General features: G+C 34.9%; 38 protein-coding genes (1 of these 38 running past the window's edge). 19 read left to right on the top strand and 19 right to left on the bottom strand.

Annotation, left to right across the window (positions count from 1 at the left end; all coding sequences use genetic code 11):
• The 4 genes from VB776_RS15600 to VB776_RS15585 form a co-directional block, all read right to left on the bottom strand.
• A protein-coding gene (locus VB776_RS15600; protein ID WP_323697684.1) for a DUF2264 domain-containing protein crosses the window boundary here: on the bottom strand, positions 1 to 709 show its 5' portion. The gene continues 506 nt to the left of window position 1, outside the view; 709 of the gene's 1,215 nt are visible here — the first part of the coding sequence; the start codon lies at positions 707 to 709; its stop codon lies off the left edge, out of view.
• Positions 710 to 895: 186 nt separating this feature from the next.
• Entirely contained in the window at positions 896 to 1,750 is an 855-nt protein-coding gene (locus VB776_RS15595; protein WP_323697683.1) for a glycoside hydrolase family 16 protein, read from the bottom strand.
• Positions 1,751 to 1,885: 135 nt separating this feature from the next.
• On the bottom strand, positions 1,886 to 2,881 hold the full coding sequence (locus tag VB776_RS15590; RefSeq protein ID WP_323697682.1) for a glycoside hydrolase family 43 protein: 996 nt from the start codon (positions 2,879 to 2,881) through the stop codon (positions 1,886 to 1,888).
• Positions 2,882 to 3,221: 340 nt separating this feature from the next.
• Positions 3,222 to 7,403 (bottom strand): two-component regulator propeller domain-containing protein, encoded by a 4,182-nt coding sequence (locus VB776_RS15585; RefSeq protein WP_323697681.1) that lies wholly within the window; start codon positions 7,401 to 7,403, stop codon positions 3,222 to 3,224.
• Between the two features lie 563 nt (positions 7,404 to 7,966).
• Here VB776_RS15585 and VB776_RS15580 point away from each other — a divergent pair.
• Genes VB776_RS15580 through VB776_RS15565 form a run of 4 tightly spaced genes read left to right on the top strand, consistent with a single transcriptional unit; the run spans position 7,967 to position 17,643 of the window.
• Positions 7,967 to 10,990, top strand: coding sequence for a SusC/RagA family TonB-linked outer membrane protein (locus tag VB776_RS15580; RefSeq protein WP_323697679.1), 3,024 nt, complete (start codon positions 7,967 to 7,969; stop codon positions 10,988 to 10,990).
• A 55-nt stretch (positions 10,991 to 11,045) separates the two neighbouring features.
• Entirely contained in the window at positions 11,046 to 12,734 is a 1,689-nt protein-coding gene (locus tag VB776_RS15575) for a RagB/SusD family nutrient uptake outer membrane protein (protein WP_323697678.1), read from the top strand.
• A 35-nt stretch (positions 12,735 to 12,769) separates the two neighbouring features.
• A complete protein-coding gene (locus tag VB776_RS15570; RefSeq protein WP_323697677.1) occupies positions 12,770 to 15,895 on the top strand; it encodes a SusC/RagA family TonB-linked outer membrane protein in 3,126 nt (1,041 codons plus the stop codon).
• 29 nt (positions 15,896 to 15,924) lie between these two features.
• Positions 15,925 to 17,643, top strand: a complete 1,719-nt coding sequence (locus tag VB776_RS15565) for a RagB/SusD family nutrient uptake outer membrane protein (protein ID WP_323697676.1) — start codon at positions 15,925 to 15,927, stop codon at positions 17,641 to 17,643.
• Positions 17,644 to 17,806: 163 nt separating this feature from the next.
• Here VB776_RS15565 and VB776_RS15560 read toward each other — a convergent pair whose 3' ends face one another.
• From VB776_RS15560 to VB776_RS15550, 3 genes are all read right to left on the bottom strand, one after another.
• On the bottom strand, positions 17,807 to 18,709 hold the full coding sequence (locus VB776_RS15560; RefSeq protein WP_323697675.1) for a helix-turn-helix domain-containing protein: 903 nt from the start codon (positions 18,707 to 18,709) through the stop codon (positions 17,807 to 17,809).
• Between the two features lie 94 nt (positions 18,710 to 18,803).
• Positions 18,804 to 19,655, bottom strand: coding sequence for an SDR family oxidoreductase (locus VB776_RS15555; RefSeq protein WP_323697673.1), 852 nt, complete (start codon positions 19,653 to 19,655; stop codon positions 18,804 to 18,806).
• Between the two features lie 350 nt (positions 19,656 to 20,005).
• Entirely contained in the window at positions 20,006 to 22,717 is a 2,712-nt protein-coding gene (locus VB776_RS15550; protein WP_323697672.1) for an exo-rhamnogalacturonan lyase family protein, read from the bottom strand.
• Positions 22,718 to 22,877: 160 nt separating this feature from the next.
• Between VB776_RS15550 and VB776_RS15545 the strand changes: the two genes are divergently transcribed.
• A complete protein-coding gene (locus tag VB776_RS15545; protein ID WP_323697671.1) occupies positions 22,878 to 23,561 on the top strand; it encodes a DUF6250 domain-containing protein in 684 nt (227 codons plus the stop codon).
• Positions 23,562 to 23,614: 53 nt separating this feature from the next.
• A complete protein-coding gene (locus tag VB776_RS15540; RefSeq protein WP_323697670.1) occupies positions 23,615 to 25,504 on the top strand; it encodes a DUF4139 domain-containing protein in 1,890 nt (629 codons plus the stop codon).
• A gap of 102 nt (positions 25,505 to 25,606) precedes the next feature.
• On the opposite strand, the gene VB776_RS15535 is transcribed toward VB776_RS15540, so the two are convergent.
• Complete coding sequence (locus VB776_RS15535) at positions 25,607 to 26,008, bottom strand: hypothetical protein (RefSeq protein ID WP_323697669.1); 402 nt, start codon at positions 26,006 to 26,008, stop codon at positions 25,607 to 25,609.
• Positions 26,009 to 26,349: 341 nt separating this feature from the next.
• Here VB776_RS15535 and VB776_RS15530 point away from each other — a divergent pair, with 341 nt between their 5' ends.
• Positions 26,350 to 28,746, top strand: a complete 2,397-nt coding sequence (locus tag VB776_RS15530; RefSeq protein WP_323697667.1) for a TonB-dependent receptor — start codon at positions 26,350 to 26,352, stop codon at positions 28,744 to 28,746.
• Between the two features lie 57 nt (positions 28,747 to 28,803).
• On the top strand, positions 28,804 to 29,985 hold the full coding sequence (locus tag VB776_RS15525) for a PepSY-associated TM helix domain-containing protein (protein ID WP_323697666.1): 1,182 nt from the start codon (positions 28,804 to 28,806) through the stop codon (positions 29,983 to 29,985).
• A 216-nt stretch (positions 29,986 to 30,201) separates the two neighbouring features.
• Here VB776_RS15525 and VB776_RS15520 read toward each other — a convergent pair whose 3' ends face one another.
• Positions 30,202 to 30,783 (bottom strand): Crp/Fnr family transcriptional regulator, encoded by a 582-nt coding sequence (locus VB776_RS15520; RefSeq protein WP_323697665.1) that lies wholly within the window; start codon positions 30,781 to 30,783, stop codon positions 30,202 to 30,204.
• 96 nt (positions 30,784 to 30,879) lie between these two features.
• Here VB776_RS15520 and VB776_RS15515 point away from each other — a divergent pair, with 96 nt between their 5' ends.
• Positions 30,880 to 31,458, top strand: a complete 579-nt coding sequence (locus tag VB776_RS15515) for an HD domain-containing protein (RefSeq protein ID WP_323697664.1) — start codon at positions 30,880 to 30,882, stop codon at positions 31,456 to 31,458.
• 198 nt (positions 31,459 to 31,656) lie between these two features.
• Here VB776_RS15515 and VB776_RS15510 read toward each other — a convergent pair whose 3' ends face one another.
• From VB776_RS15510 to VB776_RS15500, 3 genes are all read right to left on the bottom strand, one after another.
• Positions 31,657 to 33,384, bottom strand: coding sequence for a RagB/SusD family nutrient uptake outer membrane protein (locus VB776_RS15510; protein WP_323697663.1), 1,728 nt, complete (start codon positions 33,382 to 33,384; stop codon positions 31,657 to 31,659).
• A 56-nt stretch (positions 33,385 to 33,440) separates the two neighbouring features.
• Complete coding sequence (locus VB776_RS15505; protein ID WP_323697662.1) at positions 33,441 to 37,046, bottom strand: TonB-dependent receptor; 3,606 nt, start codon at positions 37,044 to 37,046, stop codon at positions 33,441 to 33,443.
• A 182-nt stretch (positions 37,047 to 37,228) separates the two neighbouring features.
• Complete coding sequence (locus VB776_RS15500) at positions 37,229 to 38,341, bottom strand: FecR family protein (RefSeq protein WP_323697661.1); 1,113 nt, start codon at positions 38,339 to 38,341, stop codon at positions 37,229 to 37,231.
• A 1,380-nt stretch (positions 38,342 to 39,721) separates the two neighbouring features.
• Here VB776_RS15500 and VB776_RS15495 point away from each other — a divergent pair.
• The 5 genes from VB776_RS15495 (at position 39,722) to VB776_RS15475 (ending at position 45,711) form a co-directional block, all read left to right on the top strand.
• Positions 39,722 to 41,134 (top strand): replication initiation protein, encoded by a 1,413-nt coding sequence (locus tag VB776_RS15495; RefSeq protein ID WP_323697660.1) that lies wholly within the window; start codon positions 39,722 to 39,724, stop codon positions 41,132 to 41,134.
• 234 nt (positions 41,135 to 41,368) lie between these two features.
• Positions 41,369 to 42,322, top strand: coding sequence for a ParA family protein (locus VB776_RS15490; protein WP_323697659.1), 954 nt, complete (start codon positions 41,369 to 41,371; stop codon positions 42,320 to 42,322).
• An 8-nt stretch (positions 42,323 to 42,330) separates the two neighbouring features.
• A complete protein-coding gene (locus tag VB776_RS15485; protein WP_323697658.1) occupies positions 42,331 to 43,272 on the top strand; it encodes a hypothetical protein in 942 nt (313 codons plus the stop codon).
• A 242-nt stretch (positions 43,273 to 43,514) separates the two neighbouring features.
• Positions 43,515 to 43,964, top strand: a complete 450-nt coding sequence (locus VB776_RS15480; RefSeq protein ID WP_323697657.1) for a hypothetical protein — start codon at positions 43,515 to 43,517, stop codon at positions 43,962 to 43,964.
• Positions 43,965 to 44,127: 163 nt separating this feature from the next.
• Entirely contained in the window at positions 44,128 to 45,711 is a 1,584-nt protein-coding gene (locus tag VB776_RS15475; protein WP_323697656.1) for a hypothetical protein, read from the top strand.
• A 123-nt stretch (positions 45,712 to 45,834) separates the two neighbouring features.
• On the opposite strand, the gene VB776_RS15470 is transcribed toward VB776_RS15475, so the two are convergent.
• Positions 45,835 to 47,016, bottom strand: coding sequence for an ATP-binding protein (locus VB776_RS15470; protein ID WP_323697655.1), 1,182 nt, complete (start codon positions 47,014 to 47,016; stop codon positions 45,835 to 45,837).
• Positions 47,017 to 47,287: 271 nt separating this feature from the next.
• Here VB776_RS15470 and VB776_RS15465 point away from each other — a divergent pair, with 271 nt between their 5' ends.
• Together VB776_RS15465 and VB776_RS15460 are read left to right on the top strand one after the other, a co-directional pair.
• On the top strand, positions 47,288 to 48,058 hold the full coding sequence (locus VB776_RS15465) for an SDR family oxidoreductase (protein WP_323697654.1): 771 nt from the start codon (positions 47,288 to 47,290) through the stop codon (positions 48,056 to 48,058).
• Between the two features lie 270 nt (positions 48,059 to 48,328).
• Complete coding sequence (locus VB776_RS15460) at positions 48,329 to 51,010, top strand: glycoside hydrolase family 78 protein (RefSeq protein WP_323697653.1); 2,682 nt, start codon at positions 48,329 to 48,331, stop codon at positions 51,008 to 51,010.
• Positions 51,011 to 51,556: 546 nt separating this feature from the next.
• Here the strand turns inward: VB776_RS15460 and VB776_RS15455 are convergent.
• The 5 genes from VB776_RS15455 to VB776_RS15435 form a co-directional block, all read right to left on the bottom strand.
• Complete coding sequence (locus VB776_RS15455) at positions 51,557 to 52,321, bottom strand: SDR family oxidoreductase (protein WP_323697652.1); 765 nt, start codon at positions 52,319 to 52,321, stop codon at positions 51,557 to 51,559.
• A 58-nt stretch (positions 52,322 to 52,379) separates the two neighbouring features.
• Complete coding sequence (locus tag VB776_RS15450) at positions 52,380 to 53,120, bottom strand: SDR family oxidoreductase (protein WP_323697651.1); 741 nt, start codon at positions 53,118 to 53,120, stop codon at positions 52,380 to 52,382.
• A gap of 83 nt (positions 53,121 to 53,203) precedes the next feature.
• On the bottom strand, positions 53,204 to 53,794 hold the full coding sequence (locus VB776_RS15445) for a TetR/AcrR family transcriptional regulator (RefSeq protein WP_323697650.1): 591 nt from the start codon (positions 53,792 to 53,794) through the stop codon (positions 53,204 to 53,206).
• Between the two features lie 26 nt (positions 53,795 to 53,820).
• On the bottom strand, positions 53,821 to 54,192 hold the full coding sequence (locus VB776_RS15440; protein ID WP_323697649.1) for a nuclear transport factor 2 family protein: 372 nt from the start codon (positions 54,190 to 54,192) through the stop codon (positions 53,821 to 53,823).
• A gap of 411 nt (positions 54,193 to 54,603) precedes the next feature.
• The gene (locus tag VB776_RS15435) at positions 54,604 to 55,020 is read right to left on the bottom strand and encodes a winged helix-turn-helix transcriptional regulator (RefSeq protein WP_323697648.1); all 417 of its coding nucleotides are present in this window, start codon (positions 55,018 to 55,020) and stop codon (positions 54,604 to 54,606) included.
• Between the two features lie 106 nt (positions 55,021 to 55,126).
• Here VB776_RS15435 and VB776_RS15430 point away from each other — a divergent pair, with 106 nt between their 5' ends.
• From VB776_RS15430 to VB776_RS15420, 3 genes are read left to right on the top strand one after another with little or no spacing between them, the layout of a single operon-like run.
• A complete protein-coding gene (locus tag VB776_RS15430) occupies positions 55,127 to 55,921 on the top strand; it encodes an SDR family NAD(P)-dependent oxidoreductase (RefSeq protein ID WP_323697647.1) in 795 nt (264 codons plus the stop codon).
• Positions 55,918 to 56,289 carry a DoxX family protein gene (locus VB776_RS15425; RefSeq protein ID WP_323697646.1) on the top strand — a complete coding sequence of 124 codons (372 nt, stop codon included), beginning with the start codon at positions 55,918 to 55,920 and terminating at the stop codon, positions 56,287 to 56,289. The genes VB776_RS15430 and VB776_RS15425 overlap by 4 nt, the downstream gene beginning before the upstream one ends.
• Positions 56,286 to 57,290: an NADP-dependent oxidoreductase gene (locus VB776_RS15420; protein ID WP_323697645.1), complete on the top strand. Its 1,005-nt coding sequence runs from the start codon at positions 56,286 to 56,288 to the stop codon at positions 57,288 to 57,290. The genes VB776_RS15425 and VB776_RS15420 overlap by 4 nt, the downstream gene beginning before the upstream one ends.
• Positions 57,291 to 57,529: 239 nt before the next feature.
• Here the strand turns inward: VB776_RS15420 and VB776_RS15415 are convergent.
• Positions 57,530 to 57,671 (bottom strand): IS3 family transposase (locus VB776_RS15415; RefSeq protein WP_323697743.1); only part of this gene is annotated, 142 nt, incomplete at its 5' end.

Genomic DNA, 57,671 nt, shown 5'->3' with positions numbered 1-57,671 from the left:
ATGGATGAATAACGTAACTATTATAATAGTCCCAATGGTACGGAGGGCCATCAGAATACACGCCATCACCAACATACCACTGTTCGAACTGGCGGAAACAGTATTCAATCCGCATATTATCCCAAGGGTAGCCATATTTACAGAAAAAGGTTTCTATCATTCCTGAAAACAATATCCAGTTCGAAAACCCCGCTTTGGTATTTCTGGTTGCTAAAAAGGCTTTTACTACTTGGTCTTTAGTTTGCGTATCAAGATGTTCCCACAACCACGGGCATCGCACAAAGGCTAACGCTAAAAAAGAAGCATCAACCAAAGGCTGTCCGCCTCTTTCAAAAGCCATATAGTCTTTAGCGTTAGGATTCACGGCATTGGCTACCGCTTTCAAAGCATAATTTCTGTACAGATTTCTTAATGTTACTTCTTTGGCTGAACCACCTTCAAGATTTAACCAAGGAGAAATGCCACACATTAACCGACCAAAAGCTTCTAAATAAGCCACTTCTTTCCGATTATTGGCATTATCAATAAATTTTGACATCGTTTGGGGCATCACAATTCTGAGGCTGTCGTTCGCCAAACTACGCAAAATAGGTTTTGCTAGTTGGTCAAGATGCTGTAGCCAAATGGCTCGGTCATTAATAGGTTTTTGCTGTGCTAGCGTACCTAAAGGCAAAGCAAAAACACAAACCAGTAATATTTTTTTGAACATGCTTAATCTGATAAAAGTTAAAAGACTTGATTTTAACTCAAAAGCGAAGATAAATACAATTTCTACTCCTTTTGCACTGTGTTTACATGTTAGGAGTAGCTTTCGTTAGGATGTGACTGAAGTCACACCCTAACGATAAAAAGACTTCAGCAATCTTTTTATCCCTAAATACTTTTATTTATTTTCTTAGTTTTTCTCTTTCTGATAAACCCTAACATAATCTACTTCCATGCGGCTAGGGAAAGTACTTTTATAGGGATTGCCTCCGTTGTCTCCACCAACAGCAACGTTCAATAACATATAATGTGGCTGCTGAAAAGGATTAAAACCCGAGCCATCTTTGTTGACTAAAACATTCATCGGTACTTTGTTCAAAAGCTGGTCGTCGAGGTACAAGGCGATAAAATCTTTTTCCCAATCCATTCGCCACACATGAAATTGTGCAGCCCAATTTGCTCCTCCAAGTGAATCAACCGAAAAAGTATTACTATGCCACTCGGCTTGCTTGTTGGCGGACAAACAAGCGATGTTGGCAAGCACTTTACCTCGGTAAAATTCCATCATGTCTATTTCGCCATTGGCTGGCCAGTTTTTATCGACTCCTAAAGTCCACCAAGCTGGCCAAATACCCTGACTAATATCAATTTTTGCTCTTAATTCAAATCTTCCATACTGCCATGTTTTTTTGCCCGCAGTAATCATACAGCTTGATGAAAAATCTATCATTGGCTGTTTTTTTCTCCAATCATTACTTCCTTCCACATAGTTTGGATTAGGCTTTTGTTCTCTTCTTGCTTCAATAATTAAATTGCCATTTTTACAAAAGGCATTATCTGGTTGATACCATTGTAATTCATGGTTACGAACAAAACCATTTTCATAAGACCAATTAGCTGGATTTGGAGTACCATCTTTATCAAACTCATCCGACCAAGCAAGTTTGTAGCCTTCTTTAAGCCATTTTTTTTGAACGGCTATATCTTGAGCTTGTGCAACAAAGTATGATAAAAAAGTAATGACTAAGGCAAAAAAGTATTTCATAGTTGAGGCATTAAAGGTAAAACTTACAGTTTAAGTATTTTCAAAAGTTTTAAGGTATCTTATTTTGTCAATTTATATGAAAGAAAAACTATTAACAGTTTTCAGATAACGGATAACTTGTACGGTAGTACTTCATTACTGATTAAAACTATCCAACTTCCAAGAATCTTGCCAAGTAATCAATGGCTTGCCATCTTTGAATTGTATTGGTAACCAAAGGTATCGACTATCTTTTAAATCCTTCGGATTCCATTTATCAGCCATAAAAACAAAAGCATCTTTTTTCCCTGCAATTGGTAAAATATAAGTTGATTGTCCGTTGAAAGTTTTCTCAGCCAAAGGACCATTCATTGGGTCTTCAACCAATTTCCAAGGACCAAACAAAGATGTTGCCGTGTGTAAACTTGCTTTGTTAGGCGCCCAACCAGTACAACCACTTGTAATTAAATAATACAAACCATCTTTTTTGAATACGGCTGGTGCTTCTCGGTGACTGCTGAAAAGTAAAGTATCTTCTGTGGTAGCCGATAAATAATCGTCCGTCAATTTCGTAATGCGTAAATCATAATTTTCACGAGCGGAGTAAATGTGATAGGCTGTAGCGTCGTCGTCCACATAAAGTGTCATATCTCTTGACATGTGTCCATTCGGACGGAAACTTTTTAAATATACAAATGGTCCCGTAGCTTTGTCGCTAATGGCTACGCCTGCTCTGGCGGCACTATAACCTTTATTAGGTAATTCTAAATGAAACCACATTACATACTTCTTGGTCTTGGCATTGTAAATTACTTTCGGACGTTCCACCAAACCACCAACAGCAATTTCACTGTTTGGGTCGTTCGATTTTGCCAAAGCAATTCCTTCGTTTTTCCAACGATATAAATCTTTTGAAGAATAAACTGCTACACCTTCCGAAGCACTTTTTCCTCTTTTTTCACCGTACCAATAATAGGTTTTGTTGATGTATAAAATCCCACCGCCGTGGGCGTTAATTACTTCACCATTATTATCATTCCAGATACTTCCCGGTTGAAAGGCTTGTTCTTTTTTACTAATACTTCCTTTTTGTGTTTGGCAACCAGCTAAAATAGCAATTGCCAATAGTAGTACACTTGCAGAAACTCTCATTGTTTAATACGTTTGAATTGGATAAAATTACATGGTACAAAACTATGAAGAGATTGGAGTTTTAGAAGGGGGGATTTTCGTCAAAAAGGAGGGTAAAAATTCTGAATTGATTAATTGAATTATTCTGTTCTGTACTTTTTTGAGAGTGATTATTGAACAACGTTTTTTATATTTTAAAATATGATGTTTATATCAAATAATATGTAGTGGCAACTCTTGCAGTTGCCACACTTGAAATGGCAACCGCAAGGGTTGCCGCTACAATTAGAAAAATTGTCAAGTAATCAGATAAATGATTATCGTAAATCAGTATTTATCATTCATAATTTATAATTCATATTTATCCAACATTACCACGCTGTTGTTTGGCGTATTCTGAAGGTGGCATATTATAAATTCCTTGAAACATTTTGCGGAAGTATTTAATGTCTTCTATCCCGACCATCATCGCTACTTCTGAAACCCGCAAATTACCCGTACTCAATAATTGTGCAGCACGTTTCAAACGAATATCACGAATAAATTCTACAACTGATTGACCTGTAATAGCTTTAATCTGACGATAAAAAGCAGATTGGCTCATGCCCATTTCTCGTACCAATACTTGCACATTAAAGTCTGAATCACTCAAATTATCCTCAATAATTGCCATTGCTTTTTCTAGCAATTGTTTGGTTTCGTCTGGAATATCTACTTGCGTTGGTTCTAGCAATAATTGTCGTTGATAATACTCTCTGAGTAACAATCTACTTTGAAGCATCGTCAAGATTTTAGCACTCAAAATCAGCGGGTTAAATGGTTTAGACATATATTCATCTGCACCAGTTTCTAAACCTTCTAACTCATGAACAGCCGCTACTCTTGCCGTTAAAAGCATCACAGGAATATGCGTAGTTTTAGGGTGTTGTTTGATTTTTCGACATAATTCCAAACCATCGCTGATTGGCATCATCACATCACTAATCACTAAATCAGGCAAAAGTTGTAAGGTTTTCTCCCAGCCGTCGAGTCCATCTATTGCCGTAAAAACCTCATAATTTGCTTCACAAAGTTGTTGTAAGTACAAACGTAATTCTTCATTGTCTTCTACAATTAAAATTCGAGTAGTATGCGGTACTTTTACAGGTATTTTTTCTAAATCAACATTTTCAACCGCTGGTTCAGGCGTATTAATTGTTACTTTTTTCAGTTCAACTCCTTCTGTATGAATTTCGTGAACTGCAAGATGAGCCTTTCCAAAAGGAAGTTTTAATAAGAAACTTGTTCCCTCTCCTACCGCACTTTTCACACGGACTTCGCCAGCATGTGCTTCTACGAATTGCTTTACTAAAGATAAACCGATGCCCGTTCCCATAATTTTCATGGTTTCGGTATGTGATGCCTGAAAATATGGATCGAAGATTTTTTCAATTTCATCTGCCTTCATGCCCATTCCCCAATCTTGCACACTTATTTCTAAGTAATTATCTTTCAGCTTTTTATCTTCAAAAATAGCATCTACTTCTGGTGAACCAATCATCGAAACGGCAATCCTAATTTTGCCTCCTTCGGGTGTATATTTAAAGGAATTTGAGAGTAAATTGGTCAGAATAATTTCTAATTTACTCCAATCAAAATACATATTGATTGGTTCTGTTGGAATACTCATCGCATAATCAAAATGACATTCATCCGCTTTCAGTTTAAAAATCAAGAAGATTTCCTGAATAAAATGCAAGATATTTCCTTGTGTAGCTCGCAAGGAAACATGTCCAGATTCTACTTTCCTAAAATCTAATAATTGATTGACGAGTTCTAATAATTTACGAGTTTGCTGGTGCATTAATACGATTTTATCCTTCATTTTGGTTTCAATCGACATTAATTCTTCCATCGGACCAAGAATCAAAGTAAGTGGAGTTCGTAATTCATGAGACACATTTGTGAAAAAACGGAGTTTTAAATCGGTGATTTCTTTCTCTTTTTCTACTTTGAATTTTTCCAAAGCCAAGGTATTTTCCAAAGCTTGACGAGCCAAACTTGCCCGACGGTACATAATAAATGCACTCACAAGCAACAACGTATATAAAGTATAAGCCCACCAAGTTTTGTACCAAGGCGGCAATACGGTGATGCTCAAAATAACTGGTGTTTTTGACCATTTCCCTTCACCATTATAGGCTTTTACGACCAGAGTATATTCCCCTGCCGAAAGGTTAGCAAAGCTGGCTGTTCTTTGTTTTGAACTTGTATAAACCCAATTTTTATTATAGCCTTGAAGTTTATAGGCATAAATATTTTTTTGTGGGTTATTATAATTTAATCCGACGAAAGCTATTGAAAAGTCATTCTCTCGGTCTTTAATGGTTATACTTTTAGTTTGGTCTAGCGGTTTTTCAAGTATAACTCTTCCATTAATTTCTTCCCCAATTTGTACGGGTTTATTATAAATTTGGAAACCTGTCAAACGCACGGCTGCTGCTTTCGAATCTGGACGAATCGCCAATGGATTAAAATAAGTAAGTCCACGAATACCGCCAAAATACAGTATTCCATCGGCATCTCTGGTTGCAGCACCAACTTTAAAAGAATTACTTTGCAAACCATCTGCCACATCGTAATGCAACCATTGCCCCGACGAAGGTTTATATCTCAACAAACCATCGCCAGCAATCCATATATTCCCTTCCGCATCGTCTTGTAAACTTTCAATATTCGGATATGGCAAATTGATTCTTTGAACAATATCTTCACCTTTTGCATTCGTCGATATTTTGTTCAAGCCACCACCAATTGTTCCTACCCAAATATTGTTGTACTTATCTTTTAAAATCGGCCAAGCGTAATTTCCACTCAAAGTATTTTTATTGTTGGCATCATAACTAAATTTTGTCAATAGCTTCACCCCTTTTTCCTGAACTTGAATCTTTAAAATACCTTTATCACGAGTACTCGCCCATAAAATATCTTTTGATGAGTCATACATTAAAAATGTGTATTGATTACTTTTTAAAGGATTTTCTGTTCCCCAATAGCGTTCGATTAATTTACCTTCTTTGTCTAAACGAAGTAAGCCTAGTTCAAAAGTAGCCATCCAAATAGTACCGAAGCGGTCTTCAACGATACTTTCAATACTGGTATTATAAAAGGTTAAATCTGGAGCGATTTGTACAAAATGTTGTCTGTTTCCATCTTTAATTTTAGTTATACCCAAATATCTTGTTCCTACCCAAAGTGTTCCATCATTACTTTGATGAAAAGCAGAGACGTCAACGCCAGTAGCATCGCCCGACAAATCTCTACTCATAAAATTTTGGTAGGTTCGTGTCGTTAAATCATATTTTGAAAAACCATTACGAGTACCAATCCACAACCAATTCTCCTTAATATCCTTGCGAATACAATTGATATAATTATTGGGCAAAGTAGGATGTTGAGAAAACTGACGCTGTAAATTATAAAATGGTTTACGGCGTAAATTCACACGATTGAGACCGCCCGCTGATGCTGCCAACCAAAGTGTATGATTATTATCTTCAAATACTTGGTGAATTCTACCTGAATTGATACTATTAGGGTCATCGTCTAAAGGTAAGAAAGTACTTGATTTTTCAATATCTATTGGTAATTCTCCTTTTTTCAAAGCACTTTTCGGTGACCAAAAGTGTAGCCCATAATTAGTCCCAACCCATAATTGGTTAAACGAATCAAGGAAAATACATTCAATTTCAGAAATGTTACCTAATGTTACTTCATAGCTTTTTGAGGTCAATCTTTTGGCTTTACTCACCCAATAAAGTTCTTCGCTTGTAGCCAACCAAAGGTCGCCTTTAATATCAATATGCAAAGCTCTGATATAGTCTGCCTTTAATGTCGAACGATGAATCGTTGAACTTTTTGGTAAAACATACCATAAACCTTGTGAACGAGTAGCAATCCAAACGTAGCCATCTTTATCGCAAACAATATTAGCAACTCTGTACGCCGTTTTTTGATTAATGATGATTTGTTGAACACTCACGAGTTCATTATCATCATTTACTTTCAAAACAAACAAACCATTTTTACTTGTCCCTACCCAAATACGTCCCAAAGCATCGGATGACATCGTCACAACATCTGATACCCTCAGTGTTTTTAGCAATGCTTTATTAATGTTGGGATTTGCCTTTTCTGTGATATTTACTACTCGTTCGTGGTTAACATCCAACAAACTTACGCCTGCACTTTCAGCTCCAATCCATAAACGTCCTTTGCTATCTACATGTAAAGTATGAATACGATTACTCGGTAAACCATTGTCAGGATTCACGGGCATATCGTACTTCTTGAGTTCATAACCATCATAACGGCTGATACCATTATTGGTACCCGTCCAGATAAAACCTGCGTGGTCTTGTACCACAAACATGGCATCGCTGTGAGGCAAACCATCATTTACGGTGAGATGTTCAAAACGAAATTTTGCGGTATTTACTTGTGCCAAACTAAGCTTGGAAACTAGCGTAATGGTTAAGAATATGTAAAAAAATATGTACTTCATAAATATGTAATTCAATCCTTTGGATTTGGTATGTCGGCTTTCAGTCATCGGGTGTCGGTCGTCGGATTTTATATTTTTATATTAAAACAATACTGGATATAAAACACAACCAAGAACTTAAATCTGAAAACAGACATCCGATGCCCGAAACCCGACGACTGACATCCGAAAGCCAACATCCGAAAGCCAACATCCGAAATCCTGCAAAGTTTATCATACAAAAGGGGAATAGCAAAAAGTTCTCCTCAAATAAGTCATAAAAGTTAAAAGAGCCTCTATTTATAATCTTGGTCGAAAAATGATTAAAGAATTAATCAAAATAATACTTGTGATAATTATAGCCTGATTTATTGCCTGAAATGATTGTAAAGGCATATCAAGATTTAGAATGTGTGATTTTCACCCCCTTTTTATACGAAAAAAACACCCTATTGGCTAAATTATATTATTTAGTTTTGCATTATTCAAATTTAATATTTGATAAAATGTAGTTTAAACTTCATTCCTTTTTTCATTATGAGTATTCATAAAAAACGATTGCAAAAATTCAAAAAAACAAAACTATGATAAAATTTCTACGTAAACGCAGTCTCTACTGGTTTCCATTGTGTAGGATTGCCTTGACGACAATGTTAGTGTTTAATGCAATGGTGATGGTGGCACAGTCCGACCAAACTAAAGCAACTGAGCTAGAAGTATTTTCGCCCGTTATCATCGACGAAAACGAAGAACCTTTGGTAAATATCAGCATTAACAACAAAACCAAAGGACTTAAAGCAATCACTGATGCAGCAGGTTCGCTGACGATTGGAGCGAAAAAGGGAGATAAATTAGAAATCTCTGCTTCGGGTACAAAAATTATGGATTATGTAGTGGGTGATAAAGTTTCGCCAATCATAGTTCTAAACAGTAAAAACCCAGCGGTACTTCGTTCAAAACCACTTCGCCGTTTGTTCAATACTAGCGTGCAAAGTGATTTGACAGCTTCGTCTTCTCAAGCGGTTTTCAATAGTGATTTACAGAAATCAGCCGTTACTTCGGTCATAAGTGCTTTGGCTGGCAGATTGGCTGGTATTAACACCAATCAGTTTACGGGTCAGCCTGGTAATGATGGTACAAGTATTTCATTAAGAAATCAAAGTCCATTGGTTATAATTGATGGTATTCCTCGTCAATTAACGGTTTTTGATATTGAAGAAATCGAGTCGGTTACTGTTTTGAAAGATGCCCTCTCTACCGCCATGATGGGTGTGCGTGGTTCTGACGGAGCCTTAGTGATTACTACACGTAAGGGCAATCCAAATACTGCGAGAATGTCATTCACCGCACAAACAGCCATTCAACAACCACTTCGTTTTCCGAAAGCTTTAAATTCTTTCAATTATGCAACTTTGTATAATGAAGCATTGAAAAACGATGGTTTAGCCCCAGTGTATTCAGAACAAACCTTACAAGGCTATCAATCGGGTTCAGATCCATATTTATATCCAGATGTCAACTGGAGAGACCAAGTATTAAATTCTTCTTCAAGACAAGACCGCTACACTTTTAGTGCTAGTGGTGGAAATAGCTTCTCGAAATACTTTGTTTCATTCGACCACATCAATCAATCAGGTTTATTAAAACAAAGTGATATTAATGCCTACAGTACCAACAACAATTTTAAATCATATACACTTCGTTCGAATGTTGATTTACAATTAAATTCAAAATTATCTGGCGGTATTTATTTGTTAGGAAGAATCTTGAATGGCAATGATGCTGGGTATGGAACTGGTTCTATTCTCAACGCCATCATGAATACACCAAATAATGCGTATCCTGTTTATAATCCAGATAATTCTTATGGTGGTACACAGCAATTCCAGAATAACATCTGGGCACAAACTGTCGGCTCTGGTTATCAGCAAAATTTCAAAAGAGATATGTTGGCAGACTTTTACTTGAAAAGAACTTTGGATGAAGTAACAACAGGTTTATGGGTAAAAGCTACAGGCTCATATTATGCTACGCTTTCTGAAAATATTTTTCGTGCTAAAAACTTTGCTGTTTTTCAAAGAAACCTTTCTCCAGCTGGTGTAGCAAGCTACCAACAATTCGGTGCTAACAGCGACCAAGCTAATGGTAACGGAATAGATTATCAAGGACGTTCAGACTATTTGGAATTGACTTTAGGGTATGACCGTACTTTCAACGAACATGGTTTCACTGGTTTACTTTTAGCAAACCGTCAGAATTCAGTAGCAGGTTCGGATTTGCCTTTGACGTTTACTGGAACTTCAGGAAGATTCAGCTATAACTATTCAAAGAAGTATATTCTTGAAATGGCTTTTGGTTTGAATGGTTCTAACCGTTATCCAGATGGTGGTACTACCAAATATGGTTTCTTCCCATCGGTTGGTTTAGCTTGGAACATCAGTCAAGAAGATTTCTTGAAATCACAAGAATGGCTTTCGTACCTGAAATTATATGGTTCTTATGGCAAAACGGGGAATGATAATCCAGGTTACTTCACATACATTCAAAGATACTTCGATAGCAACAGTGCATATTTTGGTACAGGTGCTGGGTCAAATACTTCTATTACTGAGCTACCATTAGCCAATGCAAACATCACGTGGGAAAAAGCAAATAAGTTGAATGTTGGCTTGCAAGGTTCATTGTTCAATCAACAATTAGGCTTTACTTTCGAGTATTACCACATGAAGTACTACGATTTGCTGACGCAACGTGGACGTAATACCACTTTGTTAGGAAATGTTTTTCCTAATGAAAACATCGGACAAGTACAATATTCAGGTTTGGATGCTCAGCTTTTATACCAAAAGAATATTAAAAATGTAAGTATTTATGCCACAGTTAATGCTGGCGTACAAGCTTCAAAATTACTATATTTTGATGAAGTGAATCAGCCTTATGCTTGGATGCAACGTACTGGTCAACGAGTAGGACAAATATTCGGTTATCAAGCTGATGGGTTGTTTCAAACTACGGCAGAAGCCACTAACGCACCAAGTATCATTGGTTACACACCACAAGCGGGTGATATTAAATACAAAGACCTTAATGGTGACGGCTTAATTAACCAATTAGACCAATCGGCAATCGGTAATACTAAACCTGTGATTCCGTTCGGAGCAAGTTTAGGTTTTAACTGGAAAGCTTTCGATTTCTCTGCTTTGGTACAAGGAGTTGCTAACAGAAATATTTACTTGCAAAATGCTTCTACTTTCGCTTTCCAAAATGGTGGATTCGGACAAGCATTTGAACAACATTTAGACCGTTGGACGCCAACCAATACAGATGCTACTTATCCACGTCTTTGGGTTGGTTCAAATGTGTATAATCAGGCTACTTCATCTTACTGGGTACGTTCTGGAGATTATGTTCGCTTGAAAAATATCGAAGTAGGTTATACTTTACCAACAAAATGGGTAGGTAAAATCAAAGTGAATTCGGTAAGATTCTTTGCGAATGCAGTCAATGTATTTACGTTCAATAAAGATAAATCGATTGACCCAGAAAGCTATCAAAGTAATTATCCTGTTCAACGACTTATCAATTTTGGCGTGAATTTAAAATTGTAAGCCATGAGATTTTTGTGAGAATATTCACATCACACAATTCCAAACTTCTGAAAAAATGAATAAAAAATTATATACAAGCCTTCTTTTACTGGTGCTGTCGATGTCGTGGACGGGCTGTGAAAGAGTAGAAACCGAACCTCGTGATTGGATTAAAGAGGATTTGGTTTGGGACGAAAAAGATAAAAATGCTACGTTGGCTGTTTTTTTCTTGAATGATATTTACAATTATCTCCCAACGGGTTTCAACCGCATTGGTGGCGATTTCCTAGACGCTGGTGCTGGCGATGCACTTCCTTCAAGAACTAATCGTGCTGTTGAATATTATACCAACGGAATCATCAGTGTATTGAATAATCCAGACCCATATTGGGGAAATAGCTATGCGGGAATCAGAAGAGTAAATATCTTCTTGGCCAATATTGACAAAGTACCAGCAACGCCAGCAAGTATTGTTACTTGGAAAGCCGAAGCAAGGTTTATAAGAGCTTACCTCTATTTCGAATTGCTAAAAAGATATGGTGGCGTTCCTTTAATTGCCGATAAAGTATTCACGATTGAAGATGATTTGGCTTTGCCAAGAAATACCTTCGAAGAATGTGTAAACTATATCGTAAGTGAATGCGACGCCATCAAAGGCAATTTATTACCTGAACCGATTTCAGATAACCAATGGGGAAAAATCCCAAGAGGTGCTGCCATTGCTTTAAAGTCTCGTTTACTTTTGTATGCCGCTAGTCCATTGTTCAATGGTGGTGGCGTAAGTACAAATGCTAATTTAAAAACATTAAATGGCTACGCTACATACGATGCTGCTCGTTGGCAAAAAGCACTTGATGCGAACAACGAATTGATTAATTTGAACTATTACACATTGCAGGCTTCGTACAATAATATTTTTACGGTAAAGAAAAACACGGAAATTATTCTTGCAAAACAAGGTTCAAATAATACTTCTATAGAAAGTTTGAACGCACCAATCGGATATGGTTCGCCTGCGGCTAGTCAAGGTTTGACGAGTCCAACACAAAATTTGGTAGATGCTTTTCCGATGAATAATGGTTTAGAAATCAGCAATCCACTTTCTGGATATGCACCACAAAATCCTTATAAAGACCGTGATCCACGTTTGGCTTCAACGGTTTTCTTCAACGGACAAACTTGGTTGAGACGTGCTGTGGAAACTTTTGAAGGTGGAAAAGATAAACCAGGGGGCAATATAGTACAAACCAGAACGGGCTATTATCTCAGAAAGTTTATGGCTGATTTTTCTAACAATACTACTTATACCAACCAAAGCCACAACTTTCCGCTTTTCCGTTATGCTGAAATTATTTTAAATGCTGCCGAAGCCTTGAATGAACTCGACAAAACTGAAGATGCTGTAAAAAGAGTAATAGAAGTACGTAAAAGAGCTGGTATAAAAGCTGGAACGGATAGTCGCTACGGAATCAAGGCAAATATTTCTAAAGACGAATTAAGAACTTTGATTCAAAACGAACGTAGAATTGAATTAGCTTTTGAAGAACATAGATTCTGGGATTTACGTCGCTGGAAAATTGCAGAAACCGCTTTGAGTGGTGCTATCATGGGTATGAGAATTACGGCTACTCAAACTGCTGGTGTTTTCAATTATTCGCCTGTACAAATCAGTAATATGGTTTTCACAAAAAGACTTTATTACATGCCACTTCCTTATGACGAAACTTTGAAAAACCCCAATTTAATCCAAAACGAAGGTTGGTAAAATTGACTCAAGCACAATAAAATTCATTAGAATTTATGAAAAAACTAATATATATCCTGTTATTGCTCACCGCCTTCACTAGCGGTTCACTTTACGCACAGGGGCAGCTCGTTAGTGGTGTTGTCGCTGATGCCAAAGAGACCCTGCCCGGCGTATCCGTTTTCGAGAAAGGGAAAACGACCAATGGTACTTTAACCGATGAAAACGGGAAGTTCCGCATTACCTTAAAAGGACAAAGTGGCGTATTAATCTTTCGTTCTTTGGGTTATAAACAACAAGAAGTACTGGTTGCCAACAAATCGAACATTAATGTTACTTTAGAAGCTGATGAAAAAAGTTTAGAGGAAGTTGTTGTTGTTGGTTTTGGTCAACAGAAAAAACTTACTTTAACGGGTTCAGTAAGTTCAGTTTCTGGTCGTGAAATTCGTGAAAACCCTGCTGCCAGTTTACAAAATGCTTTGGCTGGTAAATTACCGGGCTTTTTCTCTCAACAACCTTCTGGTCGCCCAGGAGCTGATGGTGCTAACTTTTATATCCGTGGTGTAAGTTCATACAATGGTAACAACCGTCCTTTGATTATTGTAGATGACGTTGAGTTTTCTTATGACCAATTTGCAAGAATTGACCCGAACGAAATTGAAAGTTTATCCATTTTGAAAGATGCCTCAACAACAGCTATTTATGGAGTTAGGGGTGCAAACGGTGTAGTAGTAATTACAACTCGTCGTGGAAAAGCAGGACCGCCACAAATTTCGGTAAGAGTAGAAACTGCCCTTTCGCAACCTACAAAAATCCCAAATTATTTAGATGCGTATGAAAGTGCTAGACTTTACAACCAAGCACAGATTAATGATAATGCCGCCAACCCAAGTCCATCTTTCAAACCTCGTTTTACAGATGAAGATTTAGCTTTATACAAAAGTGGTGCTGACCCTTACGGTCACCCAAATGTGAACTGGAAAGAAGCTTTATTTAAAACTTTCAGTAAGCAATACAGAGGAAACCTTGATTTATCGGGTGGTACAGAAAGAGTAAAATACTTTGTTTCAGTAGGTTATTTGAATCAAGATGGGATGTTGAAAGATTATGGTCAAGGACAAGGCGTAAACAGTAATTATTTCCACCAACGTTATAATTATCGTTCAAATCTTGACATGAGTGTTACTAAAACATTAGACTTACGTTTGGATTTATACGGAAACTTTGCTCAAGTAAATACCCCACAAGTTGGTAGCCCTTTTGGTTACAACGATTTGTTTTATGATTATAGCAGTTTCGCTACTTTAGCACCATTTGCTTATCCGATTTATAATCCAGATGGTTCATTAGGATATAGTTCTTGGAGCCGTAACGAAAACCCAAGTTATAACGTAAACAACGTAATTGGTCGTTTGTCGTATTATGGCTACAGCCAAAGTAATGAAAGTAATATCAACTTCATTGGTTCGGCTAAACAAAAATTGAATTTTATTACGGAAGGTTTGAACATTCAAGGTCGTGTTTCTTTCACGAGCAATTACGCTTACACAAGAAGTATGACACGTGACCAGTTCCCATCTTTCCTTTATAATGCAAGTACAGATACTTACGAACCACGTGACCCTAACGTGTATAGAGTAAGAAGATTCTTCATCGGGTATGACCCAAGAAGTACTTCAAGAGTATTCAATATGCAGTTTATCTTGAATTATGATAGAACTTTTGGCAAAGCTCACCACGTGTATGGTTTGGCTTTGATGAACCGCAACTCAACTACAGCATCTAACAGTAATAACGTTTACAACTTTATTCCAAACAACTTCCAAGGATATTCTGGTCGTTTAGGATACGATTATAAAAACCGTTATTTATTACAATTGAATGCTGCCTATAATGGTTCTGACCGTTTTGTAAGCGATAAGCGTTTTGGTTTATTTCCAGCGGCTTCTGCTGGTTGGAATATCTCTGAAGAGCCTTTCTTCCAACAAAGCAGTATCTTCAAAACCATTGATATGCTTAAAATTCGTGGTTCGTATGGTATTGTGGGTAATGATGCTTTGGGAAGTGGTTTCTCATATTATTATCAACAAAACTATGGTACTGGTAACGGTGTGGCACAAGCAAACTTCGGTTATTCAAGTAATGGTTACAATGGTGTATTTGAAGGAACTCTTGCCAACAACGACGTAACTTGGGAAAAAGAGAAAAAACTAGACGTTGCCTTAGAATTCGGTTTATTGAATAGCTCAATTACTGGTAGCGTAGATTTCTTTGATAACAATCGTTATGACATCCTTACTACTCGTGGAACAGTTTCTGCCATTTTCGGACAAGGTTTACCTCCTGTAAATATTGGTAAAGTAAACAACCGTGGTTTTGAATTAGAATTGGGTTACCAAAGTCCTACTCACAATGGTTTCTCTTATTCAATCAAAGGAAATTATTCTGTTGCTAAAAACAAGATTATTTTCCAAGACGAACCTAGTTCATTGTATCCATACCAAGCTTACACAGGGAATAGTATCGGACAAATCAGAGCATATACTTTCGTAGGTTATTATAAAAATGCGGATGATATTGCTAGTAGCCCAAAAACTGCTGTACCAGTACAACCAGGTGATTTGAAGTATGCCGATTTGAATAATGATGGTAAAATTGATGGCTATGATATGTCGGTAACGGGAAATCCGAATACCCCAAATACTGTTTATGGTATCAATTTAGGAGTTCGTTACAAAAGTATTAGTATCAGTGCCAATTTTCAGGGAGCGCTCAACTTTAATGTAAGAGGTACTGCTGAATCTATCCGTGCGTTTTCATCAAACTTAACCGCTATACACCAGCAAGCTTGGACACCAGAATTAGGAGATAATGCCAAATATCCACGTCTTACTTTATTGGGTGGGATTAGTGATCCAGGAGGTTATCCTTCTACATTCTGGTTTATTCCAGGCGACTACCTTCGTTTGCGTAATGCTCAGATAAATTTTGAAGTACCAAGTAAATTCTCTCTAAAACTAGGTATTCCGCAAATCCGCATTTATATGAATGGTTCTAACTTACTGACGTTTACTAAATTAAGTAAACTCTATCAGTTCGACCCAGAGATTACTTCTGGAACAGACAGAGTAAGTTATCCGCCACAGAGGTTACTTAACCTCGGTATAAGTGCCACATTCTAAGTGTTTAACCTTATTTGAAGAAAATAGTCATGAAAAAAATATTGTTAATTGGATGTATCATTGGTAGCCTTGCCGCTTGCAAAACTTCCGATGATTTCCTCGACCCAAAAACAAATGCTTTAACCGAAGAAACGGTTTTTAGCGATAGTACTCGTACAATGGCTTTCTTATTTCGTATTTATAGCGACGTAGGTTTTAGCTTTAACAAAGGCCGTTGGGATTCTCACGGAAATACCGAAGAAGCAACCGACGATGCTGAATATCGTTACTCTGGTACTGGTCAAAAAGCGGTAGTACTTTATAGCGGAACAGTAAGTCCGACCAATTTTCCATTCTTTGAGTTTTGGTCAACACCTTATACCAATATCCGTAGAGTAAATTTATTATTGCAGAAATTGCCACAAGCACCTTTATCTGCTAAATTGAAAACTCAAATGGCAGCAGAAGCTCGTTTCTTAAGAGCTTGGTATTATCACTGGCTATTAATCAGTTTTGGAGGAGTACCGCTTGTTGGTGATAAAGTTTATGAAATTACAGACTTTATCAATGAGCCTCGTAATTCTTATGCTGAATGTGTAAGTTATTTGACGAGTGAATTGGATGCTGCGGCGGCACAATTACCAAGTAAAAATGAGTATTCTGAACAAGATTACGGACGTATCACAAAAGGTGCTTGTTTGGCATTAAAAGCAAGAGTTTTATTGAATGCGGCAAGTCCATTGTTCAATGGTGGTGCTGAAACACAAAATGCTGATTTAGCTAAAATTGTAAGTAATCCAACTTATGATGTAGCACATTGGCAAAAAGCGGCTGACGCAGCATTGGCAGTTATCAATTCAAACGAGTACAGTTTGTATAAAGATAATATCACAGCACCGGGTAATGGTTTTGCACAAGTATTTTTGGAAAGAGTAAATCCAGAATATATTTTCTTCCAAAACCGTGGTGCAAACCGTGATATGGAAGGTTTTTATAATATGCCAACCAGAGGTGGTGGAAATAACGCCATGCCAACTCAAAACTTGGTAGATGCTTTCCCAATGAAAAACGGAAAAGCCATTACAGATGCGACTTCTGGATATGACCCAAAAAATCCTTATAAAGATCGTGACCCTAGATTTGGTTACTCTATCGTCTATAACGAATCTTTATATTACTTGGCGTCTGCTAATGCTTTAAGACCCGTTTATACACATGAAGGTGCTGCTACAGACGGATTTACTATAGCTGGACAAACGACAGGATATTATACTCGTAAAATGTGTGATGTAAATATTTCAGCCAATAGTAGTTTTAATACTAACAGAGGCTGGCCTTTATTACGTTATGCAGAAATTTTATTGAACTATGCAGAAGCCATCAACGAAACGGGAAAACCAGAATTGGCTTATCCAAAATTGATTGAACTTCGTGAAAGAGCAGGTATTGAACCGGGTTCGAATAATCTTTATGGTTTGAAAGCAGGTATGACAAAAGAGGAAATGAGAGAAGTTATCAGAAATGAACGCCGTATCGAATTATCTTTTGAAGACCACCGTTGGAATGACATTCGTCGTTGGAAAATTGCGATGGCTGTTAACAATGGTTTCAACAAGCGTATGAGAATTATTAAAAACGGAACAACTTATACGTATGAAGTAACAGAATCTATCAGACGCCATAATTTCCGCCCAGAAATGTACTTATTACCTATTCCAGATTCAGAAGTACGCAAAGCACCAGCTATGCTACAAAACCCAGGATGGTAATTGTCAGTTAGTGAGTTTATATCTCTTATTAGCAGACAAATTCCTATTAGCAGGCGAATTAATTCGCCTGCTAATAGGAAAAGTACAATAATTTCATCATTTTCCAGAGAAATCCTAAGTCATTTTTGAAATTGTCCAGAAATCAGTTTATATCTATTCACAATTAATTCAAGCGATATGCCGAAGGGTTCATTTGTAATTGCCTTTTAAAGAAGTTATTGAAATGGGCAGGTTCTTCAAAACCTAAACAATAACTTATCTCCGAAATATTCCAATCTGTATGTTTTAGCAAAGCCATTGCTTCGTTTGTCAGTCTTTCTGTAATTAAATCAGTCGTAGTTTTTCCTGTTGTAGTCTTAATTGCCCTATTCAAATGGTTTACATGTACATATAATTTCTCCGCAAAATCTTTTGCCGAACGCAATGAAAACCTTTGCGAAGGCGACTCTATCGGAAATTGTCGTTCCAATAATTCCGTAAAAACTGAAGTAATTCTCGAATTGGCATCTGGATGCTGATAAAGCCTTTCGGTTGGTTCTATCTTCATCGCAGTATGAATCATTTCCGTTAAATAATTACGGATAAGGTCATATTTATAGCGATAATCCGAATTAATTTCTTCCAATATTTTCAGGAAAATATCGCTGACGAATTTTTCCTGTACTTCGTTTAAAAAATAAGCGGGCTTCCCTCCTATTTTAAACATGGGCAAATCATAAATATTAGTCCTAAGATTTTCTGTAAAGAACGCTTCTCTGAAAATACAGAAAAAAACCGTTTGTTCTCCCGACACAGGTTCCCAAGTATATGGGACTTGCGGATTAAAGAAAATGAGCGTCGGCCCATCTATTTCTATACTTTTATCGGCATAATGATAGATATTTCTACCTCGAATCAAACATACTTTATAAAAATCACGACGACTATAATTGATTGGCTGAGAATCTGCATCATGACAATCTTCAAGTCTAAATACATTAAAATGCCCTAAATCTTGTTTAAGATTTTCAGGAAGATAACTGAATTTTTGTTGGTAGAAATCTTCTAAAGTCTCGGTAGTTGACATCTCTTGATGGATTATTTAAAAGCCCAAAACCCGCCTAAAAAGCAGGTTGAGCATAATTTACCAAATTATCATTTGATTTACATATAAATTGAGATTAATTATCAAAGCCAGTACTTGTTGCCAAAGTTCTAACAGCTTCCAAATCTTGTTTTACGGCTTCCATTTTTAATTCTGCCAAATGATAAGCATCAGCACCAAGGAATAAATGCAAGGGAGCTTCTGGATTTTCAGCCACCTCAATCATTACTTTTGCTGCTTTTACAGGGTCACCATTTTGATTACCATTATAGTCATTTTCATGAGTATTTTGCACATCACGAACGTTTTGATAATCTGCAATTTGATTTTTTGGTACACTTAGTGAACTATCATTCAAGAAATTAGTTCTGAAATATCCCGGAGAAACTACGGTTACTTTAATGCCAAAAGGTTTTACTTCTGTAGCCAATGATTCTGAAAAACCATGAACGGCAAATTTTGTTGCACAGTAAATACCAAAGCCAGGAAATGCTCCTGTAAAACCGCCAATTGAAGCAATGTTAAAAATGTGTCCAGATTTTTGTTGACGCAAATAAGGTAATGCTTCTCTGATGACATTCAACGAACCGAAAACATTCACATCGAAATTTTGGCGAGCTTCTGCATCACTTAATTCTTCTAAAGCTCCCACTAAACCATATCCCGCATTATTAACGATTACCTCTATTTTGCCAAAATGTTTTATAGTTTCTTGAATAGCTTTTGCTACGCTTTCTTCTTGTGTAAGCTGTACAGCAATTGGCAAAAAGTTGTCCGAAGTAGCCCCAACAGCGTTTTTAAGCTCTTCTACATTTCTTGAAGTAGCTGCTACTTTATAACCTTGTGCTAATAATTGTTTCACTAAATCAAGCCCCAAACCTTTGGATGCTCCTGTTACAAACCATACTTTTTGTGATGAAATTTCCATTTGCTAAATTGTTTTGTTTGACAATATTTATTGTTTTTTGACAAGACAAAATTAGACTGGAAATTAAGTTTCATTATTGCGGAGAACAAAGCAATACTTACAAAATTCAAACAATTTGTTATTTGCTGTAGGCGATAGGCTGTAAGCATTAGGCAAGCACAATAGATATTTTGCCTAATGCTAGTAAAAGCAATGTAACTATTAAATAATAAGTAAAAGGACGTTATTAGTTAACGGTATATCTGTTATCTGTATTTAATTTAAAATCAGATAGTTAATACTATATTCAAACATAAATTTATTGTCAATTTAATTTGTCCTTTTACTTATAATGATTTATTTCCTGAACTTTATTCTAACTCATTTCCTGCAAAAGCCAAACATTGCATCGCAGCTAAGCCCCATTGTGCTACGCCATTGGTAGAAATCGCAACGCCTTCTTCTACAGGATTAAGCACTGTTGGACCAACTAATTTTTTGATTTGCATAGATGGTTTTTTGATGCCACCTTCGCCCGCATAAAATTCTTTCCAAGCACGTTTTCCTAATTCAGCGTTTTTGCTACGTTTAGCAGCGAAAGCGGTTAGACGAGCATGACCTTGTTCTAAATTCAATTTTTTCAAGCTTTCACCTAATACTGCTTTTTGTTCTTCAGCTGTGCCATTATATAATTGACAATATTGTAACCAAGCTTTTTCAAAAATAGGCATGTCAACGACATCAATCAATTCGGCACAAATTTCAGCCAAGCCAAACACAGCACTCAAATGTGAAACCGACAGTTTTTTAGCATCTTCTTGACGAAATTTACCTGTTGCTAATTCCATAATGGCGCCACCCGTCAAAAAGCCGTGTGCTTGTTCAGCAATAGTTCGCATACTGTTGAGCAACTTGGCTTTTACTTGTGGATTTTCAGTACGTTCCCATTCTGTAAGCCAAGCGGCTGATAATGCACCCCAATCTGTACCGAATGAAACACTTGCTAATTCGCCTTTTGGGTCGGATTCTGGTGCTTTTTGTCCGATTTTTCTTCCTGGAATAATTGTTCTGAGTGTTCTATCGGCATTTACTTGTTCACTCATCAAATCCCCTACTCTTTCATCCGCCGTCAAATAATAATAAAAACGACGATTCGCTGCCGTGCTGATTCTCAACTGTTTGGCACTACAACCCCAGTGTTGTACATTATGGCGAGAACCTAGCGGACTAAAACGCCCGATGTGATGCACATCTACTTCGCCCGTGTGGCGAGTCATGGCTTCTGCCATTCTGAAAACATCATTTCTACCTGTTCTCAAGAAATAATACCAAAGCCATAAATCAGTTGAAAGTTCTGAATTATCCCAAGCAAAACCGCCCACATCATAACGCCAAACGTGTCGGTCGTTATCATAACTGTGCATGACATCGCCAAAATTCCAGAAACCATACCAACGACGCTGGTCGATTTGCTTTTTATAATAATCAAAGTAAAAATCTAATTGATTTTCAATCGCTTGTTTTTTGGCTGAAGCTGTTTTTTCAGGTACAGAAAAAGCACTTCCAAAAATACCTACTTGTGCCAAATATTCTGGCGTTGCTACCAATAAAGCTGGCTCTTGAATCTGCTTGGCAATCTCTACCAAATTTTCGCCAGAAGGTGTTTCTGATAAAACCCAAATTTGTACTTCACTGGTACGAGCCACACCGAATGGTCTGCCGAATTCTGGTTCATAATCTTCATAAGTAATGTCTAAAGCACTGTATTGTTTTTCGTGCGTATCCTCGCCCATTCCATCATGATAAAAACGTAAATCCATCGCTGGGGATTTTGGCGCCCAAAGCCATAAAGTTACTTCTCCTTGTTCTGTATGAGCATTTTTAATATCTATTTGAGCAGGGAAACTTTGCCAAAAATTACGGATTCCAAAAGCGATTCCTCCTTTTGGCGTACCGAAATACCCCGTTCCGCTAGCACGACCACCGAATGCAGATTGTACCCATGAATGTCCTGCCTTTGTTCTTTTCTGAATATCAAAAGCATCTGGCGAACCTTGAAATAAAGTATAATCGCCAAAAGCTGGAATGTACTGGATATTTTTCAACACATTATCAGGCAATTGCGTAACCGACTTCCCTCCTATTTGAGCGTCTAAAGCGATTCTTCCTGCATCTCTTCTTAAACCTGATAAACCTTGTACAGCTTCTGTAAAAACACCTGAATTTTCCCCAACAAAACGAATATGTCTGTCGTACAAAGCCTCCTTTAAAGGTACAGAAAAGCGAATGCCCAAACCTTTGATATAATCTTTGTTTTCGTCGCCATCATAAATAATGGTATGAATGATTCTGATAGATTCTGCTTCTGCATAGAAGTACAGACGAAGTACAAAAGGTAATAAACTTTTTGAAGCTGAATTTTGATGTGAGCCTTCAATCTTCACAACGGCTCTGATAGCACCACTTTGTTCAATACTTACTTTATCTATTTTCCCTTCAAAAGTATCAATTTTAAATGTTTCTCCAGCTTCTACATTATCTTGAACTGATAAAACCAATTTACCATTTTGTGCAATTACTTGACCATCTCTTTGCAAAGAAGTAATTAAAGTTTGCCCTTGTTTATTGATTTCACATTGAATTTTTCCTGTATCAATTTTGATGCTATTCGCTCCTTCTTGAATCTTTAAAGAAACAACAGGTTTAACAGGTTTTCCTACTTTCAATTGAATATTATCGGCTAGTTTTTCGTTTTTGCTGATGGCATGAGCCGTCCATTTTAAACTTCCATCTGGCCAATAAGCCAATGGCCAAGTTTGAGTAGGAATATCATTTCCATTACTTTTTAAGGTAAATTCTGTTCCTTTTTTGTGTAAACCTTTAGCCCAAGGCGTTCCCCAAGTGGTTCCTTTGAAAAATGGAGAAATTTGCTTGTCGAGCCAAGTAAGTGGTACAGCATTTGGCTCTGCAACGAATACATTTTTTTCTTTTTGGAAATTAACAGAAGAAGTAAGCGGTAAACCTGCGGCAATCATTGAATTTTTTACAAATGATCGACGAGTAAACGAAAAAGGTGATTTCATATATTGTTATTTTGAGAGTTAGTTGCTGAGTATTTTGACGGTCATTTTAACCTTAAAACCTATTGGAAAAATGCAAGTTTATTGACCTTGGCTCAAGGCTAAAAAGCAAATAAATCTGTATTTTTACCCAATATTTATCTAAAACTATTGTTTAAACGTCATGAATAAAAGAAATCTTTTACTTTTTGTCTCTATACTAAATATACTAATCGCTTGTAAGCTTCAAATTCACCATCATAAAATCCTTTTTACAGAAGATTTTCAGGGAGTACTCAATCCTCAAAAATGGGTTTCAGAAATAGAGCCTTTACCCAACTCCAAAGTATATACAGTTAATAATAAGCTCGTTCTGGATACCAAAGGTGGCGTAAGCGTTTGGTTTAATCAAAAACTGAAAGGTAATTATATGATTACTTTTAAACGAAAGTTTGTTTTGAACGGAGGCGTAAACGACCGACTTTCAGATTTGAATGTATTTTGGTTGGTAGAAGACCCTAAAAACACCAATCTATTTACTCGTACTGGAAAATTTGAAGACTATGATAATCTTAACATGTATTATGTGGGCATGGGCGGAAATACCAATACTACTACTCGTTTTAGAAAATACCAAGATGGAAATCGAAAACTTTTAGCCGAAAAAAATGAAGCAAAATATTTATTAAAAGCCAATCACGAATATCAAATCAAAATTATCGTTAAAGATAATATGACAAGCTTTTGGGCTGATGATGAAAAACTTTTTGAAGCAAAAGACGAGCATTTTCCTATACAATCTTACTTTGGTTTTCGCTCTACGTTTTCTCATCAGGAGATTTGGGATTTTAAGGTGGTCGGTCTTTAAGAAAGCGTATTACTCTCATTATTAAATATTTAAACTCAAAAACTACATAACAAATGAAAAGAACAATCGCACTTTACCTATTTAGCCTTCTTATTTTCGGAGGACAAATAACCTTCGCTCAAGGCAAAAAGCAAAATGTTAGCTCAAAAATTGAGCAAGTAACTGTTTTCACCAGTGGTGCACAAGTTAGTCGAAAAGCCAAAGTAAATCTACAAGCTGGCAAAACAGAATTAGTTTTTTCGGGCATTTCTCCCAACATTGATGTACAAAGTATTCAAGTAAAAGGCTTCGGTAATTTTACCATTTTGTCGGTTATTCATCAAACAAATTACCTCAACGAGCAAAAAAGACGAGAAGAAACTTCTGTTTTAGAAAACCAGCAAGCAAGTCTAAAAGCAAAATTACGAGTTGAAAAAAGTATGTTGGCTGTTTTTAAAAACGAAGAAAGCATCCTGACTAAAAATCAATCCATCGGCGGGAGTAATACAGGTGTGAAAACCACGGATTTAAAAGAAGCTGTTGATTTTCAAAGAAATAGACTTTCAGAAGTATTGTTAAAGCAAATTGAATACGAAAAAACTATCCAAAAAATTGATAGTAGTATTCGTAACATCGACTATCAGCTTAGAGCTTTGAACAATAACAAAGAGTACGCAACCAGTGATATTTTAGTGACAGTTTCAGCTAAAGAAATGGGGAGTTCTTCTTTCGATGTAAGCTATTTTGTAAAAAATGCGGGATGGTTTGCTACTTATGATTTAAGAGTAAAAGACATTAGTAATCCGATAGATTTATCGCTCAAAGCTAATGTTTACCAAAGTTCTGGTGAAGATTGGAAAGATGTAAAACTCACCATTTCAAACGGTGACCCAACCGAAAGTGGCATCGCTCCCAATTTAGAGCCTTGGTATTTGCGTTTCGGTGAAAACGAAGACCTTACAAGAACTTTACAAGGCAGAGTTCAAGGAGTATCAATTACTGGTAACGAAGTGTCAGGAAAAGTAACAGAAAAAGGCACAAATTTACCTTTACCCGGTGTAATAATTAATGTAAAGGGAACTACAATAGGTGCTTCGACAGATTCTGAAGGAAATTATAAATTGAAACTTCCTGAAAATGCTCAATACCTAGTTTTCAATTCTATCGGTTATAAAAGACAAGAAGCATATATCAATGGTAAAATGATTAATATTGCTTTGGAAGAAGATCAACAGCAACTCGACGAAGTGGTAGTGGTTGGCTATGGCGTTCAGCATAAGAAGGATATGACGGGTGCTGTCAGCACTATAAGTGCTGCTCGTTCTGCTCCATTAGTGACCACAGAAAAATATCAGCCTACTACTTTAATATTTGAAATTGAAGTTCCTTATACGATTTTGAATGATGGTAAAATGTATTCGGTTGATATTAAAAACCAAACTGTACCAGCATTGTACGAGTATTTTGCTGTGCCAAAATTAGAAAAAGATGCTTTCTTAACGGCTAAATTAATTGACTGGCAAGAGCTTAATTTATTGGAAGGTGAAGTAAATCTTTACTTAGAAGGTGCATATTTAGGTAAATCAATCCTAGATGTTCGTCACGCTGGCGATACGCTTAATATTTCGTTGGGAAAAGACAAAGGCATCATCATTGAACGAAAAAGACTGAAAGAGTTTAGCTCTAAGCAGTTTTTGAGTAATTATAAAAATGAAAATAGAGGTTTTGAAATCTCTGTAAGAAATAACAAACAGCAAAGTATCAATATTGTTATTCAAGACCAATTCCCGATTTCTACCACAAAAGAAATTACGGTAGAAGAACAAGAGTACAAAGATGCCACGCTGGATAAAGAAAGTAAAATACTTACTTGGAAATACCAACTTCCAGCCAAGCAAGAGAAAAAACATACTTTGAAATATAGCGTTAAGTACCCTAAAAATCAGGAAGTTAATTTAGAGTAAAGCTAAAATACATTCAAATAAAAAACGGATTACTCTTATCGAATAATCCGTTTTTTATTTTACAAACTTTAAAAATTGATAGGTTTAGTTGTTAAACAATGATTAGTTCAACGAAATAAAACGATCTGAAGATGACGGTGCTGGTTTGGTAGTTCCTACCTGAACATTCTTCACGATTTTAGCGTTTCCATCGCTGATTTCAAAGCTGTACTTACCGTCCTCCAATTCTTTAAGGTCATAATTTCCACGATAAGCTGTTTCTTTCTTTCCGATAATCGCTGTGTGAATTACCTCACCATCTTCATTCTTTAATTGAATGGTAATTTTTTTACCCGCCAATTTATCAATCATTACATTCATTTTCAATGTATTAATTGTTTGGTAAACGCCCACTGCAAAAGTTTTTTTAGCGTTTGTGGCGTCGTTAGCATCTGTATTTGCATTAGCAAAGAATGATACTGTTGTGAATAAAGCAATTGCGAACGTTTTTACTAAAGTTTTCATTTTCTTGTTGTTTAGAAATTAAAATTTATTTGAAAGGTTGAGGTTAAATGCTTAATGTTAACATTTTTTCAATCATGCCAATAGTATTAACAGAACTATGCCAAAAAACATAAACATCTGTATTTCAACACTTTAATATTTTAAGTAATTATTAAAGTGTACGGTTTTGTTACAGTGACTGTTCGGTTTGAGGACGATTTAGGTTTTTCTACTTATAAAATCAATTCTGTATTTGGACACTCTAAATTCAGAAAATATTATTTAAAATAAGTCTAAATAAATTGTTTTATAAAACCACAGATTATACTTTTGTACTATTATTTATACTTAGTCCAAATAAAATGAATCGTTTTTACTATCTCATTACTTTATTTACTTGCCTTTATTCATTGTCAACTTGGGGGCAGAATACTAAAATTACAGGAAGGCTTTTGAGTCCAAATGCGAATGAACCCGTTTCTTTTGCGACAATACAATTAAATTCATCGAAAGGAATTAGCAAAGCTGTTTATTCAGGAGAAAGTGGAGAATTCGTTATTAATAATTTAATGGCTGATACCTACGAATTGAAAGTAAGCAGTGTGGGTTTTGAAAGCTATTCTCAAAGCAACATCATTGTTGACGGAAAAAGTAGTGTGATAAACTTAAACGAAATTATTATTCAGCCAAAGGTTAATAACTTATCTGAGGTTGTGGTAAAGTCAAACATTGGTGTTACAAAAGTAGAACCTCAAAAAATAGTGTACAATACCGCTGATTTACCTGCTGCTAAAGGTTCTTCTGTTGGTGATATGCTTCGTTTAATGCCATCTGTGGCGATGGGAGGTCCTCCGGGTGTACCCAGAGATATTCGTTTTCGTGGTTTAGAAAAATCTTATACTTTGGTATTAATTGACGGAAAAAACACTGGTATTTCAGGCAACAACCGAGAAGTTATTCTTAATCAAATTCCTGTTTCGGCGGTAGAAAGAATTGAAATTATTGCCAATCCTGGCGCACAATACGATGGCGATGGTATGAATGGCGTTGTAAACATCATTCTCAAGAAAAATGTAAATTTTGGAACACATGGTCAAGTAATGGCGGGTATCAATAACCAAGGTGGGTATAATGCTTCCGCTCAAATTGGTCATAAATTTGATAAGGGTGAAGTATATGGCTTTTTTGACCAAAATCAAGTAATGCTCAAGGATAAAAATGCCATGACTGAAACCAATGAGGTTTCGTTATTTAAAAACAATGAAATTTCTGGTTATCAGTCTATTCTTTCTAAAGAAAACAGAGATATAAAAAGCCATAATATTAAAATTGGTACCAAATGGGACATTTGGAAAGGAGCACAAATCGGAGCGGAATTTATTAACGGTTATCAAAGAGAGATTAAAATAAAAACACAGGATACGCAAGTATTAAAAGCTGATAAGAGTTTTACTTCTAGAACATTACGTACCGAAAACCAGACTGAGGATTATAAATTTAATGAATATAACCTAAGCTTTGCACAAAGTTTTGCTAACAAAGGACGCTTAACTTTTTCTTTTTCGCATGTTGATGGTTTTTATCCAAAACCAAAATATCAAACAGATCAAAAGCTAAATGCGGTAGGTGCGCCATCTGATAATAAGCCTGCGATTACCAATACTTTTGAGGATAGTTATGATGTTAATAACTTTTTACAAACTGATTTCAACTGGCGTTTTAATGATATTGTTAGTCTAAATTCTGGGTTGAAATTTAGCGGTCGTAACCGTGAAAGCTTGCAAAAAGTTGATAAATATGATTATGCTAAAAGTGCTTTTACCAGGACAGAAAGTCCTGTGAATAATTTTGATAGTCAAGAAAATATCTATGCAGGATATGTACAAGGAACGCTTACTAAAGGTAAATTTCGCACTAATTTGGGCTTTAGAGCAGAATACACTACGTTTTACAATGAGTCCAAAACAGGTGCCTTCAATACAGAAGGAACCTATTTAATTCCTTTACCAAGTGCGTCTTTCGTTTATAATATTGATAAAACGCAATTTATAAAAGCAAGTATTGATAGAAAAATCAGAAGAGCTTCCTTTAAAGATTTAAGCCCATTTATTGATTCAAGTGACGTAGCAAAAATTAAAGCTGGGAATCCTGCATTAAGACCTGAAAAAGCATGGGGTTTTGAGGTGGGCTACTTAAAAACTGCTGAAAAATGGAACGCTGGTGTAAATGTTTTTAGAAGAAACATCAGTGGATTGATTCAGAAAATTGTTACTGATGTAAGTCCGGGTGTAGTACTTGAGCGACCAGACAATATCAATTCTGCCTACATACAAGGGATAGAATTTATTGGAGCGGTAAAACCTTTGCCTTTTTGGAACATCAATGCAAGTTATTCGCATTTTGATAGTAAGTTAACCGATGAATCATTAGGTGGTGGTGATGCCATCAAAGACCAATTTGCTTGGTCGGCAAAAGTTATCTCTGATGTAACTATTGGGAAAAACACTTTCTTTCAAATAGCTTGGAATGGAATCGGTCCAAAAATATCAAGTCAGAAAGAAGAGAATATGATTCAATTTTTTGATGCCAGTATCAATCATTCTTTTATGAAAAAGAAAATGACTGTCAGCATGAGAGTCTCTGATATTTTTGATACCAATAATAAAGTCACCAAAGAAATTACCACGGCTCAAGTAAGTAATAAAATACAAGATATTCCAGGAAGACAATTATTTGTGAATTTTACATATAATTTTTAGTTAAATGTTTTTTATTTTTAATTAGTCTAATTAGATTAGTGGTAAAATTAAAAATTAATGCAAAAATCAAACATTTCTATTCTAAAAAAACTAATTGGCAAAATACACCTTTGGGGTGGTTTAGTCAGTGGTATTGTAGTTTTTATTGTGTCAATAACGGGTTGTTTATTTGTTTTTGAACAAGAAATAAGAGAATTCACGCAAAAGGAATATAGGTTTGTTGTGCCTGAAAATAGCCCCAAAGCATCGTTATCTTTAATTACACTCAATTTAGCAAAAGCATTTCCTGATAAAAAAATAGAACAAGTTCGTTTCTTTTCAGACCCTTCAAGAGCTGTAATTGCTAAATTGGTCGCTTCTAAAAGTACTCAAAAAGCTAAAAAAGAAGAGGAAGAATCTTATAAAGAGGCTTACTTTTTACATCCAAATTCTGGAGAACTGATTAGTAAAAAAGACTTTGAACATGATTTCATGCACACAATACAAGAAATTCATACTTCATTACTTTTAGGTGAAACGGGCAAATGGATAATCAAAGCAAATGTGGTTATTTTCTTGATAATGTTACTTTCTGGCTTGTATATGTGGTGGCCAAGTAAAAAGAATCAACGTAAAATGGCCTTTCGTTTAAATTTGAAAGGTAAAACACAAATCGTAAATTATAGTATTCATAATGTTTTAGGTTTTTACTTTTTGTTGCCACTTATCCTTATTTCACTTACAGGAATATGGTGGGCTATTAAACCTGTACAGAAACTAACCTACGCTACTCTTGATGAAAAAATGAAGGAGAAAGTTAAAGTTTCGTCAAATTTTCAAGCAGGAAAAATATTTAGTCCACAATCAGCTTTTGAAGCTGTATCGACAACTTATGCTGGCTGGAAAGAAGCTCATATTAATTTCCCTCAGAAAAGTAAAGATTGTATCAGAGTAAATTTAAAATACCCTTACGAAGTATATAAGAAAAATAATTTGTTTGAATTCGACCAATACTCAGGCAAAATACTTAGGTCAGAGTTGTATACTAATTACAAGACAGTAGATAAGATTAAACATGCCAACAGAGACCTTCATACGGGGCAGAATTATGGAATCATAGGAAAATTAATTGCCTTTTTTTCAAGTTTATTTGCTGCTTCATTGCCAATAACAGGGTTCTTAATTTGGTACTTCAAAAAGTTTAAGAAAACCACTAAGAACAAAATTGTGAGAAAAACAAAAAACGTGGAGTTTGCTTAATTGTATAATCTAATAGTTAAGAAATTCTAACCTTTATCTAAAAATTGAGATTTTAAAGGGTCAAGATAGTATTCTTTGGTCAGGGTTCTCTAACAAAAAAGCTGTCTAAATTATCTTTTAGATAGCTTTTTTGTTTTAAAATTCGGGATGACTCATGTTTCTACTCCAAAATGATTTTCCTTTGATTATTACTTACTTCCCCTCTCCGATTCACTCCTAAAAATCCATTAAACCCTTTGTTTTCAACTCTTTAAGCGTTCTGTTTAGACTTCTTGTTGTAATGCCCAAATAGTTAGCGATTTCTTGTTTAGAAATCAAACTGGCTAATTCTGCAAAATCATCTTTTAGTCTTAATAATTTAGATTCAACTGGATGAGATTGATTATAAGAATGGCGAATTGCCTTGTGATAGATTTTATTTGCCAATGTTTTTAATATCAAACGATTAAAATCTTCGTTAGTTTTGAGTAAAGTATTGAAGAAATCCTTAGAAATTTTATACACAATAACTTCAGAAATAGCATCAATACTACAGAAACTTTGTTCATCTCTGATTGCCTCAATTTCGCCAAATATCCATCCTTCGCCAAAGAATTCCTGAATAAAATCTGTGCCTGTATCTTCCGTTAAGTAACATTTAGCAATACCATTTTTAATAATATAGACTGAAAATACATGTTTATTCTCTAGTAAAATTTGACTTTTAGGCTGAAAAGTCTGTTCAACAATATTACCTTCCGTATCTGAATGATGAAGTGCAACTAAAAAATCCAATAATTCTTTATTTATTCTAAGCATTTTATTCTTGAGACAATTGTCCTTTTAAATAACTAAAAGTGATATTTCCTTTGCAAACTTAAAACTAAAAACAGTAAAAATTAGAAAACAATTACTATGCAAGTCAACGATTTATTAAAGCAAATTGAATTTATCAAGGAAATTGATAAACTAAAGTATATTCAACGCAAAACGAAATTATTCAATAGCGACAGACATGAAAATGATGCCGAACATAGTTGGCATTTGGCAATGATGGTGTTGGTTTTAGCCGAACACTCTAATGAACCCATTGATGTGTTGAAAGTATTAAAAATGGTATTGATTCATGACATCGTGGAAATTGATGCGGGCGATACTTTTCTGTATGATACCACAAAAAATCATGTAAATACAGAGGAAGAATTCATTGCTGCAAAACGCATTTTTGGGATTTTACCACCAAAACAAACACAAGAATTTATTGATATTTGGTTAGAATTTGAAGAAGGAAAAAGTAATGAGGCAAAATTCACTAAGACAATGGATAGACTTCAACCTATCTTACAAAATCGTTCTAACCAAGGCGGCACTTGGACAGAATTTAACGTTAGCTACGAAACTGTTTTTGAAAAAGTAAAAGGCATGCAAAAAGGTTCGGAAAGTATTTGGCAATACACAATTGCAGAATTGAATGAAGCTTTTGAGAAAAATTAACAAATTAAATATAAACAATATACAAAATACACATAAAAAACATAATACACTATAAAATAGACATTTATACAAAGTATTAATTTTCATTTTTTGTACTTTACCAATATTACAAAATATCACAAATTAAGTATTATAAAAAACAAGGGCTAACATAATATAGCCCTTGTTCTAAAAAATTATCTAAGAAAATGCCTATAACTACCAACCAGTATTTTGTACAAGGCTAGGATTTAACTGTAATTGTTGTGATGGAATTGGCAATAAATAATGTTTTTCTTGCCATTGACGACTAGTTTCTAAGCGAAAATTGCCATTCACAATGTTGTTTTTAATACCTGTCCAATACGTTTCATAAGCTGTACCCGTCCAAGTAATGCCTTCAATTGGCTTTGGCATTTCTATTTCAGCCGTTTTCCAACGAATCAAATCATCTCTTCTGAAACCTTCCAAATACAATTCAATAGTACGCTCTCTTCTGATTTCTGTTCTTAAATCAAGTCCATTGGTTTGTGCAAAAGCATTACTTAATTTAGGCATTAATTTGTTGACACGATTACGCACCAAATTAAGCGATTTGTCTAAATCAACATCTGAAATCGCTCCATTTCTTTCATAAACAGCTTCGGCATAGTTTAATAATACTTCAGCATATCTGATTACAGGAAAATCGTAGCCTTCTTGGTTGTCGTCTAAACGTCTTTCTGTACAAAATTTCTGGTTACCATAACCTGAAGCCGTATTTGACTTATGTTTTCCTCTTGATAAAGCTATTTCTGCGGCATCGCCTTTCCAAGTAGTTCTTGAACCGGGATTTTCATTATCAAAATACTGTTTTCCATCGATCATCATATTATATTTCATACGATTATCACGGTTTTCAAATTCAGACGTTGTCGTTGCAAAACCTTTAAATAAAGGCGATTTTTCAATTGGTAAACCGTCTTTCGACAAGTACATCGTAGCAAATTTTCGAGTAATCCATACTACGTTATTCAATAAAGTATGAGTAATATTGAAACGAATTTGTCGAGACGCAAAATCATATCTATTCGCTAAAATATACTCTTTGTTGGCTGCTTTAGTAATATTGGCTGGATTCGACTGCTGATTTTCTAAGATAAACATATATTTCTGAGCAGAGTCTCCCAAAGCAACTGGCGCAAACAATTCGTATTGTGTACTTTTAATTACTTCGTCTGAATTAGCAATTGATTTATCCAATAAAGTATTTGCACGAGTAGCATTTCCTCTGGATTTCTGCCAAGTTCCTTCGTACAAAGTTACTCTTCCCAAAAAGGCTTGTGCTGCACCTTTGCTAATTCTCCCTTTATCTGCTGCGGCAATGGCATTTTCAGTAGGCAAAATGGCGATAGCTGCTTCTAAATCTTGAATGATAAAATCAATTACTTCGTCTCTTGTATTTCTTGGACTTGCCAGTTCAGGAGAAGTAGTTGTCAATAATTTTGACACGATAGGCACGCCACCAAATTGTTGTAATAAATCGAAATAAGTATAAGCTCTGAAAAATTTCGCTTCAGCTACATACTTCTGAATTTCAGCTGGTTGACTATAAGTATTCGCTTTATCCAACAAATAATTAGTAGCCCGAACTCTGGCATAAGCCGTATTCCAGTTTCCGTCGGATGCAGGAATCGTATTAGAGCCATTACTAAAAACCGAACCACCCGTTGTGTAAACAATATCACTCCTACGGTCTGAATGTGGATTATCGTTAATCACATCAGTGAAAGTACGCAAGTAAGTATAAAATTCGTTGGCAGCGAGTTTAAACTGGTCAGCCGTTTTCCAGTAATCTGCATCTGAAATTTCGTTGATAGGTTTCATATCAACCAAACTATTGCAACTAACATTGGTTAATAATAAACCTGCTAGTGCCATTCTTAAATATCTATTGTTAAATTTCATTTCCTTATTAATTTTAAAATTCTCAATGGTTTAATCGTCCACGATGAAAGCTCATCTTAAAAAGTTAAGTTAACACCAAAAGTAAAGTAGCGATAGAATGGAAAACGCTGGCTGAAAGTACTCACACCACTGTTGTCGCTATCACCAGCATTCGATACCGTTCTTGGTGCTTCTGGGTCCCAACCATCTTTAATTTTAGAGAATTCAAATAAGTCATTTCCTGAAAAGTAAACTCTTAATCTTTCGATTTTAGCTTTCTGAGTGATTGTTTTCGGAATGGTATAACCAATCACCAAGTTTTTCAATCTTAAATAAGACCCATCTTCAACAATCCAATTAGATGGGAAATAATTATAATTATTAATTGTACCTGTGCTTGAAATTCGAGGTAAACTTGCATCAGTTCTAGTCGGCGTCCACCATTGGTCTTTAAAAGCCGCATTCTGTGCTTGGAAAATTACTGCCGCTGGAATTCTCCAGTTACCATCACGAATGATTGTTCTTTTCCCTACTCCTTGGAAAATAAAGTTTAAGTCAAAGCCTTTATATTCGATTCCTCCATTGAAAGAGTATGATAAACGAGGTCTGTCTGTTCCAAGAAATACTGCATCTTCAGGGAAAGTAATTTTACCATCGCCATTTACATCTTTGTACATATTGTCTCCCAAAGCCAATTTGTTATTAGCTTGAGCCGTTTCAGCACCTGCTGGCATACCGATATTATTTCCAGTAATGTATTTCCTGTAGGTGGCTAATTGTTCAGCCGTTTGAATACGACCATCATAAACTAATCCAAAATATGAATCAATCGGATAACCTTGTACTGCACTGTTAAAACCTCTATTACCGCTGCTAATGATGGTTTGTCCACCAAAATCAACCAATTTATTTTGGTTATCCGAAATATTACCACCAATACGATAAGAGAAATCACCGATTTTATCTCTCCAATTCAATGATAAATCCCATCCCCAAACCGATAAATCGCCATTATTACCTTTTGGAGCAGAAGCACCCATCAAGGCAGAGTATGTTCTACTCAACAACATGTTATTATTTCTTTTCCAGAAATATTCAAATGTTCCTGTTAGTTTTCGGTTCAATAAAGTAAAATCAAGTCCTACGTTTTTGGATGCTAACCTCTCCCAAGTACGGTCATAAGCTACCAAAGTATTCGTTGGTGTAACACGCACTACTGGACTTGTACCAATAATTGGGTAATTGGCATCTGTGGATGAAGTAGAATATGCTAAGTTTAAGAATTGAATATCATCGTAATTATCAATACCACTTTGGTTACCCATAATTCCATAAGAACCTCTCAATTTCAGTTCATCAAATACTCCTAAATCTTTGATGAACGACTCTTCGCTTAAACGCCAGCCAGCCGATACACCATAGAATAATTTCCAACGATCTTGCGCACGGAATTTTGAAGAGCCATCGTAACGTGCATTCGCTTCTACGAAGTATTTATCGGCATAATTATAGTTCAAACGACCAAAATAACCACCTAATGCTGTATGAAACTGATTTTCTGCAACAGTTTTTGAAGTTCCGTCACCAGTACTTAAACCTAATGATGGCGGTACATTGGCTAATACATCAAAAGTTTTTGCGATATAAATGTTTTTCTCAAAACGTTCAAACTGTGCTCCTACTACTCCTTTGATATTATGACCATTCCCTATTTGTTTGTCGTATTCCAAATAACCATTCAAGTTATAATTTGCTTCTTGTCTAGTTGAACGTTGGTAAAAACTACGAGTAGGCAAATTTGAAAGTAAAATATCTCCTGCATAATTATACCAAGCAATAGAATTTCCTAATGTTCTAATATCAGTATTGAACAAATAATATCCCGCAAAACCTACGGCTTTCAATGCAGGCGTAATGTTGTAAGTTAAATTCAAATTGGTGTTAAAACGATTGTTGTATTCATTGTTATCACCACCCAAATTAGCAATTTGGTTCACCGAAGCATTCCCTAAACCCGAACCCCAAATATAAGGTTTTCCTGTTAAACCAAGTCCGCTTAATGGTTTACCTGGTTGATTACCATTGTTTACAATATCTCCCAAATAAGTTGGTTGAGTAATATCTTGCTTTTCGAAAGATATATTTGTCTCCATTCTCAACTTACTTGAAAACTGATAATCGTGTGCCAGACGGAAATTATAACGTCTCGCTGAATTATTGCCTACTTTCAATAAACTTCCATCATCCAAATAGCCCAATGAAATGCGGTAACCAGATTTTTCAGTTCTTCCAGAAATACTTAATTGATGTTCTGTTGAACGAGCATTTCCCCATAACATATCTTGTTCTGTTCCATTAAAGAACGTAAAATCTTTAACATCCGAGAACAAACTCGCACCACTTGGGCTTAAAGCATCATATTCTGCTTTGGTAAGCCACTGTTTTCCAGCAGCTAAAGCTAGTGTTGAAATATTTCCATAATTATACCAAATATCTGTTGGGGCAAAGCCATCCGCTGTTCTAGCTTCTTTAATCATCGGTCCCCAACCATTAATATCAACCAATTTAGGTAACAAACCTACTTTTTTCATGGAAGTAGAAGCGTTGTATTCGATGGTTACTTTACCAGATTTTCCTCTTTTGGTTGTAATCAACACCACACCACCTGCGGCTCTTGAACCATAGATGGCTGCTGCTCCGTCTTTCAGAAATGAAATATTTTCAACATCATTCGGGTTGAATGAATTTAAAGCCCCTACATTTGGTACAGGTACACCATCCACAATGACCAAAGGCTCTGTAGCATTAGCAGATGAAGCACCACGAATTTGGAAATTCCACCCTTCACGACCCGGCTGTGCCGAACTACGAGTAACCGTTACTCCTGCAACCTGCCCTTGTAATGCTGCCAACGGACTTGAAACAGGTCCTCTATCTTTAAAAGTAGCGGCATTAACCGTTGATACTGAACCTGTTAAAGTGGCTTTCTTTGCTGTTCCATAACCTACTACGACTACTTCTTCTAAAGATTTAACATCAGTTGCTAAAGTTACGTCTATATTTATACGTTTTCCAACAACAACTTCTTTTTTCTCAAAACCCACTGAAGAGAAAATTAAAATTGCTTTATCATCAGGTACAGTAATAGTATAATTACCAGAAACATCAGAAGAAGTCCCTTTTTGTGTTCCTTTGATGGAGATATTTGCACCGGGAATCCCCTCTCCTTTTTCGTCAGTAATTTTCCCTTTCACCAACTGATCTGCCATTACTAATTCTGTATTTGTATGCTCAATTGCATTAATACTTGTAATCGTTTTTAAGCCTCTTTTTAGAATTATTCTATTACCTGCTAATTCATAATCAATTTTCAGAGGACTTAAAAGTCTGTCTAAAACCTTCTCAAGCTTCTCATTTTCAGCATTGAAAGAGATTTTCTGCTTGGCATCAAAAATTTGATGATTGTACATAAATTGGACTTCTGAAACTTTTTCAATTTTATGTAAAATAGACTCAACACTTTGATTATTTGATTGGAAAGAAACTTTGCGTTCAAGTATTTCCTGAGCGATTGTCTTATGAGCTTGTGCGATAGTTGTAAAGACAATCGCCATAAGTACTTGATACAGACTTATTCGCATGATTTTTAAAATTGTTTTTTGAAATAGTAATCTGTTTTTCATACATTTGTTTGTTTTGTCATTGTTATGATTCGGCAAAATTCTCCCCTGTACACATTTTTTGTGTATCGTCTTAGCCAATAGATTTTGGGGATTCACAAGGCGAAAGTGTTGCAGCACTTTCGCCTTATTTTTTTTGATAATTTACTGTCTAATTGAGCTATTTTATCATATTTTTTATGGGTTTACATACATCCTTTACTATAAATTATTATTTGTGCATCGATTACTTCATACCTTGCATCAATTGTCTTACAAATCAAAAGCAGTTTTTCAAACAGTGGTTCGTCGCTCAATGAAGCTGTCAGATAACATTCTTTCATTACATCTTTATCAAAAACAACCTTCAATCCATACGATTCTTCCAATTTAGTAAACACCTCTCCTATCGGTGTATGGTTAAACTCAAATAGATTTTTCTGAATCGGTAATCCTAAAATTTCAGGTTTTTCTACCGTCGAACGAAGCATTCTTTTATCTACTTCATCAAAAACAACTTGCTGATTTGGTGTTAAAACCAATCCTTCTAATTGAGTTTGGGCTTGCTGTTTGTTCAAATTTTCTGCTGTTCTTTCAAAAACTGATACTCTTCCTGTTTTTACCACAACTTTTACTTTATTGGTTGTTTTGTCGCTTTGTACCAAAAAACTTGTCCCTAATACCTTCGTTACTAAATCGTTAGCAAATACATAAAATGGTTTTTGTGGGTCTTTTGCAATCTCAAAAAAGGCCTCTCCTTCTAAATAAACCTCTCTTTTTTCCTTAGCAAATGTTTTGGGATAACTTATTTTACTTTCATTTTGCAAAATAATTGTACTTCCATCTGTCAAAGTAATCGCTATTTGGTGACCAGAATGATTTTCTTGTTCTATCAAATCACTTTTTACCATTTTAGATGCTACCGTTTGAAATATATCATTTCCATATTCTATATTTCCCTTATGTTGGCTAAACCACCAAAAGCCCCCTAATAACATGGCAATAGAAGCGGCAGCATAAAAAAAGCGTCTTGGATTGAATAATGACCTTAATTTTGATTGTGCTTCATCTTTTTCATCTAATTTGAATTCAAGTTTTCCAAGTTCTTCTTCAATTTCGTCTTCTGAGATTTGATTAAAAGCATTTGTGATTGATAATAATACATTTTTACCATTCTCAATGTCCTCCCTTTTAGCAGGATTATTGTCTATCCAGTTTTCCCAAAATATTGTATCGTAATCATTTCCTTCCAACACCAACCTTCTGAATGAAGCGTCAGAAGCAAAATCTTCTGGTTTAAAGTTTTTATAATGTTGCATAGGAATTATTGCAATTATTTGGTTTCAAAAGAAAGATGTGAAAACACTTTCTGGATACTCTTTTTGGATAATAATATTAAAAATATTTTTAAAAAAGTCATTGATTACGCTTAAAAGCCTTTTTAATATCATTTAGTAATAGCATTGGGTTCACAGTGAACCCAATGCTATTACTAAATGAATCCGTATTTAATCTGTATAAATTAGATGATGTATTTCAAGAACTGAGACAATTTGAATGCTTTTAAATAGCAATATCTGTAGTGAGCATACTTATATATGATATATACATTCCTGAGCATTTGTTGTAAGGGAGACAATTTGAATGTATTCAATTGAAATGGGTAAAAGGTTTTTAAATCATCAAGTGAGACTTTTTGAATGTGTTATCAATAAAAATAAACGTCAAGAAAGAGACAAATTGAATGCTTTTAATAGCCTAAAGTGAGACTTTTTGAATTATTCCTTATTTAAAGCATTGTCATTCTTACAAATGCCGAAGAGAGACTTTTTGAATGTATTTTTTTGAACAGTAATATTTATTGCAAAGAGATGAAGCGAGACAATTTGAATGCTTGATAAGTACTTATTAATCAGACAACTGAGTAATTATATAATCATTTTTCAATAAATTTCTTGATAAACCTTTTATAGAAACGAGACAATTTGAATTAGTTTAAACATATAAATGAATCATTAGCAAGTGCTAGAAGTGAGACTTTTTGAATGTTTTTCAGACACTTTACAAACGATTAAAAAGCGATTAAACGAGACAATTTGAATTAATTTGGAGAATGCTAAAATTGAAAAAGAAATAAGAAGTGAGACAAATTGAATGTTTTCATGTCAACTTAGCATTAATCTCATTATTCAGTCTGAATTTTAGAAAACTATTAGAAATAGTTCCTACTTTAAGAATCACTGAAGTTAAAATGAGCTTAAATTGATTCATAAAAACTTTAAAAGTCGATTAGAGTAAAACATTATTGAAAATCTTTTAAAAAAAGAACCAAAAAATAAAGAAACATCAATGTTTTTCTCTTTGTTGTTTTTATTCTTTATATTATTTTAAATATTTTAGGAGGCATAAGTTATTGATAATGAGTTAATTGAAAGGTAATATCGAGACAAATTGAATGCAGACCAGAGACAATCTGAATGCACAAGCGAGACAAATTGAATGCAGACCAGAGACAATCTGAATGTATAAGCGAGACAAATTGAATGTAGATTAGAGACAATCTGAATGTATCCTGTAAGAATGCTCTCAAAAATATATTTAAAGGATTTTGATGATTACTATTGAAGTATTAAATTGCAAGCGATTGTTAAAATTTAGATGTCTCGTTCCGCTGTTGATTACTATGTTTTGTGATAGTTATGGGAAATAAAAAAACGGATAAAGTTGCTAATGCAATGGCAGCCGTATCAAATTCACCCTTCAAGTTAGTAAAAAGTAATCCTGTAATCAATGCTCGATATGATTTGAGTACGATACAGGTAAAAATTCTTTTGCACATGATTTCGAAAATAGATCATACAAAAGATAGATTAGATACCATCACAATTTCAGTGCAAGAGTTCAAAAAAATTACAGGCATCAGTACCACAGCTATTTATTCTAGGATTAATATTGAATTAGATAATTTTCTCAAGAAAACGATTTATAACAAATTTGATGGAGGTTTAATCAACACAACTATCATTGCAGGTTATACTTACAATAATGGTTTAGGAAAGTTTAACATAGACTTTTCACCTACATTAACACCTTATTTGTTACAATTAAAAACCAATTTCACGGTTATTGATATTCGTTCGCTTTTACAATTGAAGAGTATTTATGCCATCAGATTTTATGAATTTTGTAAAGAATCTGAACGATTGGGTACTTTTAAATTTGAAGTAGAAAAACTCAAAGATATTTTGGGTTTGGGCGACCGCTATGCCAAATACACAGATTTTCGGAAAAGAGTAATCAACGTTGCCCAAAAAGAATTGCAAGAAAGCAGTGATTTGTATTTCACTTATGAAGAAAGAAAGAAAGGGAATACTGTTGTTTTATTGGTTTTTACGATTCAACGAAATGCTAATATTTCGGTGCCAAATGATGATATTGAAGAAGCAACGTATGAATTAATCAAAGAAAGTAAGAAAAGTATTCCTGAAAATAAGGAAGTTACAGAAATCTTGAAATTGGTAGGAGAATATGGAGCATCGGAAGAATTGATTCAAAAATGGTTGAAAGCTTATCCGCTGGAAAAGATTAAAGAAACAATAGCTTATGTGTTTGCAGAAGCAAAAGGAGGGAAGCTAATCAGAAATGTTGTAGGTTATATTATTCAATTACTTGAAGATGAGAAGTTTGCGGAGATATTGAAAGAAAAAGAAACCAGGCAAAAAGAAGAACGAGAAAAAAAGAAAAAAGCACATTTAGAAAAAGCCAGAGAAGAAGGCTTGAATATGAATGTGTTTAATTTGAAAAAGAAGTATCATATTTATTGTCAGAACAGAATTATTGAATTGTTGAAAACGGATTCAAATTGCTATCAATTTGTGGTTAGTAAATTGAGTACTTCTTTAGAAACTCAGTTTGCTTTTGAATCATTTAAAAAACATTTTCAAGATGTTGTTTCTGCCGAAAATATTATTCAGTATTTAGATATCAATCCATCTTTCAATGGTGCGATTATTTCAATTGTAGAAAGTGCTTATAAACAGCAAATTCATGCTAGTTCAGAAGCAATTGCTTTACAAAAAGAAGCTAAAAAAATAGGGATTAATCTTTTATAAGATTTTCTACTTTTTTTGCTTAACGTATATTAAAATACGTTAATGTTATCTACTCACAAGTTCCTTCATTTTAATATATTTAGTCACGAATAATGATTGATTTAGGTCTTTTTAAGAGCATTTTTTGAAAATGTATAATTATTTACAAACATTATACATTTGTTTTGTTGCATATCTGTTACAAAAAAATTATGTTTGTAACAGATATGTAATAAAACCTAAAATCGTTTAGAAATGCTTACACAAGAAAATGCTTTAAAGTTCTTCAGACATAATCCTGCTTTGTCGATTGCGGGTATTGAAAAAGAAGCATCTTTACCTTCTGGTACTTTAAGACAAGCAGTGGCAGGAAATCGTAAATTAAATGAAAACCATTTAGTAGCATTGGAAGGCGTTTTGATGAAATACGGTTATTCTAAAGATTTGTATCAAAAAGCGAGGGTAGTATCGGTTGTAAATCATAAAGGAGGAGTTGGGAAAACAACCACGGTTTCGTGTTTGGGTGAAGCTTTGGCGAACAAAGGTTTTAGAGTATTGATGATTGATCTTGACCCACAAGGAAATTTATCGCAAATTCTAGGAATTGAAAATCCAGAAGTACAAGTAGCTGATTCTCTGATTAATGATGCTGAATTTCCCGTTGTGCAAATACAAGAAAACCTGTTTTTATCACCATCCGACATTGATTTAGCCAAAGCTGAATATGAATTGATATTATTAACTGGGGGAGATTTACGTCTTAAAAACCGCATTATTCCTTTACTCAGTGAATTTGATTATGTTTTGATAGATTGCCCGCCTTCATTAGGTAAATTAACAGTTTCAGCAATGTATGCTTCTGATGCTTGTTTGGTTACGATGTTGCCCGAAATGGCTGCCATGAAAGGCGTAAATACTTTATTGGATAAAGTACATGATGTAAAGAAAAACCTAAACCCGATGCTTGATGTAGATGGTTTGGTTTTTACGATGGTTAAAAAGAATTCAGTGCATGATAATATCAAAGAAGCCGTTAGGGAGAATTTACCCATTAGAATTTTCAAAACAGAAATCAAACATTTGGTAGATTTCCAAAAAGCACAAGTAATGTTGAATACCATTTCAAAATTTTCTGGTACTTCAGAAGCGGCTAAATTGTACGCTGATTTCTGCAATGAATACATTGAATACCTTCAATTGGTTAAATAAGAGGAAAGATGAAAAAACTAGATTTAGGAAAAGCCATTGCAGCGACCACAAAAAGTACTTTTGTCAATAATAAATTAATATCTGACGAACAGGTAAAAAAGAATATAGAAGTATTGGAAGAACTCAGGATGTTTATTCCGCCATTAGGAGCAGAAGAATTTTCTTTGTTGGAACAAAATATTTTAAAAAATGGCTGCCGTGATGCTTTGACATTGTGGGAAACCAAACGAAGTGCAATTGAAGCGAATGCTCAGTATCCAGACGAGCCAGTATATATTTTGGTTGATGGACATAACCGTTTTCAAATTTGTAAACAGCACAATTTGAATTTCAGTGTGCAACTCATGCCTTTCAATTCCAAAGAGGAAGTGAAAGATTACATGATTGATTTACAATTAGGAAGAAGAAACCTTAGTAGTGAACAGATTTCATATTTCCGTGGATTAAGATTTTTGAATGAAAAATCTGGTCCAGGAAAGTATGATAGAACTGGGCATTGGGTCCACAATGAACCCAATGCTAGTTCACAAGAAAAAGGTAGAACCGTTGAAAAACTGGCTAAAGAGTATAATGTAGGGGCTTCTACCATTAAAAGAGATGCACAATTTGCGGAAGGATTATCTAAAATTGACCCTACTTTAAGAAATGAAATTCTGACTGGGAAAAGTAAGATTGACAAAAAAGTCATTCAAAGTTTAGGAAGAATCTCTGAAAAGATTGAGCCAATTACAGCAATAAGTGATATTGAGAAAATAGTTGAAGCAAGTGGCTTAGCCGTAAAAGCGAATACTAAAAACAATAAAACAGAAGAAAGTTTGCAAGATTTAAGTATTTGGATGAATACATTATCAGCAAAAACAGAAAAGGTTTACAGCAGTAGAAGTAAAGAAGATTTTGATAATTTAAGAAATACTTTGGAAGAATATGGTGCGTATTTAGGCATTCTTTAAAGAATTTCAAATATAAAATAATAGGGTAGGAGAGGGGTATGATTTTTCACAGCCTATAAATAATAAAAATCCTGAGGCATAAACCCTCAGGATTTTTGTTTTAAAAATGAATGTATGTTCATGGTTTTTGTGTTAAGAAGTGTTTAAAATTAAGAATCAAGTAATAAAGGCTTTTTAATTCAGCGGAATTTGATAATTTTTGTGAATAAATTCAAAATTCCACAATTTAATATTTTAAAATTATGAATTACGTTGTCATCAAAGGTAGTACGAGTCAGGGAGGGAATATGCTTTCTGATAGAGAGATTTCCCAAATCAATGGCGATGCAAACAGAATACATCAATCACTGAAACCTGAGTTATTAGAAAAGCTCAACAGAATTTTAGCCGACGAAGAAGTAGCCAACTTTTTTTATGCTAAACTTTACACCACGGTTTTACAATTGCTTTTCAACACGACCAAAATGCCTGAAGATAACACACCATTGAAAATGCAAGATGTTTTAGAACCGCTTGGAATCAAGTATTTTCAGTATAAAGCATTACTACAAGGTAAAGGAAAAGCATCTACATTAAATCAACTCATCCATGCTTTAGCACTTCAAGGAATTGATTATAGCAAATTATTACATTCAGAAGCTTTGATTGAAATGGCAGATAATTATATGACGCACGTTTTAGGAAAGGAGTAAATCGCTACTAGATTTTCTTTTAGAAGGAATCAGATTAGCTTGCCGAATGATTAAAATAAATATTTTCACAGTTTAGGGTATATCGTCTTACTTTTCATTCTTTATTCAAAACAGTAAGAACAAGTAATGTTTAATGTAACATTGCTTAAACGATTTAGCCAACATGCGAAAAATAATAATTCTGATTTTAAGTATCATTTCTTTTATAAGCCATGCCCAAGTTTGGCAATGGTCTGTGCCTGTGAAAGGAATGATTCATCCTGAAACAAATGACAAGCCACAGGCTTTTCTTTGGATTCCTGAAAATTGTAAGCAAGTAAAAGGAGTAGTTCTGTGTATGCACAATATGGTGGAAGAAGGAATGTTGGAAAATGCCAATTTTCGTAAAACGATGTCAGAAGTAGGGATTGCAGAAATTTGGATAACGCCGGGTTTAGATATTACTTTCGATTTTCATAAAGGTATTCAGGAACATTTTCAAACCATGATGAACGACCTTGCTCAAGTTTCTGGCTATGCAGAATTGGCTACAGCTCCGATAGTACCAATGGGACATTCAGCAATGGCGAGTTATCCTTGGAATTTTGGTGCTTGGAATCCAAACCGTACTTTGGCAATCGTATCAATTCATGGCGATACTCCTCAAACAAATCTTACAGGGAGTGGTCGTCCAAATCCAAATTGGGAAAATCGTAGCATTGAAGGCGTGCCTAGTTTATTCGTCATGGGCGAATATGAATGGTGGGAAGCTCGTATAAAACCCGGTTTTGATTATGTCATAAAACATCCTAAAACGCCAATTTCATTTTTTGCTGATGCTGGTCACGGACATTTTGATTATAGCGATGCGATGGTCGATTATGTGGCGATGTTCATCAAAAAGGCTGCTAAATATCGTTTGTCAAAAACAGATAATCAAAAACTTAATCCAATAAACCCAACAAAAGGCTGGTTGATGGATAGATGGAGAAAAGATAGTCTTCCGACAGCAAAAGCGTCAGCTTATTCAAATTATCAAGGGAATCGTGAAGAAGCATCTTGGTGTTTTGATAAAGAAATGGCAGATAGGACGGAAGTATTTTATGCTAAAGCTCGTGCTAAAAAACAGCAATATATTGGTTTTATGCAAAATAATAAGGTGTTACAACTTGTAAAAACACATGCAAATTATCAATTAAAATTTACGCCCTTGGAAGATGGAATAAGTTTTAGATTAAAAGCATTTTTTGCAGATACTTCCAGAATGAAAACAGTTACAGATTTTACTTCTACCCAATTAAGGATTGACCGTATTTGTGGCCCAGTAAAAAAACTGGATGATTCAACTTTTCAAGTAAGTTTTTACAGAATGGGTTTTAATAATCCTAAAAGGACAAATGATATTTGGTTATTAGCTCATAATGAAGGAGATAAGTATTATAAATCAGCGGTTCAACAATTGGATATGCGTTTTCCTTTGAAAAATACAGAAGGAAAAACACAGGTAATTACTTTTAAAAATATTGCTAATCAGAAGGTTAGTATAAAAAAACTTGTATTGAACGCTTCTTCAAATGCCAATTTAGCAGTTCAATTTTATGTAAAAGAAGGACCAGCTTATATTAAAGATAATCAAGTATTTTTTACTAAAATTCCACCTAAAGCAAAGTTTCCTATGAAAGTAAGTATTGTGGCTTGGCAATATGGTATTGTAGGAAAAGTGCAATCTGCTGAACCTGTTGAAAGAGTATTTTATTTAGAAAAATAAAGAGAATTAATATTAGCCATTTTAGAAATCGAGAAGATATATTATTGAGAATGTAATGAAGTAAATAGTTCTTTATTCCTGCATATTTAAAATATGATTTTAAATATGCAGGAATAAAACATATTAAAGCTGATAAGCATTTAAGCCAAATTTTGCTAAATTCTGGGCTAAAGTAGCAATTGAACAAACCCAAACGTTGGGACGAAGTTCATAGTCTTGAGCGGATGGAGTAACAACCAACAAAGGCGGATTGCCTACATCTTGCAAAGAAATACTGTTGCCTTTTGAAAGTGTTGGCGAGTCTGATAATTTAATTTCTATGGCGAGTTTAATGCCTAAACCTTGTTCGATGACCAAATCTAATTCAGCACCATCTTGTGAACGATAATAAAATGGCAAAGCATCTTGTGGTAAAATGCTGATGATTTCTTGAATGATATAACCTTCCCAAGAACCGCCAGCAACGATATGCCCCAAAAGGCTATTGAAATCTTTTACATTCAATAAATGATGTAAAAGTCCACTGTCACGAATATAAATTTTAGGACTTTTTACTAAACGTTTCCCAATATTGACAAAATAAGGCTGTAAACGACGTATTAAAAAGGCTTGCTCTAAAAAGTCAATGGCATTTTTTACTGTTGGTTGGCTTACACCCAATGAATTTGCTAAAGTTGAATAATTTAAAACTCCACCTTGAATACTAGCAAGCATCATTAAAAGTCGGCGCATGAGTAATGGCGAAACTGAAAGTCCTAATTGAGGTAAATCTCTTTCAAGATAACTCATCAAAAAATCATTTAGCCAAAGGTTTTTGATACGGTCGTTTTTAGGTAAATAAGCCGCTGGAAATCCACCCCAAAGCCAGTGATTTTGATAATTTTCTGGGGCAATTTCACGATAATGCAAAGGGTGCATTTCTAAATATGAAATCCGACCAGCGAGTGATTCAGCCGTATTTTTTAATAAATCTGGAGAAGCCGAACCTAAAAGTATAAATCGCCCAGCGTCACGTTGTTGGTCGATTAAACCACGGAGTAAGACAAAAATATTCGGTAGCCGATGAATTTCGTCTAAAATAACAGTTTGATGCTGTAAGTTTTTGAGAAATAATTCAGGGTCAGCTGTAAATTTATTCAAATCAGAGGGTATCTCTAAGTCAAAATAGATACTTTCTTTCGGTAACTCGTTTTGAATTGCCTTAACTAAAGTCGTTTTTCCTACTTGTCTAGGTCCTAAGATTGCCGAAACAGGAAAATTATTTACCCTAAAAAGTAATTCTGAACTAAGTTCTCGATGAATCATAATGTTAAAATTTATTCCTGCAAATTTAAAATTATATTTTGAATTTGCAGGAATAAATAAATATAAAAAGTCATTTAAAAAACGAAGAGCTTATTGTATAAAAACGACAGAGATCAAATATTTTAAAAAAAATCTACTCAATCATCGCAAAAATTATTGAAATGTGCCTTTTCTCTATAAAATTTCAAAGAGAATTGCTTGATTAACTTGAAAAGTATATTGTTTTGTATCATTAACAGGATTATTGCAAAGCATTTATAACAGAACAAAAATGAACACGCTCGATTTATTTCGCCTTGATGGCAAAATTGCATTAGTAACAGGTTGTAAAAAAGGAATCGGAAAAGCAATGGCTCTGGCTTTAGCAGAAGCTGGAGCTGATATAATTGGCGTTTCGGCTTCCTTAGAGCTTAAAGGAAGTCAGGTAGAAAAAGAAGTAACAGCCATTGGTAGAAAATTCAAGGCTTATCAATGTGATTTTTCGGATAGAAACGCTCTTTATTCTTTCATCAATCAAGTAAAAACGGATTTCCCTGTCATTGATATTTTGGTAAATAATGCAGGCACAATTTTAAGAAATCCTGCTGCTGAACATTCAGACGAATATTGGGATAATGTATTGAGTATTAATTTGGATGCTCAATTTATTCTTACTCGTGAAATTGGTAAAATGATGATTGCCCAAGGTTCGGGGAAAGTCGTATTTACCGCTTCTTTATTGACATTCCAAGGGGGAATTAATGTGCCGAGTTATGCTGCAAGTAAAGGTGCGATTGGAAGTTTAGTAAAAGCTTTTGCCAACGAGTGGGCATCAAAAGGAATCAATGTGAACGCCATTGCTCCGGGTTACATTGCAACGGACAATACTGAAGCTTTGCGAGGTGACGAAAATCGTTCAAAAAGTATTTTAGATAGAATTCCTGCTGGACGTTGGGGAGAAACCGAAGATTTTAAAGGAGCGACTGTTTTCCTTTGTTCAGATGCTTCAAAATATGTACAAGGAACAATTTTGACTGTAGATGGCGGTTGGATGGGACGATAATTGCTAACCACTTATATACTTGAACGCCTCGGAAACGGGGCGTTTTTTGTTTGATTATGGTTTTAAGTTACAAGCAGGATAGGGTAGTGTAGCATAAAATAATGGCTAATTAAAGGAAAGTACATGAGAGTACTTGTTTTATTCCAAGATATATTTATACTTATTTAATGATAATGTGCATTGAAAAGTCTTGCCGTTAGATGTGTGCTTTTTTAACGTATTCATTATCAGTATTTTATAGAATTTATCTTATCCAATTTTCAAATTAACATGAAATTAAAACTATTATTTCTCCTTTGCTTTTTAATGGCAAACACTTTGTTTGCTCAGTTAAAGCTTCAAAACCTCAGGACTGAAAACCAACAGAATCCCGTTGGGGTTGATGCCGAAAAACCAAGATTTAGTTGGGAACTCGTTTCAGAAAAGAAAAATGTAAAGCAAATTGCTTACGAAATTCAAGTAAAAAATGGTAGAAATGTCATCTGGAATAGTGGTAAAGTCAATGCTGAAACCTCTATTTTTAATGCTTATCAAGGAGAAAAACTTCCTTCAAATACTCGTTTTACTTGGCAAGTAAGAGTTTGGGATAATCAAGGACAAACGTCGGAATGGGCTACAGCCAATTTCCAAACAGCTTTAAACAAAAGCGATTGGAAAGCAAAATGGATAAGTTCGGGCTTTGTAAATGATACCGTAAATGGTGTTGTACCGATGTTTAGAAAGAGCTTTGAAACAAAAAAGAAAATTGTCAATGCTACGGCTTTTGTAACCGCAAGAGGTTTGTACGAAATTCAATTGAATGGAAAAAGAGTAGGTGATGCTTTTCTAACTCCGGGTTGGACGAGTTATAATAAACATTTACAGTACCAAACTTATGATGTTACGAATTTAATCGCTTCTGGGAAAAATGCCATTGGTGCAACTTTAGGAAGTGGTTGGTACAGAACACGTTTGGCTTGGCTAAAACAACGAAATATTTATGGAAAGGAAACCGCTTTACTTTTCCAATTAGAACTGACTTATTCAGATGGTTCAAAAGAAAGTGTTGTGTCTGATAATTCTTGGAAAGTAGCAGAAAGCGATATTCGTTTTGCTGAAATTTATGATGGGGAAGTAATTGATGCAAGTAAAAGAATTGCCAATTGGGCAAGTATTGCTTTCAATGATACTAACTGGAAAAATGCCGTAGAGAAAAAATTCCCGACAGATTATCTCAATGCTTCAGTAAATGAGCCTATTAAAAAACATGAAACTTTTAAACCCGTAAAAGTATTCAAGGCGACGAATGGTGAAACAATTTTAGACTTCGGACAAAATTTGGTGGGTTGGATAACGCTTTCGGCACAAGGAAAAGCGGGCGATAAAATTACGCTTTCACATTTTGAAATGATGGATAAATTCGGGAATCCCTACTTTGCCAACCTTCGTTCAGCAAAAGCACAGGCTACTTATATTTTGAGCGGTAATGGCAAAGATTTCTTTGAGCCACATTTTACTTTCTTTGGTTTTAGATATGTGCAAGTAGAAGGTATAGAAGGGAAAATTAATCCAGAAGATTTCACGGCTTATGCTTTGTATTCGGATATGGAGCAAACTGGAAATTTTGAAACCTCAAATCCTTTAGTAAACCAATTACAAAAAAATATCCAGTGGGGACAAAAAGGTAATTTCTTGGATGTACCAACCGACTGTCCACAACGTGACGAGCGTTTGGGTTGGACTGGCGACGCAGAAGTATTTTCAAGAACGGCTTCTTATAATTTCAATGCGAATCAGTTCTTTGCAAAATGGTTGAAAGATGTAACGGCAGACCAATTTTCAAATGGAGCAGTGCCGCACGTAATTCCGAATGTATTGAATGACGGTCCTTCGCAAGCGGCTGGCTGGGGCGATGCAGGAATTATTATTCCATATAATGTTTACGTAGCTTTTGGGGACAAACAAGTGCTTGAAAATCAATATGAAACCATGAAAAAAAGTGTGGAATATATCCATAAAGCTGCTAAAAATGATTTATGGAATACTGGTTTTCAATTTGCTGACTGGCTTTCGTATCGTGTTGATGATTCAAAAGGAATGATTGGAATGAAATCTGCCATCACTGATAATTACTTGGTGGCTCAATGTTTTTATGCTTACAGTGTACAGTTAATGATTAACACAGGCAAAATATTAGGTAAAACGGAGGATGTTCAAAACTATGAAAAGCTTTTAGGGAGAGTCAAAAAACAATTCCAAAAAGAATACATGACTGAATCTGGAAAATTGATTTCAGAAACGCAAACGGCTTATATTTTGGCTTTACAATTTGATATGTTGCCAGAATCATTGCGTCAGCAAGCGGTAGAAAGATTGGTTGACAATATCAAATCTTATAATTATCACTTAACGACAGGTTTCTTAGGAACACCTTTTTTAAATCCTGTTTTGAGCCGTTTTGGCAAAAATGATGTAGCCTATAAATTGCTTTTGCAAGATACTTATCCTTCGTGGTTATATCCAATCAAAGCACATGGAGCAACAACCATTTGGGAACGTTGGGACAGTATGAAACCCGACAGTACTTTCCAAGATCCAGGCATGACTTCTTTCAACCATTACGCTTATGGAGCAGTAGGCGACTGGATGTACAGAAATATTGCAGGAATTGATACCAAAGAATTTGATGGTGCTGGGTACAAAGAAATTGTGATAAAACCACAAATAGGAGGGGGGCTTACTTATGCGAAAGGAAGCTTAAAAACCAATTATGGAGTAGTGGTTTCGGCTTGGAAAATAGAAAATGGGAAACTGACTTGGGAAGTAGAAATTCCAGCGAATACTACCGCAACGCTGACTTTTCCCACGCAAAAACTCAGTTCAATTACTGAAAGTGGAGCAAGTATTAGTATAGCTCAAGACGGAACAATTGCATTAGGTTCAGGGAAATATGCTTTTGTGATGGAACTTTAGGAATAGGTTTATCTTGAATGTTAAAGAAACTGTTTAGATTTTTGGGAACTACCAGCATTTGATATAAAATTCTGGTAGGTGGCGGGCAAAAATAAAAATGTGCTTATACTAACTGTGATAATGGTAGCAACTGGCGACGAACCGCTTCGTTGCCGAATTGCTCCAAAAATACTTCCACGACAAAAAGTGTATCCAAGAGTTTACAAAACCTACTAGACTCCAGCAAAACAGCAATATAGAATCTTATCATTATATTACGGAAAGGCTGTATGTCATAGACTTGTGTTTTAAGATTTAAAAGATGTAAAACAAGCTATGAATCAGTTTAGAGATTTCTATAATTTTGATATTATTCACGGAGTATTGAGTTTGAAAGCCCTTATGAATTCTTGAAAACCAGAGGTAGAGGTATTAATAAGAAAAATAACCCCATTTATCAAAAATATACTCTATACTTTCGTAAATATTCTGTATTGGATGACTAGGCAAGATAAAGAATTTAGTTTTATGAGTGTATTTCACGATGTTTAAAATTCAATAATTAATTTATTTAAGTTTTTCATAAGCTTCCTTCGAATTAACCAATTTGTAGGCAGTGTCAGGAAAAAGGCGATTTAGTACATATATAGCTTTCGTATCGCCAACACGAATGGTATATACGTCTTTATGCAAGCCATCTATCAAAGCATTTACTAACTTTTCGGGGCTTATTTTCTTGTCAGGACGGTCTGCAACCATCTCAGTATCTACCAAAGGTGGCTGAAGTTCAAATATTTTTACTGAGCTGTTGATGGTTTGCAAATGAGATCTCAATGATTTGGTGTAAGAAGACAAAGCTGCTTTGGATGCAGAATAGGTGGCTTCTAATACTGAAGGTACCATACTCAAAATCGATGTTGTATTGATAATCGCTGATTCCTTCCTAGATTTTAGCATATCCATAAAAAGGTTATTTAGCCGAATAACACCAAAATAATTAACTTCCATTTCATAAATCGCCCCAGCTAAATGTTTATCACTTGCAACACCCAGATTAACAGGAGGAACACCTACGCCAGCATTATTTAGCAAAATATCTATTCCTCCCAGTTGTTTTACTTTTTGAAAAAGAATTTCCGCATCACTTGCATTTGACACATCACTTTGAAAAGTAATGATGTCAGGATATGCTTGCTTTACCAACTCTAGTTTAGCATTGTTACGTCCTGTGACAATAACTTTAGCACCAAGATTCAAAAATTGCTTGGCAGACTCCAAACCTATACCTGATCCACCACCTGTGATAAGTATTGTTTTACCTTGAATTTTCATGATAATAATTTTTTATAAAAGAGGATTTTGATTTATAAATCAAAATCCTCTTCAAAGTTTATGAATGATTTGCTTCAGGAGTAATTTTAGACATTGCCTCGCTAATGGCTGCGGCATAAATTTTAGTTTCACCAACTGGAACATCAAATTGATTATTCTCTAAACCATTGAGTAATTCATCGGCTACTTCACTTGGCGGAATACCATTTTCGCCACCAATATAAGATGAGAATTCGGTATTGGTCAATGGTGGATATACCTCATACACTTGCAAATTTTTCTGCTCCTCGTAAGTGTATCGTAAAGCAACTGTGTAGCTATGCAATGCTGCTTTGGTAGCACCATAAGTAGGCAAAAACTTATGACTTCCGTAAACGGCAAGCGAAGAAATATTTATAATAGCTGACTCCTCTTTCTGCAATAGGTGAGGAATCATCAGTTCGTTAAAATGTATGATAGCAAAATAATTGATATTCATTTCAATCTGTGCTTTCTCTACTGCATTTGTCTCTTCGCTTAGAAGATAGCCGAAAGCAGCGCCAGCATTATTGATAATGATATTCACATCTGGATAATTGTTTTTCAATTCATTTGCGATACGGATTCTTTCCGAAGTATCTGCCCAGTCACCTTTGATAGCTGCCGCTCCGTCAAGTTCCAGAAGTGCCTTTTCGAGACGTTCTTCATTGCGACCATTGATGATAATTTTGTTGCCTGCGGCATTAAGTTTCTTTGCAATTGCCAAACCTATTCCTGCACTTCCGCCAGTGATGAATATGGTATTTCCTGTTGTTTTCATTGTATTGATTTTAAATTGTAAGTGTTAAAAATAAATGGATTATTATAAAATAGACTAAAAGGTATATTTTTTAGCAAAAAAAATTATACGCAATATTGATCAAGTTCTTTTTTGAGGTCATTCACTAACTCAAACATCGGCTGAGCAGAATCTATAGTACGACAGATGATGATTCCGCCTTCGATTGCCGAAAACATTTTGAAAGCAAACCTAGCCGGATTTAGTTCAGAAGAAAACTCACCATTTTCAATACCTTGCTGAAGAATAGTCGAAAGACCTTGCTGCCCTGTAATAAATTTGGCCGCTACCTTTTTTTTGATTTCTGGAAAATTATCATCAACTTCTACTGCTGTATTGAAGATTGGGCAACCACCAGATATATATGTAGCAATAGGGTTCTTATAAAAATCAATAAAAGCATTAATTTTTGCTCTGGCGGTCGTCTCTTGAGAGACTACAGCATTAATTTTTGCGGTCATATTGTTTAGAGAGTACTCCACAACCTGTTCAGAAAGGTCATCCTTACCTTTAAAATGCCCATAAATACAGCCTTTTGTAAGCTGGGTTGCTTCCAGAATATCATCGATACTAACCCCAGAAATACCTTTTTCGTTATAGATTGGTGCTGCCGTTTCCAGTATAAATTGTTTGGTTCTTTCTGCTTTAGTTGTCATGTTATTGAAATTAAAATATTCAGAATTTAGGATAAAGGAAACATTGGATTACCTGTTACCGTTTTTGCCGTCTCGACTTCCTCTTGTAATACATCCCAGTGTTCGATAATTTTACCATCTTTCACCTTAAAAATATCTACTGCAACGTAGTTTTTTCCATTCCAGTTAGAAAAACGACCGTGAACCATCACAATGTCATCATGTTCAGTAACTGTTGCTACTTCGTATTTAAAATCTGCGGGCAAGCCTGGTATTATTTGTTTCAATATGTCTGTACCATTGGGCAGAGCAGGATTGTGCTGAATATAGTTGCTATCAAAATATTTATCCAACGCAGAGACATCCCTCTGGCCGAATACAGAGGTAACAGCCGTAAACACAAGTTCTTTGTTTGTCATTATTTCAATTTTAAAGTGTTGTGTGAACCAATATTGTTCACTATTTCATTTAACGTGTTTAATAATTTCTATGCAAATATACTAAATGGTATATTTTATTAGGATTGGTTGCTGAAACTAATTTTTTCATCAGCTTCGTAGGAGTGGCAGACTTCAAGATAGTTGGCTTTCTGTCGCACCAATGGTGCTTTTACAAAGGAATACAAGAGTTTATTTTACCCGATTACTTACCTTTAGTAGTATCTGTCTGATTATGAGTGTAATACAATAACTGATATACTATTAACTTCTTTTTACTTAAAGCCCTCAAATCACACAAGCGACAGTTAATTCTCTTAAAATAAAATTGTACTTAAAGGATAAATAATTGAAAATCGTTTATTGTGTATTTGTAGATACAATAATAAATGTTCACCTTATATTTGCTTTCAATTGTCTTGTTAAAGCTTCAATAAACCCTTTTTTATCCTTTTTCCCTTCCTCTATTATTGCTTTTATTGCATCTGGTAACGTAAAATATTTATCCGCCCAAAGTTGTATTTCTACAATTATAGGTAGTAAATCAATTCCTTTTTCGGTGAGTTTATAAAGCACCTTGGCTTTGCTATCAGGGTGTTCTAACTTCTCTATTAAGTTGTGTTCTTCAAGATTTAACAGTCTTGTAGCCAATATGTTAGTGGCTATTTTCTCCTCTGATTTCAAGAAGTCTCCATAAGTAGATTTATTGTAAAATATCATATCTCGCATGATAAGTAATGACCACTTATCACCAAAAATATCAAGTGAGGAACTCACAGGACAATTTGACCTTTTTTCTATTTTTTTCATTTTTTCTAAAATATTTTAAAAATCACTTGCAATATGCAAGCAATTTGCCATACCTTTACACTTGCAAATCGCAAGTAAATTTATGAATAAATTATCAAAGAAAAAAATGAAAAAAAATATTTTAGTGACAGGAGCATCATCAGGTTTTGGTTTATTAATTGCAAATAAACTACATGAAAGCGGCTATAATGTTGTTGGTACAAGTCGTAACCCTGAAAAGTACACAGGAAAGTTACCATTTAAAATGATTGCCTTAGACCTTGACTCTGAACAGTCAATAAATACTTTTTCAGAAAGGCTTTTCAAAGTAACACCTCAATTGGATGTTCTGATCAATAATGCTGGTTTTTATGTATCAGGGATTGCTGAGGAAACACCTATTGAGTTAGGAAGACAACAATTGGAAACTAACTTTTGGGGGACTATTAAAGTTACAAACACTATTTTACCACATTTTAGAAAACAAAAATCTGGTAAAATCATCACCGTAGGTTCAATCATTGGACTTGTGTCATTTCCAAATACAGCCTATTATGCCGCTTCCAAACACGCTTTAGAAGGGTATTTCAAATCATTGCGTTATGAATTGAATGAGTTCAATATTGATGTGGCAATGATTGAACCAGCTGCTTTCAAGACAAATATTATAGATAACTCTTCTGCTGCTGTAAATAAAATTGCAGATTATAACTCGCTAAGAAATAAAATTCAAAAATTCTCTGACGAATTATTAGATAAAGCCGAAGACCCAAAACTTGTCGTAGATAAAATTCTTAAAGTAGTTCAAACAGACCATCCTAAATTCAGAAATATTGTAGGCAAAGGCACTACGAGCTTAATAAATTTACAGCATTTTGCTTATGGCTTTTTAGAAAAAAATGTTCTTAGACAGTTAAAATGAAAAAAGATAAAATAATTTATTGGATAACGACTTCTTTAATAAGTATCGGTTCATTATATGCAGTCTATCTGTATTTTACTGATTCAACGATTGTAGAGGCATACAAGCATTTTGGTTTTCCAGCTTATTTCAGAATACAAGTTGGGATTTCAAAACTTATTGGAGCAGTAGTTCTAATTGTTCCGTTTTTTCCTGTAAAGGTGAAAGAATGGGCTTATGCAGGATTTGGAATACTGTATATTTCAGCCGTTATTATTCATTATATGGTAGGTGACCCAACGGCAAGTATTGTTGTTCCGTTAATAAATCTTGTAATTCTTAGTGTATCAAATATTTATTTTTCAAAATTAAAAAATATCCCAAAATGAAAGCATACTCAGTTAAAAAATACGGCAAAAACGAAACATTACATTTAAGCGATGTAAATGTGCCAACGATAAAGGAAAATGAGGTATTGGTTCAGATTCATAGTGCAGGTGTGAATTTGTTAGATTCGTTGGTTAGAAATGGCGAATTCAAAATATTTTTGCCTTACAAAACGCCTTTCGTAAATGGACACGACATGGCTGGTGTCATAACCAAAGTAGGTGCAAAGGTTTCAAAATTTAAGGTAGGCGATGAGGTTTATTCAAGAGTGGGCGACCACAGAATAGGTAGTTTTGCAGAACAGATTGCTGTGCAGGAAAATGATTTAGCATTGAAACCTACAAACCTTTCAATGGAAGAAGCTGCTTCTATTCCTTTGGTTGGGCTTACCGTTTGGCAGGCACTTGTAGAAATTGCAAACTTGAAAAAAGGTCAAAAAGTATTCATTCAAGCTGGTTCTGGTGGTGTTGGTACGTTTGCCATTCAATTTGCCAAACATATTGGTGCTTACGTTGCTACTACTACAAGTTCAGCAAATACAGCTTTGGTAAAGAAATTGGGTGCTGATTTAGTGATAGACTACAAAACACAGGATTTTGCTACCATTTTAAAAGATTATGACGTGGTACTTCATAGCAACAGAGATGCAAAAGTACTTGAAGGTTCTTTGAAAATTTTAAAACCTGGTGGCACATTGGTTACTTTGACGGGACCACCCACAGCTGAATTAGCCAAAGAAATTGGTTTAGCTTGGCCTTTTCAAGTGATTATGAATTTATTGAGTTTCTCAGCTCGACGAATAGCTAAAAAGCAAAATGTCAATTTTAAATTTTTGTTTATGCGTGCAGACGGCAAAGCACTAGGCGATATTACGAAATTGATTGAGGCTGGTATCATTAAACCAATTGTTGATAAAGTATTTCCCTTTGAACAAACTAACGAGGCTTTAGCTTATGTGGAAACGGGACGAGCTAAAGGAAAAGTTGTAATAAAAGTAAGATAGTTTGCACTCTAAATTTGCGATTTGTCCTTAAAATTTATCTTCTACAACGTATTCCCCGAAACCGCTGGCTTGCTATGTGTCGGGGAATTTGTTTTTTGAGAGTTAATTACTAACGGTCTAAGATTCGTTTGGACTCTTGGAAAGTAACATCATTAAACCACAGCTCGTTAAAGATATACTACTCGTGACAATTTGGGGTGGTCTATTTTTGGTTTACACTTTTTGCGAGGTTTTATTGTTTAATGTTTACACTTTTCGGCATTTTTCTCAAACCATTGCGTTTCAAAATCAAGTGGGAATTCATATTTTAAACTTGAATGCAATCGCTGTCTATTGTAATATCCTTCAATAAATTCAAATAGAATACTTCTCAGAATTGTG

Source organism: Arcicella gelida (assembly GCF_034931025.1).
GTDB classification, from domain to species: domain Bacteria; phylum Bacteroidota; class Bacteroidia; order Cytophagales; family Spirosomataceae; genus Arcicella; species Arcicella gelida.
This window is presented reverse-complemented; position numbering and strand designations above follow the sequence as displayed.

Coding starts and splice junctions, on each gene's coding strand:
- VB776_RS15505 (WP_323697662.1), bottom strand. CDS start 37,046: ATGAAAAACAGATTACTATTTCAAAAAACAATTTTAAAAATCATGCGA.
- VB776_RS15485 (WP_323697658.1), top strand. CDS start 42,331: ATGAAAAAACTAGATTTAGGAAAAGCCATTGCAGCGACCACAAAAAGT.
- VB776_RS15525 (WP_323697666.1), top strand. CDS start 28,804: ATGCAAAAATCAAACATTTCTATTCTAAAAAAACTAATTGGCAAAATA.
- VB776_RS15480 (WP_323697657.1), top strand. CDS start 43,515: ATGAATTACGTTGTCATCAAAGGTAGTACGAGTCAGGGAGGGAATATG.
- VB776_RS15540 (WP_323697670.1), top strand. CDS start 23,615: ATGAAAAGAACAATCGCACTTTACCTATTTAGCCTTCTTATTTTCGGA.
- VB776_RS15530 (WP_323697667.1), top strand. CDS start 26,350: ATGAATCGTTTTTACTATCTCATTACTTTATTTACTTGCCTTTATTCA.
- VB776_RS15490 (WP_323697659.1), top strand. CDS start 41,369: ATGCTTACACAAGAAAATGCTTTAAAGTTCTTCAGACATAATCCTGCT.
- VB776_RS15440 (WP_323697649.1), bottom strand. CDS start 54,192: ATGACAAACAAAGAACTTGTGTTTACGGCTGTTACCTCTGTATTCGGC.
- VB776_RS15475 (WP_323697656.1), top strand. CDS start 44,128: ATGCGAAAAATAATAATTCTGATTTTAAGTATCATTTCTTTTATAAGC.
- VB776_RS15455 (WP_323697652.1), bottom strand. CDS start 52,321: ATGAAAATTCAAGGTAAAACAATACTTATCACAGGTGGTGGATCAGGT.
- VB776_RS15515 (WP_323697664.1), top strand. CDS start 30,880: ATGCAAGTCAACGATTTATTAAAGCAAATTGAATTTATCAAGGAAATT.
- VB776_RS15590 (WP_323697682.1), bottom strand. CDS start 2,881: ATGAGAGTTTCTGCAAGTGTACTACTATTGGCAATTGCTATTTTAGCT.
- VB776_RS15520 (WP_323697665.1), bottom strand. CDS start 30,783: ATGCTTAGAATAAATAAAGAATTATTGGATTTTTTAGTTGCACTTCAT.
- VB776_RS15580 (WP_323697679.1), top strand. CDS start 7,967: ATGATAAAATTTCTACGTAAACGCAGTCTCTACTGGTTTCCATTGTGT.
- VB776_RS15595 (WP_323697683.1), bottom strand. CDS start 1,750: ATGAAATACTTTTTTGCCTTAGTCATTACTTTTTTATCATACTTTGTT.
- VB776_RS15570 (WP_323697677.1), top strand. CDS start 12,770: ATGAAAAAACTAATATATATCCTGTTATTGCTCACCGCCTTCACTAGC.
- VB776_RS15495 (WP_323697660.1), top strand. CDS start 39,722: ATGGGAAATAAAAAAACGGATAAAGTTGCTAATGCAATGGCAGCCGTA.
- VB776_RS15435 (WP_323697648.1), bottom strand. CDS start 55,020: ATGAAAAAAATAGAAAAAAGGTCAAATTGTCCTGTGAGTTCCTCACTT.
- VB776_RS15420 (WP_323697645.1), top strand. CDS start 56,286: ATGAAAGCATACTCAGTTAAAAAATACGGCAAAAACGAAACATTACAT.
- VB776_RS15445 (WP_323697650.1), bottom strand. CDS start 53,794: ATGACAACTAAAGCAGAAAGAACCAAACAATTTATACTGGAAACGGCA.
- VB776_RS15565 (WP_323697676.1), top strand. CDS start 15,925: ATGAAAAAAATATTGTTAATTGGATGTATCATTGGTAGCCTTGCCGCT.
- VB776_RS15430 (WP_323697647.1), top strand. CDS start 55,127: ATGAAAAAAAATATTTTAGTGACAGGAGCATCATCAGGTTTTGGTTTA.
- VB776_RS15510 (WP_323697663.1), bottom strand. CDS start 33,384: ATGAAATTTAACAATAGATATTTAAGAATGGCACTAGCAGGTTTATTA.
- VB776_RS15550 (WP_323697672.1), bottom strand. CDS start 22,717: ATGAAATCACCTTTTTCGTTTACTCGTCGATCATTTGTAAAAAATTCA.
- VB776_RS15560 (WP_323697675.1), bottom strand. CDS start 18,709: ATGTCAACTACCGAGACTTTAGAAGATTTCTACCAACAAAAATTCAGT.
- VB776_RS15450 (WP_323697651.1), bottom strand. CDS start 53,120: ATGAAAACAACAGGAAATACCATATTCATCACTGGCGGAAGTGCAGGA.
- VB776_RS15555 (WP_323697673.1), bottom strand. CDS start 19,655: ATGGAAATTTCATCACAAAAAGTATGGTTTGTAACAGGAGCATCCAAA.
- VB776_RS15545 (WP_323697671.1), top strand. CDS start 22,878: ATGAATAAAAGAAATCTTTTACTTTTTGTCTCTATACTAAATATACTA.
- VB776_RS15575 (WP_323697678.1), top strand. CDS start 11,046: ATGAATAAAAAATTATATACAAGCCTTCTTTTACTGGTGCTGTCGATG.
- VB776_RS15465 (WP_323697654.1), top strand. CDS start 47,288: ATGAACACGCTCGATTTATTTCGCCTTGATGGCAAAATTGCATTAGTA.
- VB776_RS15535 (WP_323697669.1), bottom strand. CDS start 26,008: ATGAAAACTTTAGTAAAAACGTTCGCAATTGCTTTATTCACAACAGTA.
- VB776_RS15460 (WP_323697653.1), top strand. CDS start 48,329: ATGAAATTAAAACTATTATTTCTCCTTTGCTTTTTAATGGCAAACACT.
- VB776_RS15425 (WP_323697646.1), top strand. CDS start 55,918: ATGAAAAAAGATAAAATAATTTATTGGATAACGACTTCTTTAATAAGT.
- VB776_RS15585 (WP_323697681.1), bottom strand. CDS start 7,403: ATGAAGTACATATTTTTTTACATATTCTTAACCATTACGCTAGTTTCC.
- VB776_RS15500 (WP_323697661.1), bottom strand. CDS start 38,341: ATGCAACATTATAAAAACTTTAAACCAGAAGATTTTGCTTCTGACGCT.
- VB776_RS15470 (WP_323697655.1), bottom strand. CDS start 47,016: ATGATTCATCGAGAACTTAGTTCAGAATTACTTTTTAGGGTAAATAAT.